Here is a 57,671-nt window from a genome sequence, read left to right as displayed (position 1 = left end):
CGCGCATAATGCCCACCGGGCAGTTACCCGTTAACCAGGCAGGCATAGACCATTACAACAGGATTATAGATTTTTTACTGGAGTGCGGCATAGAACCATGGGTTACACTATACCACTGGGACCTGCCCCATGCTCTTGAACTTAAAGGCGGATGGACCAACCGCGAAAGCATTAACTGGCTTACGGATTATGCTACCGTTTGCGCAAACAGCTTTGGCGACCGCGTTAAGAACTGGATGGTTATGAACGAACCATCGGTATTTACAGGAGCCGGATATTTTTTAGGCATACATGCTCCCGGCAGGAGGGGCATCTACAACTACCTTAAGGCAGTGCACCATGTTACACTTGCTACCGCAGCCGGAGGCAAAGTATTGAGAGATATTGTTAAGGATGGCAACATAGGCACTACATTTTCCTGCACGTATATAGAAGCTGCATCGGGTAGCAAAAGAGATATTGCTGCCGCTAAGCGCGTAGACACATTACTTAACAGAGCTTTTATAGAGCCTATATTAGGTATGGGCTACCCTCAGGAAGATTTACCTGTAGTAAGGCGCATGAATGCTTACATACAGCCTGGTGATGTTGAGGCTATGGCTTTTGATTTCGATTTTATTGGCCTGCAGTGCTATACCCGGGAAGTGGTTAAGGCATCTTTTTTTACACCATACATGGGCGCAAGGCTTATATCAGCAAAAAAGCGAGGCATTAAAACACTGACCGAGATGGGCTGGGAAGTATACCCTGAGTCTATTTATCATTTATTAAAAAGGTTTAACGAATATATAGGGATCCGGAAAATACTGATTACAGAGAATGGTTCGGCTTTTCCGGATGTAGTTACAGATGGCCAGGTTAATGATACATTACGCACAAAATACATTCAGGACCATTTGGCACAATTACTTAAGGCAAAACAGGAAGGCGTAAATGTGCAAGGGTATTTTGTATGGAGCCTTACCGATAATTTTGAATGGGCCGAAGGATACCATGCCCGCTTTGGGCTCATCCATGTTGATTTTGAAACGCAAAAGCGTACCATTAAACAATCGGGGCTTTGGTTTAAAGAGTTTTTAGAATAGCATTACACAACTAATAATTAAACAACGAATGAAAATTCTTTATGCAGTACAGGGTACAGGTAACGGGCATCTAAGCCGCGCTGTTGATATTATTCCGTGCCTGGAAAAGCATGGCTGTGTAGATATACTTGTTAGCGGCATACAGGGCGACCTTAAATTGCCTTATAAGGTTAAGTACCAATTTAGGGGCCTGAGCTTTATATTTGGTAAAAGCGGCGGCGTAGACCTATGGAAAACCATTCGCCGCAGTAACCCAAGGAAACTTATAAAGAATATTCAGGAATTACCCGTTAAAGAATATGACCTTGTTGTAAATGATTTTGAGCCAGTATCGGCGTGGGCATGTTATATTCATAGTGTGCCATGTATTGCACTGAGCCACCAAAGTGCCGTACTCGACCCTTCATTCCCGCATGCAGAACATCCCGACAGGATGGGGCATTTTATTTTAGACCATTATGCGCCGGTTACTGCAAAATATGGTTTCCATTTTAAAGCTAACGGCAAAAACATATCTACCCCCGTTATACGCAAACAAGTGCGCGACCAGCAAATTTCTGACAAAGGGCATTACACGGTTTATTTACCGTCGTATGATGATAAAACACTAATAAAACGTCTTTCTATTTATCCCAAGATCAAATGGGATGTTTTTTCTAAGCACAACACAAAAAAAGTAGTGCATAAAAATATTACCATACGCCCCATAAACAGCGAACAGTTTACAGAAAGTATGGCATCTTCTACAGGGGTATTGTGCGGTGCAGGGTTTGAAACTCCTGCCGAAGCGCTTTTTTTAGGTAAAAAACTATTGGTTATCCCAATGAAAAACCAGTATGAGCAGCAACTCAACGCAGCATCCCTGAAAGCCATGGGTATACCTGTGGTAAAAAACCTGAAACCTAAATATGAAAATATTATTGCCGACTGGCTTTTAAATGGAGAACCCATTAAGGTAGACTATCCTGACCTTACACAGCAAATAGTAGATAAACTTGTTTTAACCCATGCCGCTGACGCTTACTTTACACCGGTACAAACAGTATAGATACAATTGCTGCGCAAAAGGCTTTTAACACCTTAAAACACCTCTGCGCAGCAATAAAAAAAATTACTTTACTACAGTAGCTTCAAGCTCTACGGTTAAAGTTTCAAAAAGGCTTTTAACTTCAAATAATGTTGTAGCCTGTTTAATGTTATGCTTTGCGATCCATTCCTGAAGTATAGGGAAATTAGGCCAAAGCTTCGCTGTATTTGTAGTATATATATTTAGCCTTACAATACCGCTGCATTCAAAATCGGCTTGCGTAATAACTTCTTCCAAATTTTGTATTGCGAGTTGTAACTGCGTTTTCATATCGGCAGCACTTGATTGCCCACCGGCACTTATAGCTGTTTGCCCTGATACATATAAGGTACTCGTTACATTCTTCACCTCAACGGCCTGTACATAACTGCGCTCGTCCTGCCATTGCCACGGATTTATGATTCTCTTTTCCATAAATTGATTTTTTAAATTTATTCAAAGTTGATGATAAGCGGGGGAATCATGGTGTGACAAACATCACAAAGAATATACGGTCAAAATTATGTAGAAAGCCTGCTCAATGTTTCGCGCGAAACCCCAAGATAAGAAGCTAATTGTGTTTTAGGCACTCTTTGAAATAAGGATGGATAACGCTTAAGCAACATTTCATAACGCTCTCTGGCATTAGAAGTCAGGAAAGACAAGATACGTTGTTGCGCTGCAATATGGCCCGCATTGGCTTTTTTAAGGAAAAAATATTCCATTTTATTGAGCCCGGAACACAAGCTATTATACCCATCTAAAGTAAGGCACAATACGGTTGTATCTTCCAGGCATTGTAAAGACATGGTGGCTTTTGTACCCTTATAAAATGCCTGAAAATCACTTTCCCACCAGTCTTCCATTGCAAAAGCAACAATATGCTCTTTTGCGTTATCATCTGTATGAATAAGCTTTATAAGTCCGGAAATAACAAAGTAAGTATGCTTTACAGGCTGTCCTGAAGTAATTAAAAATTCATGCCTGCTGAACTGTTTGGTAATAAAATGAGATTGTACAAAAGCAAACTCATCATCGGTAAGCGATATTATTTTTTCTATATGTTCGCGTAAATTTGCCTGCATTATTCAAAGATATAAATATATAATGCCGCAAAGAGAAAAGATAGTTGAATAAAAAGGATCCTAAACCTTAAAAACAGGCTATTTTTCTTAGACTTTATTCTCTTTAAGCCTACCGCTTACCACCATTGTGGTAAATACTATACAGGCAAACATAAATAAGTGCAGCAATACCGCTACAGCAAACATACCATTATCTGCCGATGGCCATGCCCACACTATAGGCATAGTTATTTTCAGTTTGGTTAGCAAGAGCGAGAATACATTAAAAGAATTTAAAAGCATTAGCAACGACAGCACTAAAACTATTATTTTATTCGCTCTTACTTTAGCAATCCAAAATAGCTGTGTGGTAAGTAAAAAGATAAGTGGTGTAAGCCAGAAAATGTAAAATGAACCTCCAATGTAAAAAGGTGGCCCCATGGTAACAGCATACCCTCCTTCTGCAGGAGCGATAGATGTTGCGCTTTGGGCATCTAAAACCCATAATATAAAATAGAGTATCCCTATTAAACGGATTATCTGTATGGATGTGGCAATAAAGATATTTTTAAAATCGGGTGATTTTTTAGGCTTTACATAAAGTAATGCCGGAATTATTAAACCAAAACCCACAAAAAAAGTACGCAATAATGCTATTGTTGTAGCACTTACCGGTGTAGAGTTATCGAGCCATGTAATCATATTAAAACTGGTAAACTACCTCAACTTTATGTCCGGTTAATGCATTTTTAGCCCTGTCTATATCCGGCGCAAAGCCTAATATGTAACCACCACCGCCAGAACCGCAAAGCTTAAGGTAATAGTCATTAGTCTCTATACCTTTTTGCCACAGTTCATGAAACTCAACAGGAATCATGGGCTTAAAGTTATTAAACACTACTTTACTCAGTTTTTTAGTATTAGAGAAAAGTGCCCTCGCATCGCCCTGTAAAAAGCTTTCGATAGAAGCATCTGTATACTTAAGGAACTGGTTTTTTATCATGGCACGGAAACCTTTATCTTTAAGACTCTCCATAAATATTTGTACCATTGGGGCGGTTTCTTTTACTATACCGGAGTCTAATAAAAAGATGGCACCTTTACCTTCAAGGTTTTGCATGGGTATACCTGTAGCCTCTATACTATCGTGAGAATTGATAAGGATAGGAATGCTAAGGTAGCTATTAAGAGGGTCTAAGCCCGAGCTGGTGCCGTGAAAGTACGACTCCATTTTACTGAATATCTTTTTTAGGGTAAGCAGTTTTTCCTGGGTAAGATTTTCAAGAATGGTGATCTTATTATCGGCATACTGGTCATAAATGGCCGCTACAAGAGCACCACTACTGCCTATGCCATATCCCTGCGGAATACTGCTGTCAAAATACATACCTGCCTCTACATTAAGCTTTAGCGTGGCAATATCAAACGTTACAAGGCCCGGCTCTTCTGCCTGAAGTTTTTCTAAATACGCAACAAAACCTCTAAGGCTCTGGTTCGATTTTTTGGCAACTTCGCTATCGGTATCATCTACCTTAAGGCCGCCGTTATAAAAGTTATAGGGAATAGACAATCCTTTGGAGCCCTTGTTAATGCCATGTTCTCCAAAAAGCAATATTTTCGAGTAAAATAAGGGTCCTTTCATTGGTGTCTGTAATGTATCTATTTATGTATAAAGGTACGTAAAAAACAGCACCTTAGTTTAACTTAACAAATGTTTAATTAAGGGGTTGCGCCCCGGTGCCAATTTTGTCGCAAATGTACTGACTGTTTTGGCAATAGCCAAGTAATTCTGACGTAATAAATTGCAAAACTTCAGCGCTAACGTTTTCAGGATACAGCACATGCACATTTGCACCGGCATCAAGCGTAAAACATACAGGCAGTTGGGTTTCCTGCCTAAATTTCCATATTGCATTTATAATTTGCAGTGTGTTAGGCTTCATCAGTATAAAATAGGGTTGGCTGGTCATCATCATGGCGTGCAGCGTAAGTGCTTCGCTCTCTGTAATCTTTATAAAAGTATCAACATCACCCTCAACAAGCGCCTTTTTTAAAGCCGATAAGTTTTCATGTGCCTGCGCAAAACGCCTTTCGGCATAAGGGTGTCCGTGCATAAGGTCGTGGCCAAGCGTGCTGCTTACCTGTTTTTCGCCCTTATCTACGAGCAAAATAGTATCCTGGTAGGTTTTAAAAACGTTGTGAACGGTGGCCGGAAATTCGACACCAAATAAATCAGAACTGCCTTCTATCTCTGCATGTTCACCCCAAACCACTACGCTACCCTTAATACTCCTGCAGGCACTACCAGAACCTAAACGCGCAAGGAACGATGCCTTTTGGTAAAAATAAGCATCGGTCATTTCAGGGTTTAGCAATCGCTCAAGGCTCATAAGGTTAATGGCAAGTGCTGCCATACCCGAAGCCGACGATGCTATACCCGAACTGTGCGGAAACGTATTTTGGGTATTTATACTAAAATGATACTCTTTTAAAAACGGAAGGTAAACCTCTACCCTCTCAAAGAATTTTTCGATCTTAGGACGGAAGCTGTCTTTAGGCTGGCCTTCAAATAAGAAATCGAATGAAAATTCACTATTATTATTTTTCTTTTCAAAATTAAGAGTAGTCACTGTTTTACAATCGTTAAGCGTAAAGCTTACAGATGGATTTGCCGGTACCTGGTTTTCCTTTTTACCCCAATATTTTACAAGGGCTATATTGCTGGGAGCGCTAAATGTAAAGCTGCCGTTTTGTACTGTTTGAGTATATGCTGAAGGTATAAAATCGTGTACCGATGCCATGCTTTTTCTGTTTTGTGCAAAGATAGCATTTTTGTACCGATGCAATTTGAGGAATTTAAACTACTAAAATCTTTGTGAAACTTTGTGCCTTCTCTGCAAATCTTCGTGTAATAACTTTAACTTTGGTATTGCAAAAAATACACGTATGTCTAAATTATATAAGATCCTGGTAATGGTAGTTACCTGCCTTGTTGTGGGTTACCTGTCCAGTAATGTAACGCAAACCAGTGTAAACACATGGTACCCCACTCTTAACAAGCCGTCCTTTACCCCTCCTAACTGGGCTTTTCCTGTTGCATGGACAACACTTTACATTTTTATGGGTATTGCAGCAGGGCTTGTTTGGGGCCGCATAGAGTATGAGGCAGATGTGGTTCGTAAGAGCCTTACCTATTTTGCCATACAGCTTGCACTAAATGCCCTGTGGTCCTATTTGTTTTTTGGCCTGAAAAACCCGTTACTTGCATTAATAGAGATCGTGCTGCTCTGGCTAATGATCTATGAAACCTATGCACAGTTTAAAAAAGTAAGTAAAATTGCCGGTTATCTTTTTATACCTTATTTAATTTGGGTAACCTATGCATCAGCACTTAATGCCAGTATATGGTGGCTTAATAAATAGCTACAGTGCTTAGGTAAAGTTAAAAAACGTTAAAAATTATTTTTTTTACGCAACCCTTTTAGTGTTTATGCATCTTGGTTGAAAATAAGCTAAACACTATGAAAACTACATTTTTAAAAAAACTCCTACTTTGCGTAGTGACTATTGGGGCACTATCATCATGTTCATTAGACAGTGAAAACGATTATGTCTCTTATCCTCAGCCAGAAGCAGCTTATGGTATTATTGCCAACGCGAGCCCTGCATCCGGCGACCTGTTCTTTTTTGCCGATGCAAATAAGATAAACGACAATGCACTTACATTTGCTACTGCGGCAGGTTATTATAATTTTACTTTGGGTAACCGTATATTAGCTGTAAAAAATGCATCGGGCACAACACTTGCTACAAAAGCTGTTACACTTACCCGTGGGCAATCGTTTACTGCTTTTGCCGTAAATACTTTTAACAACATTGAGATTGTTACTTACCGTGACAGCTTAACATCGGCAACAGCGAGTAAAGCTTACGTAAGGTTTATTAACCTTTCGCCAGATGCTGCCCCTATTAATATTACCGGCACTACGCAAACTTTTGCAACAGGGCTTGCCTTTAAACAGGCTACTCCGTTTATTGAAGTATCCGGAGGAAACTATGATTTTACCTATAAAGCCACTGCTACCCAAGACACGTTAGCTCAGGATAGGTCTGTTGCACTTAGGGCAGGGAAAATATACACTATTTACACTAAAGGCTTTACAACTCCGCCTACCGGCAGTAATGATACATTTAGTACAAAAGTAATACCTCATAATTAAGATTTTAGGTTGTTTATCAGATTAGGTTAATTGGAAAAGGGAGGCGTAGTAATACACCTCCCTTTAATTTTAGTTACTATTTTTCCAGTTCAGGAAGCTTATTGTAAAGTGTGGCATACCACTTAGCACCGGCCCTTGTAAAATGTTTACAATCCTGGCTTATAAATTTACAATTAGGTGTAAATACGGGTACCTTACCATCATTAGCCATAACCTTACCCATAAGGTCTATATATTTATCCCCCCATTCTTTTTTATAAGCCGCATTAAGCCTAATATATTTATGAGATAAAGCAACCTTCTGGCTACAATAATCATAGTCTCCTCTTTTGGTGTAAAATACCCCATTATTAACTCCAAAGTTTTTAAATCCGGTGATTTTTACCTTATCCATATCTATAAAAAATTCCCGGCTTAGCATTTCAAATTCTTTTTTATGCATTGGAGAAAAGTAGATAAAATCGGCCTGCTGTATTCTTTCCTTTGCATCTTTAGCCAATTGGAGTTTATAGATATACGAAATTTGAATGGAGTTTTTATATTTCGTCTGTAACAGCACATTAGCCCAATCCCGTGCAAAACTATGGCCCACTATTAGGATTTTCCTTTTGCCATTTTTTACAAAAGGTTTATCTAACTTATATATACTATCGTTATAAAGTGCGTGTGCATTCCTTACAACATTCTCACTACCTCTTATATCCAGTTCAGGAACCGGACGTACTACACCAGCATTAAAATAAATTATTAAAGATGTTATGGTTGTTGCTAAAAACAACGTACCTGTAAAGGTAAATAAAGCAAATTGTGATGTGTTTTGCTTATACCTAAACGTTTGCTCTATGGTATAATAAGTAATAATAGAAAGCACTATTACAACTATTAAATAACATACTATAAATGTTACTGTAATTTGCGGATTTATACTATAACGCAAAAAAGCCAGTATTGGCTGGTGCCACATATAAACACTGTAACTTATAATTCCCAGACTGCGCACCATCCTGTTCTCTAATATAAAAATCAATATACGTGGAGGTGTGGTATTTGTAGGTAAAAGAAACAGTACAGTTGCAATAGTTATAAGCGGACACCTGTAAATAAAGGGTATAGAAAGCAACTCACCTAAAAACATTAATGCTAACATTGCAAATACAGCTATTAACCGTATTACATTAGCTTTTTTTAGTTCATTTACAGCAAAAGAAGCTAACCCGCCCGCGCCCAATTCGAAAAACCGGGTGTGCGGAAAATAGTAGCGGAACATTTCGGTCCCGGCATTGAAATAAAGAATCAATGATACAAATGTGAGCACAAGTAACCCTATAAATAACGACCGCCTGCTTTTAAAAAAAAGTAATAATACAGGATAAAATAAATAAAATTGCTCCTCTATGCCTAATGTCCAGGTGTGCAGTAGCGGTTTGTAGCCAGCATCTGCCGCCCAGTAACTTCCTAATGTAAGGTACTGCAAAATATTATTAGAAAAAAAGTTTGTAGCTATAACGCTTTCCGCTAAGTTTTCAAGGTCATCAGGCAGCATTATCAAAATACCTGCAATAAGCACAATACCATTTACAAATAATGGCAGGGGCAATATGCGGCGTATACGCCTGATATAAAAACTTTTAAGAGAAAATGTTCCCGCCTCTCTTTGCCTTTGTACAATCCCGGTAATCAGGAAGCCACTTATCAGAAAAAAAACATCTATAGATAATCCGGAAAGTAACCCTAAGTGTTCAAATATTATTGCAAGCACACAAAGGCCACGCAAACCTTCTATATCTTTCCTAAAATAAATTTGCTCCATATATTATAAATAGCCGCTATTTTCTACAATGGCTTCAGCAGCTATAAAACCTCCTGTCCATGCATTCTGAAAATTAAAACCACCTGTTATGGCATCTACGTTTATAACCTCTCCGGCAAAGTAAAGGTTTTCTACACGCTTGCTTTGCATAGTTTTAAAGTTAACCTCTTTAAGGTCTACACCGCCTGCAGTAACAAACTCCTCTTTAAAGGTGCTTTTGCCGTTTACGTTATATTCGCCATTAACAAGCTGTGCTGCCAGTGCCTGTAATTCATTACGGGTAAGGTCTGCCCACTTGGTTTCGGCATCAATATTTGCTGCTGTAACAAGGCTTTCCCACAAGCGGTTAGGAAAATCGAAAGGCGATTTTTTACTTACGGTTTTTTTAGCGTGTTCCTGTTTCAGTTCCTTTAAAATAACATCACACTCATCAATATCAACGTCATTAAGCCAGTTAACCTGAATAACAAATTGATAACTCTTAGCAAACAGTTCTAAAGCTCCCCAGGCAGACAGCCTTAATATTCCCGGGCCACTCATACCCCAATGGGTAATAAGCAATGGGCCGGACGCTTCGAGCTTGGAGTTTTTGACTTTTACGGTTGCCAATGCAGATACACCCATAAGATCTTTTATCCTTGGGTCTTTAATATTAAAAGTAAATAACGATGGTACAGGCGGAATGATGGTATGCCCAAGTTCTGCCAGCATATCCCACATTTTGGGGTTGCTTCCGGTTGCCATTACCAGTTTATCCGCTATAAAAGTACCGTTTTGGGTTTCTATTTTCCAGGCATGCTCGCCCTTATAAAGCGACTGTATACTTTCGCCCGTAAGCACTTGTATACCTGCTTTTTTTACTGCCGCATTAAAACAGTCTATTATAGTCTGAGAGCTGTCTGTTACAGGAAACATCCTGCCATCATCTTCAGTCTTTAGCTCTACGCCGCGTTTTTCAAACCACTCTATTGTGTCGCCTGCACCAAAACGGTTAAAAGGCCCACGCAGTTCTTTCTCACCACGCGGGTAAAACTTAACCAAATCGTTAGGTACAAAACACGCATGGGTAACATTGCACCTGCCCCCACCAGAAACACGTACTTTAGCAAGCGTCTCTTTGCCGCGCTCTAAAATGGCTATTTTAAGTTTAGGATTAGCTTCGGCAATATTAATGGCAGTAAAAAATCCTGCCGCACCACCGCCGGCTATTATAACATCATATTTTTTGCTCATAGTAATTCGGGGTAATCAGAGATGATGCCATCTACATTATAGTTTTTTATACGGGCAATATCTTCGGGTTCATTCATGGTCCAGGTATACACTTTAAGCCCGGCCTGTTGTGCCTTGTGCACGTTGCTTTCTGTAAGGAGCGTAAAGTGTGGGTGTATGGCTTTAGCCTTAAACTCCATTGCCCATTGCCAGGCCTGGGTTACGCTTGCCTGTGTAAGCACACCTAAATGTACATTAGGGTTTACCTCGCTCATTACCTGCAATTCTTCGCGCTGAAAACTGGATACTAAAAAATCAGCATATTCATAGCCCTTCTCTTTTACATAAGTATTTATAAAATCAGATACGGGTATAGCAGTATGCCTGCCCTTGAGTTCTATGTTTACAAAGCAGCGTTTGTTTATTAAATCGTACACCTCATCAAGCGTGGGTATGTAGTGGTCACGTTCTATAGTAAGTGCTTTTAATTGTGCCAGCGAAAGTTTATGCACTTCGCCGGTACCATTAGTAACCCTGTCTACCGTAAAATCATGAATTACCACAAGTTCTCCGGTGGCGCATACATGTACATCGAGCTCTATACCATCTACGCCAAGTTCTAAAGCCTTAGCAAACGATGCCATAGTATTTTCGGGCGCATGCCCTTTTGCACCGCGATGCCCTATTTTAAGGATTGCCGCCATAGTATAATTTTTTGTAAAGATATTATAAATAGATTTAGTCACAGATGGTATTGTTCTTCTGTTAGATAAACTGAAAGTCATAACCGTCTGCAATTTTACCCAAATGAATTTTTAAATACTATTTATAAACATGTAGTTGACAATTCGTTTTTCTGATGTTTACCACTAAGGACACAAGGTTTTTCACTAAGAACACAAGGCGATATGAATACAGTATACGCATAGCCCACCGTAGGCGGGAGTCCACAAAGCTAATAAACAAAGCATTGTGGACTTCAATCCTGCTTGCCAGGATTGAAATTTTTATTCATAATATCTGGCTAAACCTCGTGCTCTTTGTGAAAAACCTTGTGCCCGTTGTGGTGAAAAATTAAACTATAGTATATTATTATTTGTGTAATTCGCATAATAAAAAAGCAAAAAGCGCAAACCGTAATGGCCTGCGCTTTTCTATCAATAAAAATAAACCCACTAATTCTTAATTACTCTTATGGTTTGTACGGCATTTGCCGATGTTACTTTTGCAAAATAAACACCTGATGCAAAAGCTGTAGCATCTACTACAGAAGCAGTACTGGCCATATAAACTACTTTACCGGTAATATCTATAATTTGCAGGTTACTGATAACATTGTTACCTGCACTAAAATTCCAAACACTTTGTGTAGGGTTAGGGTATACTTTAAATACAGCTGCCTCAATATTGTTGAGCCCTGCTGTAACATCCATAAACATATAATCGCCTGTGAGCCTGTTGAACATTACATTGTAAGTGCCTGCCGTAATTACAAGATTTGGCGCATCTCCTGCGGTGCTACCCGTACCGTTAGGAAATTCTGTACCACCCCAGCCTGTTCCCCACGCATGGTTAAGCCTGAATTTAGCTTCGCCACCTGCAAATGTAAAATTGTTTAAAGTATAGTTTACACCATCTGTAGTAGTAAGATCTGTATCAGTATCCCAGTTAACAACACCGGCACCTATAAGGCTTATGGTAACGTAACCAAAGTTGTAAACACCTGTTGTTTTATTAAAAGTGATGTTATAGCTATTGTCTAAAACAGGTATTTCGCTGCCTTCAACTGCTGTTCCCGTTGGGAATGATGAACTACCCCAACCCACTGTTGCATCATTAACCCTAAAGGCCATAGCCCCGGCCTGTAGCATAACGTTATCTGCAAAATAATTAACACCGTCGCTGGTTGCAAAAGTTACAGAAGCATCTGCCCCCATAAGCGCTACTGCATCATACACCACACCCGCAGGAACAAATGTGTAAGCACCGGTGGTAATATTAAATGTTACATCCCATGTGTTGTTTGTAGCCGGAATGTTAGCACCACCCTGTGTACCGGTACCGGTAGGAAACCCGGCACTTCCCCAGTTAACCGTCCAGCCATCATCCTGCCTGAATTTAACTCCGGGATCTGTATCAGGAACAGAAATAACCACGTTGTTTAGGGTATACGTTATACCATCAGTAGTTACCATATCGGTATCCGATCCCCAGCCTGTAACTGTAGATCCGCCTAAAATACCAATGTTTGCAAACTGGGCGAACGACATTGCAGTACCCATTAAAAATACTGCACTCAATAAAAGTAATTTTTTCATCATGTAAAAAATTTAAATTAAAGAAAACGTTATAGTGAATTGGTTAAAAAAATGGCTGCGCAATAGCTACGCAGCCGGTATTATTGTTTTACTGGGTTAAAACCCAATATTGCCATGGCGTGGCATTAATTGTTTGGCCTTTTTCAAGCGTTACTTGTTCGCCTGTTACCGCATTTGTAAAGCTACCTGCTATAGGAACTTTAAATTGCAATATCTGATTTGTCAGGTTGGCTATATAATATACTTTTTTACCTCCTTTTTTCCTCTCAAAAGCAAGTATCTTTTTATCATTTGAAGTTTTAAGCCTTGTATACGATGCCGGTTTTTTACCGCCATTTAGCGCTTCGTCATTGTTTTTAAGGGCACCCAGTCTTTCATAGATACCAAACATTTTTCCTTTTTTTCTTTCTATAGGATCCTGCTCAAAAAATTTGAGGCGGCGTTTATTATCATACTCCTGACCGGTATAAATAAGCGGCATACCCGGCATAACGTAAGTTAGGGCCGCAAAAGCCCCGGCAGCATCGCCCATACGTTCATATTCGCTTCCGTTCCATGCATTTTCATCATGGCTGCTGGTAAGGTTCATCATGATATCGTCTTTCTCATATTTTTTAGAAAGATTAACCATAAGCTTATCCCAGTCGGCAACTGTTTTTTTACCCTGGGCTATATCGTTCATTACGTGGTGGGCTTCAAAACCATACCCCATATCAAACTGGCCTTTCAGCAAATACTCTTTTTCCGATTCCATAAGCATAAACAAAGGCTTAACTTCTTTAAGCTTAGGTATCGCAAAATTCCAGAAATCGGCAGGTACATTATCGGCCACATCACAACGGAAACCATCTATGTTCTGGTCTTTAACCCAGTACAGCATGGCATCCTTCATAGGCTCATACACTTTCTTGTTGGTATATTCAAGGTGGGCCACGTCTGTCCATCCCCACGGTTCGCCTGTTTCAGGGTTTAGTGGGTCGGTTACTTCGCCCTTGGCATTGTGCTGGTAATATTCTGGGTGTTCAGTAATCCATTTATGGTCCCACCCGGTATGGTTAGCCACCCAGTCAAGGATTACATACATGCCGTTATCGTGCGCTGTTTTTACCAGTTTCTGAAAATCCGCAAGCGTACCCAGATCAGGGTTTACCGCAGTATAATCGGTAATGGCATACCAGCTGCCCAGGTATTTTTTCTTTTCATTAGGGTCGGTAATATCCTCAATAGATTTGTCGGCAGTAGCTTTCCTTTTTTTCATTGAGATAGGATAAATAGGCATTACCCATAATATCTTAACCCCAAGTTTTTTGAGCTCCGGAATGTCTTTTGTAAAGGCGTTAAAAGTACCTTCTTTAGAATAGTTACGAATGTTTGCTTCATAAATTACAGCATTCTCCATTGCGGCATCACTTACCGGTGGCAGCGTTGCTGTGGTGGTCGTTGTTTCGGTTGCAGCTTCTGTTTTCTTTTCCTCTTTGCAACCCAACAACATAGTAAGGGCAAGAGCGGTTATTACTATTTTTTTCATATAGAATAAGATTTATTATAGCTTCTTATTTCAGTTCTAATACTATTACACTCTTCGGCTCCATCGTGATATCGCCCGTAACATTTACGGTTTTACCTGTAATTACATCTGTACCCGATTTATGGTTTTTAATACTCTCTGCAAAGCGCGCCGACTTAAACGTCCTGCTTTCGCCACTATTGTTTACCGCTACCATAACAGTTTCTTTATCATTATACCTAAAGTATACATACACATTATTATCGGGTATGTACTGTGTGGTTTTACCGGTATGAATAACTTCTTTGTTCTTTCTCCAGGTAAATAGTTTAGACGTAAGGTCAAAATATTGTTTTTCCTGAGCGTTACGGCCTGCCGCTGTAAAGGCATTGTGCGCATCTGCAGCCCAACCTCCGGGAAAGTCATGACGAATGTCGCCATCGCCCTTGCCTTTATCGCCTGCCATACCTATCTCGCTGCCATAATACAACTGAGGGATACCCCTTTCGGTAGCCAGTATTGCCATAGCCATCCGGTATTTTTTAAAATCGTTTTTATAGATCTCGTTTATACGGCCTGTATCATGATTCTCGGCAAAAATGAGCAGGTTGTTTATGTTTGGGTACAAAAAGTCGTTCGCTAAATTGTTGTACATTTTCATGGTTCCTTTATCCCAGCCTGCATCATCTTCGTTAAAAGCCTGGGCAAGTGCATCCATACCCGTAAAGTCCATAACGGTAGGCAGGTGTGAGTTGTAACTCTCGATAGCGCCCACTTTACTGTCTTTTTGCCAATACGCCATTTGCGCCTGGTCGTTCATCCATACTTCGCCTGCTATATTAAAATGAGGGTACTCGTCTGTAATAGCTTTTGTCCATTTAGAGATACCGTCTTTATCATTATATGAATACGTATCTACACGAAAACCGTCAAGGTCGGCGTACTCAATCCACCATATAGCATTTTGCTTAAGGTAGTTTAGCACCAATGGATTGCTTTGGTTAAGATCGGGCATGCTTGGTACGAACCAACCGTCTACACACTGCCTCTGGTCAATTTTAGAAGCGTTGGTATCAAACTGTGTCGCCATGCGGTAATTAGACTGCGAGTAACCCGGAAACTGGTGCACCCAATTGTACATAGGTAAATCTTTATACATCCAGTGCTCTGCACCCCAATGGTTGGTAACATAATCAAGCACCAGCTTCATGCCTTTCTTTTTTACTTCAGATGACAGGCGCAGGTAATCTTCGTTAGTACCATAGCGCGGGTCTATTTTATAAACATCGCTCTGGCCATAACCATGATATGATCCCCGTGCATCATTATCTTCGCACAATGGCGTAACCCAAACTGCTGTAGCACCCAGCTCTTTTATATAATCCAGGTTTTTAATTATACCTTCTATATCGCCACCGTGGCGGCCGTTAGGATTGTTCCTGTCGGCTTTTTCATTGGTGTTTTTAGTATTGTCATTACCTGCATTTCCGTTAGCAAAACGGTCGGGCATAATAAGGTACATCATGTCACACGAATCGTAACTGTCCCTGTAACCTGAGTTTGCTTTGCGCTTCTTAAGCGAATATTTCTGGGTAAAGGCAACCTTATTTTTGTTTTTGAACGAAAAAACAAGATCAGATGCCGGTACGTTTTTAGTATCTATTGTTACAAAAATATAGTTAGGGTTTTCGGTCTTAACCACGCCCGTAATTACCACATTGTTTGATACCGATGGTGTGTATTGTGCTATGTTTTTACCATAGAACATAATTTGAAGTTCGGGGTTATTCATCCCTGCCCACCAAAAAGGCGGTTCTACCCTATCGGCCTGGGCGAATGCAATACTGCCCGTAAGAAGTAATAGTAAAAGTAATTTTTTCATTTGTTGTATTTATAGTTTTGGCCATCGGGCCTCACTTCCTGCAAGGTTTCTAAAACCTTGTAGGTATAATTTGTTTGGTTAATTAACCTACAAGGTCTCTAAGACCTTGCAGGTTATCAAAATGTACTATACCGTTACCAGCATATTAGGCTGTACGGTAATATTTTTACCGTTTACCACCACATTAATCTCAGTATCTCCTTCTAAGGTAAAGCTGGTATCTGCAGCATGAACGGATACTTTAAGCACCTGATTCCTAAAGTTTATTTTAAATGAATAACCCTCCCATTGTTCCGGTATTCTTGGTTCAAAATGCAATGTGTCATTTTTAACACGCATCCCGCCAAAACCTTCTACAATACTCATCCATGTACCGGCCATACTGGTAATATGCAGGCCTTCTTCCACCTCCTTATTGTAATCATCAAGGTCAAGGCGCGATGTCCTTAAGTAAAATGTATATGCCTGCTCCATCCTGCCCAAGCCTGCTGCCTGGATAGAGTGCACACATGGTGATAATGACGACTCATGCACTGTAAGTGGCTCATAAAACTCAAAGTGTTTTTCAAGCTGGTCTTTTGTAAAGTGGTCTTCAAAAAAGTAAAAGCCCTGTAAAACATCGGCCTGCTTGATGTAAGGCGAACGCAATATCCTGTCCCAGCTCCATTTCTGGTTGATAGGGCGCTGAGAGCGATCTAACTCACTAACGGGGATAAGTTCCTTATCAAGAAAACCGTCCTGCTGCAGGTATACACCATGCTCTTCAGAGTATGGGAAATACATGTTATCCGACACTTTTTTCCATTCTCTAATTTCTTCAGCATTTAAGTTTACTAAAGACATAATGCGGTCAAAGTCGGCACTGTATTCGTCTTTTACTTTCGTAATTTGCTCTACCGTATAATCTATACACCACTTAGCAATATAGTTGGTATAAAAGTTATTGTTTATATTGTTTTCATACTCATTAGGGCCTGTTACACCCAGTATCATGTACTTGTTTTTATGGCTTGAGAAGGTAGCCCTCTGGTGCCAGAAACGCGCAATACCTATAAGTACTTCCAATCCTTTTTCAGGAATGTAGCTGTAATCTCCGGTAAAGCGGTAATAGTTATAAACGGCAAATGCAATAGCCCCGTTACGGTGAATTTCTTCAAACGTAATTTCCCATTCGTTGTGGCATTCTTCGCCATTCATGGTAACCATTGGGTATAAAGCAGCCCCGTTTTTAAAGCCTAATTTTTCTGCATTTTCTATAGCTTTACCAAGCTGGTTGTGGCGGTACGTTAACAAGTTCCTTGCAACCTGCTGGTCTTTAGTAGCCATGTAAAAAGGAATACAATATGCCTCGGTATCCCAATAGGTACTTCCACCGTATTTTTCGCCGGTAAAACCTTTGGGGCCTATGTTAAGCCTTGGGTCTTTACCAAGATACGTCTGGTTTAACTGGAATATATTAAAACGGATTCCCTGTTGTGCCTTAACATCACCATCTATAGTAATATCGGCCATTTCCCAGATAGAAGCCCACGCCTGTTTTTGTTCTTCAAGCAAAGCATCATATCCTTTGGCTTTCGCCGATGCAATCACTTTTTTAGCAGCAGTAACCAATATTTCATTGTCATGGTCAAGCGACACAATATAGCCACCAAACTTAACAATACCCGATGTTTCTCCCTGGTTAACCTCTACCGCATAACTAAGCTGTACTTTATCTTTACCTGCCGTAACATTAACCGGCAGCACTTCAAGATCGTTACCATTTAAGTGTATGCAGTTGTGCATAAATGTAGCAGCATTAAAATGTGTTTTAAATGTACGCGCTGTTACAAAAGCCTCATTACCATTATGCTGAACATCCAGCGGCTCCCAGAATTTTTCTTCCCAGTTGGTATCCATGTTTTTTACACCGGCATCTACATACGGTTTGTACACAATTTTTGCTGCACGGTTTACCGGAGTAACGCGGTAGTTTATAACACCAAGCTCATCATCGTTTATAGACAGGAAACGGGTTACGTTTACCTTAACCTCCATACCGCTTGGCATTACCGCCTCAAATGAGCGGTGGTACCAGCCCTCCTTCATGTTAAGCTCGCGCCTAAAATTTACAATCTCGCTGCACGTGGCAAGATCCAGGCTTTCACCGTTAACTTCTATATCTATACCTATCCAGTTAGGTGCATTAAGTACCTTTGCAAAATATTCGGGATAGCCGTTTTTCCACCATCCCACTTTAGTTTTATCCGGGTAATAAACACCCGCTATGTAGCTTCCCTGAAAGGTATGCCCTGTGTAGTTCTCTTCAAAATTAGCACGCTGCCCCATGGCACCGTTACCTATACTAAATAAGCTTTCGGATGATTTTACCCTTTCCGCATCAAAGCCTTCTTCAATTATACTCCAATTGTCCGGTACTATATAATCCTGGTTCATCTTATTTATTAACTAAGGTTTCTAAAAACTCTGTGTCTATCTCTGTAAAATCGTTAAAGTTGTACTGGGCTTCATGCAATGTGGTTTTATCGCCAATGCCTATACTTATCATGCCTGCTACGTTTGCCGCCTGTAAGCCTGCTACCGAATCTTCGAATACTATCGACCCTTTGGCTGGTTTGCCCACCAGTTGCGCTGCCATAAGGAATACTTCCGGGTCGGGCTTGGCATTGGTTACGTCATTACCATCTACAATAGCGTCGAAATAATCCAGTATGCCTACCTTTTCCAGTATCGGCCTTGCATTTTTACTTGCAGATCCTAATGCTATAAGCTGGTCCTTTTTTTTAAGCCAGTCCAGTACTTCTATTACGCCAACCAATATTTCATCGGCCTGCATGTTTGCAATAAAAGACAGGTAATCCTCATTCTTTTCTGTTAGCCATGCGTTCTTATCCTCGTCTGATGCCTGTACATGGCCAAGCCCCAAAATAATGTCCAGCGAACGGATGCGGCTCACACCTTTAAGCAGCTCGTTATGCTCGTGTGTAAAATCGATACCCAAGCGGTTCGCTATTTTTTGCCAGGCCAGGTAGTGGTACTTGGCCGTGTCTACAATGACCCCGTCGAGGTCGAAAATAAATGCCTTTTGATTCATTATGTTGATTGATTGATGTTTTATTGTTTAATGGTAACACTTGCCCTGTCGTTAACCAGTAAGGCCATAACGCCGGCAAGTATCATAGAGGCACCTCCTATAAGCAGGGCATAAATGGGCTCGTTATCAAAAAAGAACGATACTAAAAAGCCCAGTATAGATGCCGCCAAAAGTTGTGGTATTACTACAAAAAAGTTAAATACCCCCATGTAATACCCCATTTTAGATGCCGGCAGTGCGCCGCTTAACATAGCAAATGGTATAGAAAGTATACTGGCCCAAGCTATGCCTACACCTATCATAGAAAAGTCGTACATATAAAATGTAAAGCTTAGCCATGACCCTTTAGTGCCAATGCTAAATATCTCGTTGTTAAACGTGCCCGCAAGGCCAAGGTAATAAATAGAGGCAAGCCCAAGCCCGCCTGCCACCAATGCTAAAAAGTGTGTAAACTTACGGCTGGTACGTTTTGCTATTAATGGTATAATAAAAGCTGCGAGAGCGCCCACGAGGTTATAGTTGGCAAACATTTCGTTAACCACATTGGCACCTGTATTATATGCAACAGATGTAGTATCGGTGGTTTTAAAAATGTGCTCGGTTACTGCACCGGTGGTATAAATCCACATAGAGAAAAGGGCAAACCAAGTAAAGAACTGTACCCATGCAAGCTGTTTCATAACCTTAGGCATAAACTGAAAATCGTTCATGATGGTAATAAAACCATTGCGGTAGTTGCCAGCCTTTTGGCTAAGGCCGGAGATAATGAGTGCCACACCACCAAGGCTTATTAACCCAAGCGATAAAACATAAAGGTCTTTTTTAAGATCGTTTGCATAAATTACATACGTAAGCAGCAAACCGAAAATAAAGGCTACGATCCCTATTAGTAAATGCCTGCTGCCATTTGCTGTAAACCACGATGCCGGCTTTTCTTCCTCGTTGTATTTTTCTTCCTCATTTTTCTCAAAGGCCGCAAGCTCTTCCGGCGAATATTCTTTTGTGGTAAAAATGGTGACCAGCACAGATAGTATAAACGCTGCACCGCCTATGTAAAAAGAATATTTAACAGAGTCGGGTATCTGTCCGGCCGGGGCTACATTGCTTACATTATAATAGGTAAGTATGTTAGGCAGCTTAGAAGCTACATAAGCACCAAGCCCTATAAAAAAACTTTGCATGGCAAAACCTGTTGTGCGCTGTTTTTCGTTTAGGACGTCTCCCACAAAAGCACGAAAGGGCTCCATGGTAACATTAATAGACGCATCAAGCATCCATAATATCCCGGCGGCAAACCAAAGGTGCGGAGAGTTAGGCATTATAAACAATGCTACAGATGCTAGCAGTGCGCCTGCTAAAAAGTAGGGCTTACGGCGGCCAAGCTTTGTCCAGGTCCTGTCGCTAAAGTAACCGATTATGGGCTGTACAATGAGCCCTGTGAGCGGGGCTGCTACCCATAGTGCCGGGATATCGTCTATAGATGCTCCAAGTGTCTGGAATATCCTGCTAACGTTGGCATTCTGGAGGGCAAAACCCATTTGTATCCCTAAGAAACCGAAACTCATGTTCCAAATTTCCCAGAAACCTAATTTACGCTTTTCCATTATCGTATAAATGATGTATTAACGATAAGCGCGTATGGCTTATCAAAACTATAATTGTGTTGAAGTGAAATTATAAGCTTTGATAATCAGTTACAAATATAGCTATTTTTTAATTTGAAAAACTTTTAAGCCAAAAAAAATTCCGTCTGTAGTGGCGGAATTTTTTTTTAACCATTTGGATACAAATATTTTACGCAAAACTACATCGTTGACGTAGATTCTCTTTCAACTAAGTGCGTTTCAATTAATTCTGTCCTGTATTGCTCGTTTTCCTCTTCTTCTTCCATCTCCAGGCGCTCTATAAGCATCTTGGCAGCGCGGCCACCCATGTAAATCCCGTTCTGGCTCACGGTGGTAATACTTGGACTGGAAAACTGTGAAATAATACCATCGGTAAACCCTATTACAGATAGTTCTTCGGGTATTTTTATGCCCATTTTTGCCGCCAGTTTAATACTTGTTACCGCAAAAAGTTCATTTACGGCAAATATGGCATCGGGCCTTTTATCTTTTAGCAACGCTTCAATTTTAGAGGCACAGCCTTCTATATCTTCAATCTTTACTATCATATCCTCATGCACCGGTATATCATGGTCGTTAAGTGCGTTTATGTAACCATCTGTGCGTAAGCGGCCCACACTTACATAATCTACCGTTGTAACAAGGGCAATGTTTTTAAAGCCTTTGGCAACCAGAAAATCAACCGCTTCGTAAGCCGCGAGCTGGTCGTCTATAATTACCTTATCACAAAGCACATCGTTAGTAATCCTGTCGAACATTACAACGGGCATCCCCTGGTTTATAACCTCCTGTATATGGTGAAAGTCTTTTTTTTGTTGCGTTTCTTTAGATAATGACATGATAAAACCATCGGTACTGCCATTTGCAAGTATCTCCATATTTATTACCTCTTTGTCAAAACTTTCGTTGCTAAGGCACACAATTACGTTGTAGCCATTTTCGTTTGCAACCTGCTCTATACCGCTAATTACCGTAGCAAAAAAGTGGTGTACAATTTCTGGGATAATAATACCTATGGTCTTTGTTTTTTTATTCTTAAGGCTTAGTGCAATATTATTAGGTTTATAGTTGTAAAATTTGGCAAAAGCCTGTACCTTTTGTTTTGTATCCTCACCTATTTCAGGACTGTTTCTCAACGCTTTAGAAACTGTAGATATAGACACATCCAATTCTTTAGCAATTTGCTTTAAAGTGACCTTTCTTTTCATAACAGGGATAAAAATTATTGAATTACAGTTAAAGGTAAATTTAATTTTTAATAATAGCAATATAACAGCCTAAAAATGAAAAGTTTTCAACACGCCAACGTTTGCGTAGCCCTATTTTACGAAAACGTTTTTTTTGTATTAACAAATTGAATAATTTTAATCTCTGAAGTGGAATTATAAGCTTAAAAAGCAAAATTTAACCTAAACAATTTGTATGAAAACTATGTATCAAAGATTACTATTTTTATTGCTGATGCTACCGTTTAGTGTGCTGGCCCAGAGCACGCTAACAGGCGTAGTGCGCGATAATACTACGGGAGAGCCCATACCCGGCGTAAATGTAATTGTACAGGGCACCCCAAACGGCACTGCTACAGACCTTGATGGTAAGTATACCATAGGTAATGTAAAGAGTGGCGATAACCTTGTTTTTAGCTCTATAGGCTTTGCAACCCAAACTGTTGCCTATAGCGGACAGCCTACACTGGATGTAGTTTTGAAAGATGATGCCACCCAACTACAGGAGGTAGTTGTTATAGGGTATGGTACCACAACTAAAAAAGATGCGACCGGTGCCATAACGACGGTAACATCTAAAGATTTTAATAAAGGTGCCATAAGCAGTGCCGACCAGTTATTAACAGGCCGTGCACCGGGTGTAAGAATTACCAGCGCGGGTGGACAGCCGGATGCCGCACCAAACATAAGGATACGTGGAGGCAGCTCGCTATCGGCACAAAACAACCCGTTAATTATTATTGATGGTGTACCGTTAGACTTTGTTAACCCTGCCGGTGTAAACAACCCACTATCGCTTATAAACCCTAATGACATTGAGTCGTTCACGATACTTAAAGATGCCTCTGCAACTGCAATTTATGGTTCAAGGGCTTCTAACGGCGTTATCATTGTAACTACTAAAAAAGGATCGTCGGGCGCGCCGCAGTATACATTCTCATCTACTGTTTCTATTGGTAAAGTTACCAAACAGCTTGATGTTATGGATGGGCCTACTTTTTCGAGGTTTATACAACAGTACTACCCTGGCCAGGTAAGCAAATTAGGTATTGCAGACCCTAATGCTCCTGCAGGAACGGTTGATGACCCTTTAACTCCAAATATTATTGAAGGCAGAATATTGTCTAACACGAACTGGCAGGATGCTATTTACAGGACATCTATATTAACAGACCATAACTTTAGCGCTCGTGCTAACCTGTTTAAAAAAGTTCCCTTTAGGGCATCTGTTGGCTATACAAACAATGAAGGTGTTGTAAAAACAAATGATTATGAGCGTTATACAGCATCATTAAAAATTACTCCTACATTTTTTGATGACCACCTTAAAGTAGATATCAATGCTAAAGGCTTAAGGGCTCAAAAAAATACGATAGATGATGGTGGCGCTATAGGCGGTGCATTAAACATGGACCCTACAAAACCTATTTATGCTACCGGTACTGCTAATAACTTTGGCGGATATTACCAAAACGTTACGGCGGCAAACCCTCAGGATTTTGATGGCCAGTACAACCCTGTTAACTTACTTGACCAACGCAGAAGGCCGGAAAATGTAAATAAACTATTAGGAAACGTACAGTTAGACTATAAAATGCATTTTCTGCCGGAACTTAGGGCTATTGTAAATGCAGGTTTTGAAGGGTCGCGCGCTAAAATTACAGAAAATTATGGCGAGTATGCTTTTGCGAGTTACCAGCTTAACAACCAAACCGGAAATTATATTTACAACCCGGGTATTAACTACAGGGAAGAGCAGCATATATCAAACAAAACACTTGACACTTACCTTGCTTACACTAAAACATTTAATGGTTTTATAAGCCGTATAGATGCTCAGGCGGGCCACACGTTCCAGAGTTTTGTAAATGATGGTAACAAAGAAATTTACAGGTATAATACAGATACCGGTATAAGGGAAATTACACCAAACGTACAAAACCCAAACAACAGGTATTACAACAAAACTGTATTAGAGTCTTACTTTGGCCGTGCTAACGTAGATCTTGCAAGCAAATACCTGTTTACGTTTACAATGAGGGCAGACGGATCGTCGCTTTTCAGGAAAGACAAACGTTGGGGCTACTTCCCTGCGGCAGGTTTTGCATGGAGGGCTATTGATGAGAAATTCCTTAAAGACAGTAAAGTTGTTACAGACCTAAAAGTACGCCTTGGCTATGGCCAGACGGGACAACAGGATATTACAGGTATAGCAGGTTACTACCCTACATCTGCCCTGTTTAGCATAGGTGCTACAAACAGCCAGTACCTGCCGGGAGTAAACACATATAGTGCGAACCCTTTTAACGACCAGTTAAAATGGGAGGTTACCACTACATATAATGCCGGTATTGATTTTGCATTCTTTAAAAATGATGTACTATCCGGTAGTGTAGATGTGTACCGCAGGGATACAGACGATTTACTTGTTAAGTCTTTTGTACCATCAGGACAATACCTTACAAACGAGATTACTCAAAACGTGGGTTCGTTAACTAACCGTGGTATAGAGGTTAACTTAAAAGTAAGAGCTATTACAACAGATGATTTTACATGGGAGATATTAGGTAACCTTGCTTATAATAAAGGTAAAGTAACCGACCTTAATAATGTAAACTCTATCGAGGCTTCAGAATCCGGGCTACCTGTACAAACAGGTTTAAAACTTGCGCGCCATGCAGTGGGCCAGCAGCCTTACTCTGCTTACGTATTCGAGCAATTGTATGATGCATCAGGCCACCCAATAGTAGGTGCTTATAAAGACCGTAACGGCGATGGTGTTATTACTAACGACGATAAGTATTACCAACCTTTACGCCCTAACTATACTTTTGGCTTCAGCACTAACTTTACGTACAAGGACTTTGATCTTTCTGCAACCTTCCACGGCCAGTTTGACGGTAAAGTATACAATGCCATTAAGCTTGCAGGCGGTTATACAGAGCGTGTATTACCTAACAACACGAACAACCTTAATAACGCACTTAACTTTTATAGTGGCGCTGCCGACCCAAGCTTCCAGACCATTAATGGTAACGTACCGGCATCTGACTATTTCTTAGAAAGTGCTGCTTTTTTAAGATGCGATAACATTACACTGGGTTACAGGATAAAGAACATTACTAAAACAGGTACACTACGCCTCTATGCAGGTGTTAATAATGCCTTTATAATTAAAAGTTACTCAGGCCAGGATCCTGAAAACTTTAATGCAATTGATAGTAACTTTTACCCACGCCCAAGGATGTACAACTTTGGTTTAAACTTTGACTTCTAAAAAATTGAACATGAAAAATATTAATAAAAAGGTAATTTTAGCACTAAGCACAATAGTGTTACTTTTTTCTTCGTGTGCCGATGACCTGGACACTAAGCCAAAAGTAGAATTATCGTTAGAAAATCTTTTAATAAAAGATCCTAATGCTATACAGGGGCTTTTATCTAAAATGTATGGTACGTTTGCATTATCTGGCCCATCTGGCCCGGATAGTTCTGACATTAGTGGACCTAACGCCGGAGAAACCGCTTTTTTAAGGGGTATCATCAATCTTCAGGATTTTACTGCCGATGGCATGAAAAACCGTTGGGGAGATGATGGCCTTGACCAGCTTACTACTGCATCTAACTGGGATCCTAACAATAAGTTTTTCAGGTATTTGTATGACCGTGTTTACTATATAGTACCACAAACTACGAATATTATACTGGCTCTCGAAACTGTAGATGTGCCTAATGAAGCACAGGTAACGAGTGAGCTTAGGTTTATAAGGGCTCTTGCTTATTACTATATGATAGACTGTTTTGGTAAAGGTGTTCTTGTTAACGAAAGCAATTTTGGAAGCACAGTGCCATTAACAGAATCTTCGAGGACAGAATTATTTACATATGTAGAGCAGGAACTTTTAGCAATAGAAGGCGATATGCCGGCAACTAACGGTTACGGAAGGGCTAACAAGGCCGTTGTACGTATGTTATTAGCTAAATTGTACCTAAATGCAGAAGTATATACAGGCACAGCCCGCTGGAACGATGCGCTTAGCTATACAAGTAAAGTGATAACAGAAGGCAACTATACATTAGCACAAAACTTTGTGAGCAACTTTTCCGGAGATAATAATACATCTACCGAAATTATTTTCCCTCTTATTGCAGATGCTGTTGTAAGCCAGAGTTACGGTAACACTACCTACCTTGTAAATGGTTCTACAAGTACAGAAACCATGAACATTAACGATTTTGGCACTACCGATGCGTGGACAGGCCACAGGGCAACTAAAGCATGGTACAGCCTTTTTGGTAACCTTGCTACATCTACAGATGATAGGGCAAAATTATTCTGGACAACAGGCCACACCTATGAAATGACCGATTATAAAGAGTGGAGCAACGGTTATCCTGCAGTAAAATTCAGGAATAAAAACTTTACCGGTACATCAATCTCAACATCGTTCTCAGGAACAGATTTCCCAATGTTCCGCCTTGCAGATGCGTACTTAATGTATGCCGAATGCGTGAAAAGAGGTGCTTCGGGAGGATCTGATTCTCAGGCTTTAGATTATGTAAACCAGATTAGGACAAGAGCCCATACGAGTACAATAACATCCGGAGAGCTTACCTTAAACTTTATCCTTGACGAAAGGGCACGCGAGCTTAACCTTGAAGGCCACAGAAGGACAGACCTTATACGCTTTAACAAGTTTACAGGCGGTTCTTATTTATGGCCATGGAAAGGTAATACAGTAAACGGAACATCAATACCAGACACTTACAAGCTGTTCCCTATTCCGGCAACTGCATTGCAGTCTAACCTTAATTTAACCCAAAATCCTGGTTATTAATCTTCGAATAAAAGAATATGAAAAATATAACTAAACTATTCATTTTACCGCTATTGCTATTTGCGGCGGTATCGTGTAGTGACGACGACAACAAAACTACCGTTGCCGGATTAACTGCCCCTACGCTAAGTTCTGCACAAAGTGGCACGGCATTGGTACTTACACAAGCTACACAGGACGATAATGCAATTACGTTAGACTGGACTAATGCTGCATTTACCCTACCTACAGAAATTACTTATACAGCAGAAGCATCTCTTGCGGGAACACAATTTGATTCGATAGTTGTTTTAGGAAGAAGCACTACCGGAACACTGTCGTTAAGTGTTGCCGAATTAAATGGGTATGCAGTGCAGGCAGGCCTTACCTCTAATAATCAGGGACAGCTTGATATTAGGGTAACAGCCTCCATAGGTACATCAAACACGATAGCTTTACCCTCTAATGTATTAACTTTTACTATAACGCCTTATACTAATGCTAACCCTAAAATTTATCTTAGGGGTAACTTTACAGGTGCAAGTGGCTATGGCCCGGATTGGGGAGACAATACAACACCTCCTTTCTTAGAAGCTAATGGTTTTGGCTCTACAGCTTTTGAAGGTTTTATATATATGAATGTTGCAACACCAGAATTTAAATTAATCCCTACCAATGTGGGCTTCGACGGCGATTATGGTGATGCTGCTGCAAGTGGTGCCAGTGGTGTATTGGTTCAGGAGGGTGAAACAAACATTAAACCGGGTCCTGCAGGATATTATTACATTAAAGCAGATACTGATGAGCTAACATATAGTGCCACAGCTACCGTTTGGGGAATTGTAGGCAATGCTACTCCGGGAGGATGGGATAACAGCACACCAATGACTTATGATGCTGCTACAAAAAAATGGACAATTACCGCAGTGATGTCTGCACAAACTGCTCCAAACGATGGCTGGAAATTCAGGGCTAATAATAACTGGGACATAAGTCTTGGAGATGCTGTTTTAAACCAGACAGATGGTAAACTGATACTTGGTGGCGGAAGCAACATAGGTATTGCAACCGCGGGAACGTATAAAATAACTTTAGACCTAAGCAATCCAAGGGCCTATACTTATACAATAGAACGTCAACCATAAATTTATATAAAGGCTGCCTGCAAAGGGCAGCCTTTTATTAATTAATAGATATGAAAAAATTTATACTCTTTTTATTCTTAGTAACCGGCATGCTTAGCCAGGCACAAATTACTACCAGCCCCGCGCCTGCCATTGCTAATGCTCCCGTTACATTAAACTTTAACAAAGCGGGCACGCCGCTGGCCAGCTATACCGGCACTATTTATGCACACATAGGTGTTACGGTAAACGGGGCACGCTGGCAGCGCGTTATAGGAGACTGGGGTCAAAATAACGTACAGCCTGCGCTAACATTAGTATCGGGCACTAATTACAGCCTTGCACTGGGTACAGATTTGTATACCTACTTTGGCGTACCTGCTACCAGCACCATATCAGAGATATGTGTTGTGCTAAGGGCGGCAACAAACAGCCCCCAAACCACAGATACGTTTTTACCTGTAGGTGCTTTTCAGGTAAATCTTACCGCACCGGCAGTAAACAGCACAACCATAATAAACTCCGGAGGGAGCTTTACGGTAAGCGCAACTAATACAGGTGGCAATGCCAGCTACAACTTAGCCTCTAATGGGGCAACCGTAAATTTAAATACTGCTACAACAAACTACAGCTATACGCAATCTAATATTACGGCAAATCAAAATTATACCTTAACAGTAACATCGGGAACAGAGGTTGCCGTAAGAAACTTTAGTGTTATAGTAAATCCCAATACTGTTACGGCCGCATTGCCTGCCAATGTAAAAGATGGTATTAATTATGACCCTGACAATGCTACAACTGCCATATTAGTACTTAATGCACCGGGCAAAGATTTTGTGTACGTTGCAGGAAGCTTTAATAACTGGCAGCCATCATCGGCGCATGCCATGAAAAAAGACAGTGCTACCGGCAAGTTCTGGTTAGAGCTTACAGGCCTTACGGCAGGTCAGATAGAAACCTATCAGTACTGGGTGGTAGACCAAACGCCTTTTACAAACTCTCAGGCAATGGTTAAAACCGCCGACCCGTTTTCTACTTTAGTACTTTCTCCTTATGACGACCAGTATCTTACCGCTGCACAATACCCTGACTTACCTGTATATCCGGCAGGCCAGAATTTTGATGTAACAGTATTGCAAACAGCGCAGCCGGCGTACAACTGGCAGGTAACAAACTTTGTTAAGCCTGCTAAAGAAGACCTTATTATTTATGAAACCTTAGTAAGGGATTTTGACAGCGAAAAAACGTGGGATGGCCTTGCCGCAAAAATAGATTATTTTAGAGGGCTGCATATAAATGCCATACAGCTTATGCCTGTAATGGAGTTTGAAGGCAACATATCATGGGGCTACAACACGGCTTTTCACATGGCAAATGATAAAGCCTATGGTACTGTAAACAGCATGAAAGCCTTTATAGACCTGTGCCACCAAAATGGCATTGCCGTTATACTGGATGTGGCATTAAACCATGTTTATGGCCGTTCTCCGCTTAACCGCATGTGGTGTAACGACCCGGATGGCGACGGTTTTGGCGATACTACAACAGAGAATCCTTACTGTAATGTTGTGGCAACGCACTCTTACAGCGTGGGTACAGATCTTAACCACCAGAGCCTGCTTACGCAATATTATGCAGAACGTACCATAGAGCACTGGATGAACGATTTTCATATAGATGGTTTCCGTTGGGACCTTACAAAAGGGTTTACCCAAAACTGTACTAACAACGAAACCTGTACGAATGCTTATAATGCCGACAGGGTTGCCATTCTTAAACAATATGCCGATCATCAATGGGCAATTGATCCTGATTTTTATGTGATATTTGAACATCTTGGTGTGGGTACAGGACCTAACAGTTCGGCTGCTGAAGAAACAGAATGGGCAAACTACCGCGTGGGCGAAGGAAAAGGAATAATGCTTTGGGCTAACTTTAACCCTGCTTATAACCAGCTTACCATGGGCTATGCCGACAACAGCAACTTTAACAATATAGACTTTGAAAACAAAGGCTTTACAGCACCAAGGGCTGTAGGTTATGCCGAGAGCCATGACGAAGAAAGGCTTATGTATAAAAACCTGTTATATGGCTATAACTTTGGCGGCTATAACGCCAGCGATCTTACCACTGCCCTGCAACGAACGAAAGCATTAGGGGCTGTATTTTTAACTGTACCCGGCCCTAAGATGATATGGCAGTTTGGCGAGCTTGGCTATGACTATGGCATTAATCGCTGTCCTGACACTACTTATAACGTGGCCTGCCGCACAGACCCTAAACCTGTACCATCAGAAATTGGGTACACAACAGATCCTGCAAGGTTAGCAATATATAACACCTGGGCACAGATAAACAACCTTAGGCTAAACAATGCTGTATTTCATACTACTACCTTTACAGTAACATCCGGCACGCTTACACCAAGGATTGATATAACAAACAATGCCCTGGCAGATGATACATTAAAATCGGTTGTGGTGCTATCCAATTTTAGTGCAAGTGCACAAACTATTGCCACTAACTTACCACTTGCCGGAGACTGGTATAACCTTATGGACAACAGCATTGTTGCAGCAGGCACAACATCTATTACACTTCAGCCTGGCGATTTCAGGATACTTGGCAACAGGGCTGCAAACATATTAGGCAACGAAACAGTTGCTACTACTAAAGCGGCACTATATCCTAACCCTGCCAACACACAGTTTAGCATAAACATCCCTGCCGCAAAAGTAGATGTATATGCTATAACAGGACAGCTGGTAAAAAGCTTTGGTATAAATGCTGCCGGTAATCTTTATGATGTAAGTATGCTAAGCAAAGGTATGTACCTTGTAAAAGTTACAGATGCTGCTAACAGGCAAAGCACCGTTAAGCTTGTTAAAGAATAATTTTTTCGAGTTAGTTAGATAAGTTAAGTTTCGCAAAGGGCTTCCTGCAAAGGAGGCCTTTTGTTATTTATATCATAAACGGCTGTGATAATAAAAACCTAAGCTGTACTTTTAAGTTTGATACAATAGCTTTATTCATGAAAAAGATACTTTTTATACTTCCCCTGCTCCTGTTTTTTACAATGTGCAAAAGTTCTAAAACCACCACTGCGCCAGTAAAGGAAACAGTAGAGGTACGTTACCGCGACGATTTTAGGGCTGCCACAGCAACAGAGAAAACAGCAGTATTAAAAAGCCTGAAAGCTGCAGCTGCCAATTACTCTGTTTTAATATTTACCCAAAATTTTAAAGGAGAAAAAATCGTAGTAAGCAATGCTACAAAAAAACTATATAGCGATTATGTAATATCTAACCTTAAAACAGGTATTGCAGATAAAACCCGTATAGATAATACCGTTGACACTAAAATATACGATAACCTTACAAAAAAAGAGTTTGTATTGTTAGCAAAAGATGCTGCAAAATATAAGTTTATTTACCTAATGAAAAACCCGGGTGGCGAAACCACGTTTATAGTTACCTATAGCAATACTTTAAGGCCGCTACAGGAATAGGTTTTATATTCAACTATTACTTTTAAAATTCTATATTTAAATAAGATGTTCAATACTTTGAACTTGTCCTGACTCTTTTGATTGAAGCGAAAAATAGAGATTTTTGTTTCAGATTTTGGCTTTTTTGCATTGCATAGCAGCGCTACGGAATAATAAAACAGGTAAAATATAAAGCAAAAAAATCATTTTGTAGCCAATTGAAAAAAGTCAAGATAAGTTCTTTATTAAGTTGGCATAATTTTAGACAAATCGGTAATTATGCACTAAACAAATATCTGCTTGTATATACAAGGTAATATTTGCTAAATTTATCGCTTTACCGGCAGTTGGTTTACACCTGCCGAAAGCCTTAGATAAAGCAGCCGTTGATGTTTAAATACACTTACATATTTTTAACTATATTCTTATTATTTATAGCCCCTGTATTTGCACAAAATAAACTGCAAAAACAGGCAGACAGCGCACAGGCAGTTTTCATGACCATTCGCATAGAGGATACTACTCAGATACTGCAGACAGGAAATTATATTATAAATAATACCTCATCATATAACCAGAAGTTTGATGTATTGGAAAGAACTTCTGTTATGTATTTTCTGGTAAATAACCTCAACAAATCTATAGCTTACGCCTTTAAGGCAAAAGATATGGCAGAAAAATCTGCCGACCCTGAAATGATGGCTCAGGGTTATGGTTCTATAGCAAACCTGTACTCTCACCTTAACTTAACCGAAAAGGCCCGCCCCTATTTAAACCAGGCCATACAACAAATAGAAAGAATGCCGCAGGGCGATAAAAAATTCCGTTTAAAGGCATTAAGCCACCTTGAATTGGGAAACCTCGACCTGAATGACAAAAATTATAAAGGGGCAAATAATAATTACAAACAATCGCTACAGCAATTTAATCTTGTAAAAAATATAGACAGGAGTAACTACCATTACAGGCGGTCGCTTTATAACATAGGCAATTCTTACAAGTACTTAAGACAAACAGATTCTGCCGAAATTTACCTTACTAAAGCTCTTGCAAAAAAAGGCAATGAAGAAACCGACCTTAAATACTTTATTAATGCTTCATTGGCAGAAGTATATAGCCTGAGGGGCGAGTACAAAAGATCCATTGACACATTACAGAAGGTATTAAAAGATCCGGATTTTGACATAATCACTCTTAAAACAGATATTTACCTCACCCTTTCACGCAACTATAAAAGCATTGGCGACAATACAAATTATACTGTTTATAACGAAAAGCACATTGCACTGCGAGATACGGTAAAAAGCAATGAACTTAAAGCTATAAATACAGCCTTTAATGTAGAACAAAAAGATTTTTCGGCATCAATACAAGAGTCCGAAAAAAATAACCGCTGGCTTGTTTACGGTATTATAGGTATTGTATTAATTAGCTTTTGCACCATTATTTACATCAACCAAAAGAAAAAAAGGGAACGTTTAGTATATCAGTCTATAATAAAAAGGTTAAAAATCCAGGCTGAAATTTTACCCGTTTCAGACGAGGATATACAAGAAGACACTAAATCTATATATAATGTACCCACCTTGGTAGAAGAAGAAATACTGGATGGGCTCCAAAAATTTGAAGATACAGAAGGCTATCGGAATCCAAAGCTTACTGTTTCTATGCTTGCCGTACAGTTAAAAACTAACCCGGCCTACCTTTCGGCAGTTATTAAATCGCAAAAAGACAAAAACTTTAATACCTATATCAACGAGTTGCGCATTCGTTATATATGCAATAAAATACACACCCATCGCGAGTACGAAAAATACAAAATAAGCTACCTTGCCGAAGATTGTGGCTTTACCTCGCACAGTGCATTCTCTACAGTATTTAAAAAAGTAACTGGTATTTCACCTTCTGTATTTTTACGTGAGGAAGAAAACAGCTACGCAAACAAATCTTTAGCCTGATTTTAAACTACTATAAATTAGTAGTTTAAAATTTTTACTGTTTCAAAATATGATATTTTGAAAGCCTTGTAAAATTTTAAGGACCGCCTTTTATATATCTTTAGAACCGAAACTAAAACTATCAGTTATGAAGAAGAAATTACTATTTGCAACTTTATTATTAGCAGGATCGCTATCTGCATTTGCACAGGAGTCATGTGCAAACGGCACCGTATCAAACAATACTGCCAATGGAGAGAATATATCTGCAGGCGATGTAAATAATGAATACTCAGGGGCTACAGATTTTGATGTACCGTTTGGCAAAGTATTTACAGCAAGCAGTATTAACTTTAACGTGCTTAAAGGACCGGCCGATGTTACTTATGTAAACATTACGTTTTACACAAGTGTGAGCGGGGAGCCGGGAGACGTTATAGAAACGTTTACAAATGTTGTACCCACAAGCCAGGAGTTGGCTTATGAGGTAACCGGAGAAGCTTTTGATGCCTATACGATTACTGTAGACCTGCCAACAGATCATGTATTCCCTAAAGGTAAATATTTTGTGGAATTAGCTGCAGCCCCGGGCGATGAAACTGCTATAGGGTGGGAAATTGGATTAGAAACCCAGACGTCAGGTGTTTTTGATTTTGTAAAAAACCGTGACAGGTTTGGCAATATAATCTGGGGCGGTGGCGGATACTACAGCAAAGTATTCCAGATAATGGGTGAGTGTGCCGATTCTGGAGAGACTTTGCCTGATTATGGTGAGGAATGTAACCAGTCCAACGCATCAAACAACCATCAGGGTGGTGTGTCTTTCTTTGATTTTGGACAAATACTTTCTTTAGCTGATGATTTTGTGGTTCCGGCTAACACAACATTTACCCTTACCGATTTTACATTGCATACTATGCTATTAGGACGCATGAACAACGCAACCATAAAAATAAGGAGTTCACAATTTTCTACTCCAAGTACTGTACTGTACACTTTTACAAACAAAGGCCCTGAATACACACAATATGACGGCACTATACCTGTTCCAGGTTCAGACGCCTATACTGTGGCGGTGCAGACAAACTTTTCGTTTGATGACGAACCTATAGAACTATCTGCAGGTACTTATTTTATAGAAGTAATACCTACCCCTAATTATAGTGATTATATGGTATGGGAAACTACTACGCTTCCCGGCATAGGCGGATACGGCTTTACATCTGGTACAGATGGCAACACATGGAACGTTCAAACAGGTAAAAACTTTGTATTTGATGTAAAAGGATTTTGCAGGTCATCTTTAGGTACTGATGCGCCTAAGGCTGTAAATCTTACTTATTACCCTAACCCGGTAAAAGATGTTTTACAAATCACTTCTCAAAAACTGGTAACCGGCGTAGCTATACACAATATACAAGGCCGCGAAATAAATGGCTACAGTTTAAATAACAATACTGTTAATATGCAGTCGCTTGCAAGTGGCTTATATATTGTAAAAGCCCAGCTTGAAGATGGTACTACAGAAGTTTTTAAAGTATTAAAAGAGTAATTTTTTTATATTTTATAGTGTATTTGAGATCCGGCCTGCAAGAAATTGCAGGCTGTTTTTTTTATTTAGCCACTATTTTCCAGCGGGCATCCCTCCACTCTTTTTGCTCCTGTTTACTAAGAAACGACCAGGCTACAATACGGGTAGATTTATTACCGGTGCCCATCTCTATTGTTTTAACATCTGTTGCCTTAAAATCTTCCAAAGCCTTGTAAATACCCTTTAAGTTAGATTGCTTAGATACTAATGTAGAGAACCAGTAACAGTCTTTAGAAAATCTTTTACTATCGGCAATCATTTTATGTATAAACCGGTGCTCGCCACCTTCATAAATAAGTTCGTTGCTTATTCCTGCAAAATTAAGTTCTGGATTTTTTATCCTTTTCCCTGATAAATTTTGCACTTTCCTTTTAGTTCCTGCGTGTGCATCCTCAGCCGAAGCGTGAAATGGCGGATTGCATACTGTAAGGTCTGCTTTTTCATTTGCCGCTATTATACCATCAAAAAAAGCGTTGGGGTTTTTCTGCAGCCTGCATTCAATTTTACCTGTAAGCTGCGGGTTAGTATTAATAATATTTTGTGCAGCGGCAAGAGAATCAGGACTTACATCTGTAGCTATAAAGTTCCAGCCGTATTCTGTAACCCCTATAATGGGATATATACAATTAGCGCCTGTACCTATGTCTATGCACGTAATTTTATTACCCTCCGGCATTCTGCCAAAGTTACTTTCCTTTAGCAAATCGGCCATGTAATGTATATAATCTGCCCTTCCCGGAATGGGAGGCACAAGATTTTGATCGGGAAATTCCCAGTACTTTATTCCGTAATAATAATTCAACAGTGCCTTATTTAAAAGTTTTACAGCAACTGGGTTCGAAAAATCTACCGAATCATCTCCGTATTTATTAGGCTTTACATACTGAGCCAACTCAGGGACTGCAGCCACAAGGGCATTAAGGTCATACCGATCACGGTTTTTATTTCGTGGATGTAATGTTGTTTTTTCCTGAGGGCTGTTTTCTAAAGACATAATTTAACGTATTATAGCTGCATAATTAGCAGCCACTTAAAGATAATAAAAAAGGACAAAGAAGAAATAAATCTGCTTTGTCCTTTAACCTGTGGAGAATATCGGAGTCGAACCGATGACCTCTTGCATGCCATGCAAGCGCTCTAGCCAGCTGAGCTAATCCCCCATTTTGAGTTGGCAAATATAGTATAAATAAATTTTAGAATACAACTGTAAAATGCAAAATTCTAAAAATATATTGAGGCGTATGGGCTATCGTTAGCTGCCACGTGTTTTAAGCCATCCGGTAATGCTTAAGCGCTCTCTTTTTACAGGCTTTACCTCATGCTCCAGTACCTGGCTTTCAAACACTACAAGGCGGCCCTGTAACGGATAGATATCCTTACTGGTTTCTGCACCGTCCTGATTAAAGTATAAAGTAAGCTCGCCACCATAGTCCGGTTTCCAGTCTTCATCATTAAGGTAGCAAACAATGCTTAGTTTCCTGCTGCTGTCGTTCATAAAAGTATCCAGGTGGCGCTTGTAAAAAGTACCTTGCGGGTAAACTGCATAGTGAAACTCCTGTTTTGCAATGCCCATAAAACAGGTACGGTTAAGGTATTGCGTAAAATCCTGAAGTTTATCAAAAAAAACTCGCTCTGCACCTTCCGCATTGGCTTCATCCAGCCATAATATAAAGTCGCCACGCACAGCATCGATAATCTTCTCGTTTGCCTGGTTGCCTATGGCCGACTTTTTAAACTGGTCTTCCTCATACTTTTGCAGCAACGCACTACGCAGCCCCAGTACTTCTTCTGCCGAAAAAAAGTTATCTACAATGCTGTATTTATGCTCCATCAGCCCATCAATAACCTTTTCATACAGCGGGTTAAGTGCAAATTCCTCCATAACATAAAGTCTTTTAACTACTGGCAAATATAGCAAAAACCAATACGCTAATAACGCCGTGTAACTAAGCCAATTATTTAGTAAATTTGCAGCCTTAAAGCATACCCATGAGCAATATAAGGATTACCAAACAATTTACTTTTGAAACCGGCCATGCACTTTACGGCTACGATGGCAAATGTAAAAACGTGCACGGGCACAGCTATAAACTGTCGGTTACAGTTATAGGCAAACCCATAACAGATGTTAGCAATGTAAAATACGGTATGGTGATTGACTTTGGCGACCTTAAAAAAATTGTAAAAGAGGAAATTGTGGATATTTTTGACCACGCCACGGTTTTTAATAAAAACACACCCCACGTAGAACTGGCTAAAGAATTAAGCGACCGCGGCCATGATACAATTCTGGTTGACTACCAGCCTACCAGCGAAAATATGGTAATTGATTTTGCCCGAAAAATTAAGGCGCAGTTACCGGAAAATATAAAACTGCACTCGTTAAGGTTACAGGAAACCGACACCTCTTTTGCAGAGTGGTTCCAGAGCGATAACGAGTAATTTTATCTGCGGTAAACACTTTTATATTTAGGCAGAAGTTATATTGCTACTACTGTCTGAAGTCAAAATCTATCATCCATTCAAAGCCATATTTATCTCTAAACATACCAAAATAAGAACCCCAGGGGCTATCGCCAATAGGCATTTCTACTTTTCCACCAGCCGAAAGCCCATTAAATAAAGCATCGGCTTCTTCTTTACTTTCTGCGGTTATTGATATCTTAGTCCTGTTTTCATTCTCGTTTACCTGCCCCATAAATTCAGGAACATCGCTTGCCATTAGCACACTATTGTTCCCGACAGGCAGAGAAATATGCATAATCTTATTTTCTTCCTTTTCAGGCACGGGATATTCGGGGTTTGAAAGATCTTTAAAACGGCTTACTACCGCGAACTCTCCGCCAAATACCGATTTGTAGAAAGTAAACGCTTCTTCTGCATTTCCGTTAAAATGTAAATAAGGGTTTAATTGTGGCATAGTTGTTTAGATTTTAAGTTGTTGTTCGTTATATACCTAATTCGTACAGTTATATAAACTTACAAAAAATCTGAACATAAAATTCACAGCAATATTTTCAGCGTTTTCATAATTATCTAAAATTCGAATTTTAGACTATTTCCAAAATTCATCATTAAGATAAAAAACAGTATCAATAAAATATAAAACGTCGTTCTTTGTCAATACATTTTCATCATGCAAATCTTCTAATATAATTCCAAGTTCTAAGTTTTGATAATCATTATTCCTAATATTTTCAAAACCATTAGAAGTTAAAAATAGCCTGACATCATTTAAATCAGTATTTTCTTTAGTTAAGACGAACTGTTGTTTCACTACGGCATACAAGATATCGTTTTCTGCTACAAAACCTCTTAGGTTATAGGCTGTGTCAGGAAAGAAAAAATTATGAAGTAATAAATTATGGAAATAATCCTGCCATGAAGAATAGTATATGGCGTCGTTTAGTTTAATGACATAATCAGCATCTTTAAGGTAAACCCGTTGTTCGGCTCCCTCACTTACGTATTGAGAAAAATCAATGTCTGTTACCCAAAGGTTATTTTGAGTGCAATAAGCTTCTAACCTCTTTGTTTCTTGTTCTTTGAATGCTTTGCGTTTTCAGCTTTCGGGCCTGTTGGCGTGCCATTGCCAAGGTAACTGGCAATTGGTTGGATAGTTGTTCCAAAGCTAACTGTGCTCTTTCCTGAAATGATATTGTATAGTTCATCTTTTAAACGATTTTGCATCTATGCAAAGATATGAAAATTATTTACCTTTAATTCCTACTCAAACACCATACTCAACATATCCAGTGCTTTTTTAAGCGACTTAATATTCTCCCAGGTAAGCAGCAAGCGCAGGCCGTTCTTAGTTTGCTTTTCTTTCATTTTACTTACGGTAGGGTACTGCTGTACAAACTTAAGCACATTACGAAAGTTAGCCGACTGGTAGTAGTCCGATTGCTGGTCGGCAACAAAATAGCCTACCATTTTACCCTGTTTTAAGATCAATTTTTCGATACCCATTTTAGTAGCCAGCCACTTAATGCGCATACTTGTAAGCAATGCCTGCGCCTGTTTTGGCAATGGCCCAAAGCGGTCTATCAGCTTTTTCTCAAAAGCAATAAGTCCTGCTTCATCTTTAATATCGCCTAATTCGTTATAAAGGCTAAGGCGTTCTGTAACGCTGTTTATATACTCATCCGGGAATAACAGCTCAAAGTCGGTATCTATTTGCAGGTCTTTTACATATTCCTTTTCGGTGTCGCCATCTACCTCATCATATAAGTGTTTAAACTCATTTTCTTTAAGTTCATCAATAGCCTCATTCATTATCTTCTGGTAGGTTTCAAAGCCAATTTCGTTTATAAAGCCGCTTTGTTCGCCACCCAGTAAATCTCCGGCACCACGAATTTCAAGGTCTTTCATGGCAATATTAAAGCCACTGCCCAGTTCGCTAAACTGCTCAAGGGCCTGTATACGTTTGCGGGCATCTTCGGTCATGGCGCTATACGGCGGCGCTATAAAGTAACAGAAAGCCTTTTTGTTACTCCGGCCTACGCGCCCGCGCATCTGGTGGAGATCAGACAGCCCGAAGTTATTAGCATTGTTTATAAAAATAGTATTCGCATTAGGCACATCAAGCCCGCTCTCAATAATGGTAGTTGCCACAAGCACATCAAAATGGCCTTCCATAAAGGAAAGCATAAGCTCTTCCAATTTTTTGCCGTCCATTTGTCCGTGGCCCACTCCTACCCGTGCGTGCGGCACAAGGCGCTGAATCATACCAGCAACTTCTTTAATATTCTCAATACGGTTATGAATAAAAAATACCTGCCCGTTACGCTGAATTTCATAAGATATAGCATCACGGATAATCTCTTCGTTAAAGCCTACAACCTGGCTTTCTATAGGGTATCGGTTAGGTGGCGGAGTTGTAATAACCGACAGATCTCTTGCTGCCATAAGCGAAAACTGAAGCGTTCGCGGTATAGGCGTTGCAGTAAGGGTTAGCGTATCTATATTATGCGCTATTGTCTTTAGCTTGTCTTTTACGTTTACACCAAATTTTTGTTCCTCGTCTACTATCAGCAGGCCAAGGTCTTTAAACTGTACGTTTTTGTTTACCAGCTGGTGTGTACCAATAAGTATATCTACCTTACCTTCGGAAAGGCCTTTTAAGGTTTCCGATTTCTGCTTTGCCGTGCGGAAACGGTTAAGGTATCCTACGGTAACCGGCATATCTTTTAGGCGTTCGCTAAAGGTGCGGTAATGCTGGTAGGCCAGAATGGTAGTGGGTACTAAAATGGCTACCTGTTTGCCGTTATCTACAGCTTTAAAGGCAGCACGAATGGCAACCTCTGTTTTACCAAAGCCCACATCGCCACATACCAGGCGGTCCATAGGACGCTCGCTTTCCATATCGGCTTTTACATCGCGGGTAGCCGTTATCTGGTCGGGCGTATCTTCATAAATAAAAGACGATTCCAGCTCTGATTGCAGGTAACTGTCGGGCGAATATTTATAGCCTTTCTCCAGCCTGCGCTTGGCATATAGCTGAATAAGGTTGAAAGCAATGTGCTTAACACGTGCCTTCGTTTTGTTTTTAAGGGCTTTCCAGGCTCCACTTCCCAGTTTATATATCTTGGGCGGTGCGCCGTCTTTACCATTGTATTTGGATATTTTGTGCAGCGAGTGAATGCTTACATACACAATATCATTATCGGCATACACCAGTTTAATGGCTTCCTGTGTTTTGCCCTCTACCTGAATTTTTTGCAACCCGCCAAACTTGCCTATACCGTGGTCTATGTGCGTTACATAATCTCCAACTGATAGTGAGTTTAACTCTTTAAGCGTAATGGTTTGTTTTTTGGAATACCCGTTCTTGATGCTGAATTTATGGTAGCGTTCAAAGATCTGGTGGTCGGTATAGCAGGCAATGAGGTTTTCTTCATCTATGAACCCTTCATAAATAGGGAAAACAATGGTTTTATATTGCTTACGAATGTTTTCGTGGCTGGCTTCGTCCAGGCTTTCAAAAATATCATGAAAGCGTGCAGCCTGAGCCTCATTGGCACAAAATATATAGTTTTTATAACCGTTGCTGTTGTTATCGCTCAGGTTATTAAGCAGCAGGTCGAATTGTTTGTTAAACGATGGCTGCGGCTGTATGTAAAACTCAAACTCTTTCTGGGTTTTGAATATTGGCTTGGCGCCGAGTTCTACCAGAGTAAAATCTAAAGCTTTTTTTACAAAAGTGCGTTGGTTAAGGAACAACTCCTCGGGTGCAGCATGTCTAATATCTTTAGACAGTTTATCAAAAGCCTCGGTGGCCTTATCAAACATGGTATCTAACTGGGCAAGCAGCGCATCTGTATTCTGGATAAATAGCACGGTGCGTTCGCTAATGTAATCAAGGAAACTCTCACGCTTTTCATTCAGCGTTTTGTTCTCCACATTCGGGATTACCGATATCTTTTTCTTTATCTCTAATGACAGCTGCGAAGCCACATCAAACGAACGGATGCTGTCTACCTCATTACCAAAAAATTCTATACGGTACGGGTTGTCATTACTGAAAGAAAACACATCGACAATACCACCACGTACGGAAAATTCGCCCGGTTCGGTTACAAAATCTACACGGCGAAACTCATATTCAAACAAAACCTCATTAATAAAGTCGATAGATACCTGATCGCCCACCGCGATCTTAAGGGTGTTCTTGTCAAGTTCCTTTCGGGTAACCACCTTCTCGAACATGGCTTCGGTATACGAAACTACAATCGCGGGTTTCTTGCGGGAGTTAATGCGGTTAAGCACCTCGGCACGTAAGAGCACACTTGCGTTATCGGTTTCTTCTATCTGGTAGGGGCGACGAAAAGACCCCGGATAAAACAGCACGTCTTCCTGCCCTACAAAGCGCTCCAGGTCGTTTAGGTAATAGGCGGCCTCCTCTTTATCCTTAAAAATAAGAAGGAACGGCAACTCACTTTCCTGGAAAAGCGGGTCTATAACAAATGATAATGCCGAACCTAAAAGACCATTTACATGTATCTTACCTTCACGCTGCTGTAATGCGGCAGCAATTTGTTTTACTTTGGGCAGCTGCCCGTATGTATGTAATATTTCGTTTTTCAATTGGTAGGTTTAGTAGCGTTTGCAGCTTTACCCACAGGAGCCGCCGGCGGTGTTAGCTGCCTTGCCTGTGGCAAATTAGTTTGTGGTGCTCCCGGCTGGGGCGTAGTTGTTTGCGGTGTGGCTAATCGCGGAATCATAGCGTCCGGGTTGGCCATACGGGTAGTATCGAGTGCGCGAAGCATCTCTTCTTCACCCTGCTCTTTTGGTATTTCACTAATGCTGATAATCTCGTCAAACTGGTTTTCCAGTGCCGTCAATTCGTGGGTTATTTCGCCAATAATGGCTATAACTTTTTTATCCGGTATAGTCTCTATATTTATGTACGTGTACAACGATTTTATTTTAGTAATAAGCACCCCCATACGGGCACGCACCTGTGGCTTGTTGAAAAATACAGGCACATTGTTTCGTAGCAAATCGGCTTTGGCAACAAGCGTTTTAGTTTTTTGCAAATAAGCATTTATAGCATTGCCCGCAGGCTTTTGCCTAAGCTCGTTGTTAAACTGCTCCCACTCGTTCCAGGTGCTTATGCGTTGGGCTACTTTTGGGGTGGGCGCAGGCACATCAAACCTCCAGGCCGCGCTAATCACTTTTAATATAGAATCGTTTTGTTTCTGGGTGCGCTGTGTCTCGGCAATGCGTTGTTTTTCATCATCCTGGCAGGACAGCACGGTTATAGATAAACACAGGAACAAGACTATTTTTAGGTACTTCATGTTTTTGTAATTGCATAGCAAATTTACAAATCTCAGGCCAAAGTTTTACAATAAGTTTTACCCTTGTTTTTATGATCTACAGAAACGGATTAGACGAAATTTTATATGCAGTATCGAGATTTTTCGACTTCGCTGCGCTGCGCTCAAAATGACAAACAACTTCTAAAATAAATTTTTCTTTTTAAACATCACTACACCAATTACCGACACTATGAACGATGCCAGTGCCACGATCCAGAAACCGTTATGGTTATCCTGCAATGAGTTGGGCACGTTCATACCATAAAAACTGGCTACAAGCGTGGGTATCATTAAGATGATGGATATGGATGTAAGCCTTTTCATGATGATATTAAGATTATTAGATATGACCGAAGCATAGGCATCCATGGTACCGGTAAGGATATCGCTGTATATATTAGTCGTGTCCTGTGCCTGGCGCAGTTCTATCTCTACATCTTCTATAAGGTCTTCATCATAAGAATCTTTTTGTGCTTTAAGGTTACGCACCCTGTAGAATAAAACTTCATTGCCTTTTATAGACGTAATGAAAAACACAAGGCATTTCTCTATTTGTAACAATGCCTGTAAATCTTCGTTACGGATGGATTTTTCAAGGTTGTTTTCGGCCAGTTTTATAAGCTGGTTTATTTGCTTAAGATATTTTTGAAACCAGATGCTTGACGACAACAGTAACCTAAGCACCAGGTCAAAATGATTCCCAGGCTCAATGCCTTTGCGTTGGGTATACTTTGGAAAATCTTCTATAAGTTCGCTTTGTGCAAAACATATAGATACAAACACATCTTCTTTAAAAACAAGCCCTAACGGCACGGTGGTATACGGCAGGCGCACATCATTACTTTTGTAAGGTATGCGCACAATAATAAGGTGCCACCCATCCTCTATTTCTATACGGGGGCGCTCGTCTATATCCTCAATATCATTATAAAATGCCTCGGGCACTTTAAGTTCTTCGAGCAAAAATTGTTTTTCCTGTGGGGTTGGGCAAACTACGCTTATCCAGTTTGCTTCGTTACGGTTTTGGGCCTGGGTTAGCCCATTTTGGTTTTTATAGTACGTTACCATTGCAATTCCCTAAAATTAAATAACAGGGAATTGGCACGGATGCTATCCCTGAAAGGTTGTTAGTATTTCCCGATGATGATCATCCATTTTGAGTACAAAATTTTTGCAAAGGTAAACAAAAACAATAATATATATTTTTTGGAATGCGGATTTTACGGATGCTTCGCAGTCGCGGATTTTGACGGATTATTAAGAACTGATAATTATTTTCCCGCGAAGTGCAACTTTGGGGAAATTCATAACTCAACAATACTAAAAGACATTGCAAAAATTTGTATATTACTATTTGTGGTATTAGTTACAATTTCAAAACAAATAAGGTTTTCTATTCCTTTATAAAGTTTTATCCATTTATCTTTGATCAACTCCGCCTCTTTACTTTCTTCTTTAATATGAGCTATATAAATACTATCTTCAGCGATAACACCGAAATTCATGTTCAGATTTGCTTGATAAACATTTTCAAAAACAATTTTATTCTTACTTTGAGATGGCCACTTAATTGTTAATTCTATAGAATCAACATTTTTCACCTTATCTGAATTATATCTATCAATAGTAATTTTTTCAAGTCTGGCATCGTGCCATTCTAAATCATTGAATTCTTTTAACATCAATAATGTTTTTATTTCCAAATTTTGATTACACAGTGATTATACAATGACTCTCCAACACGAATTAACACTAAATCAATTAGTGAAGATTACCGTAATTCGTATCTTAAACCACTACTCCTCTTTTGCCACATACCTCGCGTCTACAGGCATAATAGTTCCGCATTTATCGCAGGTGCGTAGTTCTTCACTATTGTAAAAGTGTTTGTAATGAGGCAGAAAATCACGTTCTATATTATGCAATTCAAAGAAAACCTCATATAGTTTATTGTTGCAATTTTCGCAAAACCATAATAGCCCGTCGGTAAAGCCACGGCCGGCACGAACGCGCTCTACTACAAGCCCTATAGAGCCTTCGCTCCTAACGGGTGAGTGTGGCACACTGCCCGGGTGAAGGTACATATCTCCGGCATTAAGTTCCATTTCCTTGCGCTCGCCTTCGTCCTGAACCACAACTTTTATACTGCCTTCAAGCTGGTAAAACAACTCTTCGGTTTCGTTATAATGGTAATCTTTTCGGGCATTGGGGCCGGCGACAACCATTACAATATAATCGTCAGACAGCGGATAAATATTTTTGTTGCCCACCGGTGGTTTTAAAAGGTGGCGGTTTTCATCAATCCATTTATTCAGGTTAAAGGGCTTCATCAGGGCCATGGTATGCGTATTTTAAAGTTACCACCAAGGTACTAAAATATGACGCAGTAAATGTAAAGGAAAGCCTATATTTTGCTAAAGACCTTGCCTTTTAATTTTATAAAAGATAACTTTACTCTTTATGCCCAAATAAATCCTCATGAAAATAAACTTATTTATAATTTTAATAATAACCGGTATATTTATGTCGTGCCAAAGAGAAAACAAAGCAGAAGTTATAGGCGAAGATAACCCCCTGTTAGCCACCTGGGATACCCCATACGGAGCACCACCCTTTAACCTTATAGAGAATAAACATTACAAGCCGGCACTGCAGGAGGGCATACGTATACAGCAGGCCGAAATAGATGGCATTGCCAACAGCCATGAACAGCCTAACTTTAAAAACACGATTGTAGCACTGGACCGCAGCGGCACCTTACTGACAAGGATAAACACTGTTTTTAACAACCTGAACACTGCCAACACTAACGATGAGCTACAGGCTTTGGCTAAAGAAATGGCTCCCTTATTATCTAAAAACTACGACGACATTTACCTTAACGAAAAGCTGTTTGCCCGTGTAAAAAAAGTATGGGATAATCAGATTTCTTTTAAGTTGAATACCGAAGATGCCAAGCTTTTAGAACGCAAATACAAAAGTTTTGTACGCAGCGGCGCATTACTCAATGCCGACCAAAAAGCACGCCTTAGGAAAATTAATGAAGAGTTATCTGTCACTTCATTGCAGTTTGGCGATAATGTTCTGGCCGAGACTAATGCATTCGAACTTGTTGTTAAAGATAAAGCAAAACTCGCCGGACTGCCCGAAGAACTTATTACAGCCGCCGCCCACGAAGCCAAAGAAAAGGGTAAAGACGGCAAATGGATTTTTACCTTACAAAATGCCAGTGTAATGCCATTCCTGCAATATGCATCTAACCGTGAACTGCGCAAAGAGATATGGAGTGCTTACCAAAACCGCGGCAACAATGGCAACAAGCTTGATAACCGTATTAACATTGTTAACCTTGCCAGCCTGCGTGCAGAAAAAGCCAAGCTGCTGGGTTATAAAAGCCACGCTCACTTTGTTTTAGAAGAGCGTATGGCTAAAACCCCGGAAAACGTATACGACTTATTAGACAAGCTTTGGAAACCTGCATTGGCAAAAGCCAAAGCTGAGGAAGCTGATATTAAAAAACTTATGGTTGCCGATGGTATTAACGATGCCGTGCAGTCGTATGACTGGAGGTACTATACCGAGAAGATTCGCAAGCAGCGTTTTGACCTTGACGAGCAGGAACTTAAGCCATACTTTAGCCTTGATAACGTGCGCAACGGTATTTTTACCGTTGCTAAAAATTTATACGGACTTAAATTTGAGCAAATCAAGGATGTGCCCATTTATCATAAAGATGTTACCGCCTGGGAAGTTACCGAGGCCGACGGTAAATACGTAGGCCTGCTGTATATGGATTTTTACCCGCGTGCCAGTAAAAAGGGCGGTGCCTGGATGACGTCTTTCCGCAAGCAGCGCACTATAGATGGCGTGCGTACGGCTCCTATAATATCTATAGTATGCAATTTTACCAAGCCTGCCGGCGATGCCCCTGCCCTGCTAACTTATGACGAGGCAAGTACATTCTTTCATGAATTTGGGCATGCGCTGCACAGCTTACTAAGTAATGTAACGTACGAAACCCTATCGGGCACGAGTGTACCCACGGATTTTGTAGAACTCCCATCGCAAATTATGGAGAACTGGGCTGCCGAACCCGAAGTACTTAAACTATACGCCAAACACTATAAAACAGGAGAAGTAATTCCGGATACACTTATAGCCAAGCTGCAACAGTCGGCTACATTCGATCAGGGATTTGCAACGGTTGAGTTTTTAGCGGCTACCTATTTAGACCTTGCGTATCATACCCGTACCGATGCTATTACCCAAAACATAGCGCCATTTGAAGAGGAAGCTATGAAAAACATAGGGTTGATATCATCTATCATTCCAAGATACCGAAGCACTTATTATAACCACATTTTTAACGGAGGATATTCAGCAGGATATTACAGTTATATATGGAGTGGCGTGCTTGATACCGATGCGTTTGAAGCCTTTAAAACCACATCGCTGTTTGACCAGGCTACTGCCAAATCATTCCGAACCAATATACTGGAACGCGGCGGCAGTTTAGATCCTGCACTAATGTATAAGAACTTCCGTGGCAGCGATCCGTCTATCGAGCCATTACTGCGCAAACGCGGCCTGCAGGAGAAAGAAGCTATACAGGATGATAAGTCTTAAATCACAAACATCAAATTTCAAAGTACAAAATCCCAATCTTTGCAGGTTGGGATTTTGTGTGTAATGGCGTTGAAAGAAGCATAAGGTTTTACATTGTAGATTGAAACAAACACACCCCTAACCCCTCTCAAGAGGGGAACCAGCTACACTCAAACCGAAAACTGCAACTGAATACTAATCACTAATACTGTTCACTATGGGGCCAATATCTCCACTCGCCTGCGTATCTCGTTTCCGGCTTCGTCCGTTATGGTTATTATGTATTTACCTGTTTGGGCAGTAACCTGCATTTCATGAAAGGTTTGCGTTTCGCCCAAGTACTTATCGCCTAAATACCAAAACAACCTGGCATTTGCCGATGTATGTGCTGCCTTGAGAATAAACGGCTGCACCTTACCATTAAAATCCTTGGTAAGGTATATTTTACCATCTTCTTTAGGGTAGATAAAATCCATATAGGCACCCGCAGTTCCTTCGCAATCGGCACGGAATGGAGGCAGCGGCAGGTAATCCATGTGGCCTCCTTTGTAGTACCATTCCATTACCGGCGGCAACACAAACCATGTTTTAGTAACCATGTTATCTACACTCTCGCAGCTGCTGTTTACACGATGCATACCGCTTGCATCAAGATGAACTACTTTATGGTAAGGACATGTTTGTGTTTTGCTTCCGTTTAGTGGAATCCATTGCTTTTCGCCGGGGCAATGTTCGCCCGCAATATGTCCGCTTAATTTGCAAATATCAGCCTCTTCAAGGTCGTTATAGGGTGTTGCAAACCACTTTTGACGCGGTAGTAAATTAAACACATCAAACAATACCGGCGCAGCACTGCCTACACCCGTAAGCGACGGCCTGCCCTCCCCGGATGCATTGCCTACCCACACCCCCACCACATAACGGGAGCTCGTGCCAATGGACCAGGCATCACGGCTGCCAAAACTGGTACCCGTTTTCCAGGCAATCTCCAGCGATGAATCATAAAAACGCCAGGCCTCATCACCCTCGGGGCGGTTTACTTCTTTCATGGCATTATAAGTTAACCATATAGACCCTGCTCCCAGTTGTGGTTTGTTGTAGACCTCTTTGCCAAAATCGCGGGTTACATCGTGGTTCCAGTTCAGTTCGGCAAACTCATTGGTCCGGTATTTTGCTTCGTGGCTCGTAAAATAATTAAGGGTAGATGTAAGGCTGGCGTAGGTGCGGCACAAATCCCAAAGGTTACTTTCAGCCCCACCCAAAATAAGAGATAATCCGTAATGATTAGGGTGCTGCTTAATGTCCCGCAGTTTAAAATGCTGCAACTGTTCATAAAAGCGGTACACGCCAAAATCTTTAAGCATAAGCACTGCCGGAATGTTAAGCGAACGCGATAATGCGCGTTGCGCGGGCACGGCACCGTCGTACGTTAATTCATAATTTTTGGGGCTGTAACCCGCAATTTGCGTGGGCACATCAGCCACTAAAGTATTAGGCAGGATCTCTCCGGCATCCAGCATCGACGCAAACAAGAAAGGCTTTAAAATACTGCCGGTACTTCGGGGTGCAGGAATAATATCCACATCTTTCTGGTGGGCAGCATCCGTGGGCGAATTACCCACATAAGCAACAATGTTATGCGTTTGCACATCTACCACCATAATGGCAAGATTGTGTACTTCGGTTTGCTTATATTCCTGGTAATAACGTGCCGCAATCTGGTTCACACGCATTTGCAGCGCATTTTTTACTGTCGTTTTTATGCGCTGTCCCTCTTTTGTCTTAGATATATTCTGTAATAAATGCGGTGCAACCTGTGGCAGGTTAAATGGTTTTTGGGGCAGCGTTTCCTGTAGAGAAAGTTCGTAGGTTGTCCTGTCGATTACCTTTTCATCAAAAAGTTTTTTTAATAAACGGTTGCGCTTATCGCGAAGTTTAATCTGGTTCTTACCGGGATAAATAAGGCTTGGCGCATTGGGTAATACCGCAAGCGTAGCTGTCTCTGCCCAAGATAGTTGCTGCGGCTGTACGCCAAAATACCGCCATGAGGCCATTTCTAATCCCACCACATTACCGCCATAAGGAGCATGTGCGGCATACAGCCCCAGTATATTGTTTTTGCTATGACGAAATTCGAGCCGGGTTGCGAGAACCATCTCAACCAACTTCTCGAAATAGCTGCGTTTTTTATGCTCGCGGCTCAGTCGGATTACCTGTTGGGTTAGTGTACTACCACCGCGCACCACCCTGCCAGCATCATGGTTTTGCTTCATGGCTTTTACAATTGCCACAGGGTTAAAACCGGGATGGCTATAAAAATGCTGGTCTTCAAAATAAACAATGCATTGCCGAAATTTATAAGGCACACTATCCTGCGCCGGGAAACGCCACTGCCCGTCTTTTGCAATGCGCGCACCCAAAAGTTCACCCTCGGCACTTTCTATTACCGTGGCATACGGGTCGCTAAACAGCGTTAGTGGAAGGCAAAAGTAATAGGCAACCAAAAGCACTACCGCAATGGCCGATTTTATTTTGTTGCGTTTTATGTAATTGGTAATGCGCTCCTGAAGTGTTTTAAAAAAACTTTGTATGTAATGAAGGAGTGCTCTAAGTTTGTTTTTCATCCTAACGGATTGGTAGGTGTAACAGCATTGTGATTAATAGAATAAACTATGAAAAGTACTTAATATAAACATTAATACTCTCTTGGATTCATACTTGTATGCCTTACCGAAATTATAAATATTGTGTCATTAGAAACTTTATAAGAAATCCTGTAATGAAAAATCTCATATGCCCTATAATTTCCATCATTCAATGACTTATAAATATCAGAACGATATATTTCGTAATTGTGGCGAAGTATGTTTACGGAATTATAAATTTTGTTGATTAATTTATCGGCAATAAACTGAGATTTAGAAGTGTTAAAAATATATTCGTGTATATGGTCAAGATGATTTATGGCAATCCGGGTCCAGATTATCCTCTTCTCCATCTCTTAACTATTTCCGAAACTTCATCATGCGTAAAAACATTTCCACTTGCTATATCATTGTCAGCAAACTCTATTTCATTATTATATTGCTCAATTGTCATAGGTTCAGAAACTATATTATATTGAATATGATTGTAGTTTTCAATTACATCCTCAACAACTTTAAGAAGTTGATCATCTGCAACATTAATTTCCTGAATAAGTTTTTCTCTTAACTTAATTGCTTCCATAACATTATAATTTAATCAAATATACTAAATATTTTACTCCAATTATATGGAAACGGCATTGCATTAACCGTTTCCATATAATCGAAATAAACACCTACCTTACCACTTTAACCCATTGCCCTTTAGTCCTGGCAAGGAACGAATTATCATACATGGCTTCGCATTGCACACCCGGCAGGTAGTAACTACCCAGGTAACTTGCATTAAGCAATATCCTGAACGTTTTAGTCTCGTTCGATTTTAATGAGAAGTAAAAGTTAGTCCTGTCATCACGAATATCGGTATAGTCAACTTTGTTCTCTGCAAAGCTGCCAAAATCAGTAAACCTTGTGTTCACGATTTCCCACCCTGACGGAATTATCTGTGTAAGCGCTACGTTATCTACAAACTCGCCTTTGATGTTACTTATGGTAACTTCAGCTACAAACTCGGTGCCCTGTGCCAATGAAGATGGGTTGATAACCTTACCGCCCCTGTCTTTAAACACAATGCCTGTTGCAAGACCGCGTTCTTCGGTTTGTTCTTCTCCTACAGGCAGCACGCCGCTGTAAACTACTTTTACATAAAGCGTACTCTGCTTGTTATTTTTAATTGTTACAGCATTATTACTACTTAACTCCAACACCCTGTCTGCAAAAGTTTTCGGGGTACTAATAGCAAGCGTTTTACCTTTATTAGTATAGCTAATATCAATTCCCTTGGTGCCATTGCCCTGTGCAAATTTAGACATGGCATACAAACAGTACGCCGTGGTTTGCGTACTCATCCACTGGTTAGACGACATTTCTTTAGCCAACTTGGTCGCCATAGTAAATGCCTGACCTTTCTGACCTAATACAATCAACGTTTCCAACGCCATTGCCCTGTTGCGTTCCGGTGAACCATAGTAGTAATAGTTATAATCGCTGTCGCCATCAATAGTACTCTGGCTCAGCAATTGCTGACCCACATTCTTTTGTCCAGCCAATGCATAAGCAGCGGCAAGGCGTAGTTTACTCTCATTACCAATGCCCGGCGTTTCTCTTAATCGGTTCATTGATGAAAGGTCCGGCGAGCCCGCCAATGCCAATGTATACAAACGATAGGCCTGTGCAAAATCGTTATGGTATTCTTTATAATAGCGCCATGCCCTTGCCGTTTTTTGCTGATAGCTTAGCCATTGTTTTTTCGCGTTAAGCGGAAGCGCATACCCTTTTTTCTCGGCTTCAATAAAGAAGTGTCCCGCATAACTTGTGCCCCAGTCATCAGCTTCAGGGTTACCGGGCCAGTAGGCAAAGCCACCGCTCGCTACCTGAAACTGCCCAAGCCTTTGTATGGCTGCCGTAACGTTGCGTTGTATTTTACTTTTTCTTGTAGCATCTACATCGGCAATATCTGCCAGGTATAATTGTGGGAATACCGATGATGTTGTTTGCTCCACGCAACCATGCGGGTATTGTATAAGGTAATCCAGCCTGCGGTTAAAATCCATAGGCGGGAAGGATGATACCTCAAGCCTTGCCTTGTTTGTGCCTGTCACCCCAAAAGAGGCCCAGTTTATAGTGCCTTGCTTACCCGGTTCTAAAATTACTTCCTTGTAGTTTTGAGTTACCGGATTAGGGTTCATGATATCCAGTTCTACATCATAACTGGCTTTCTCTTTACCGCTCGTGGCAGTAACAGTTACCTTCCCTAAGCCTATCAGGTCATTTACTTCAAGGTCAAAATATGCCACCTTTTCATCGGGCCTTTCAAAAGAAACTGTTTGTTTAGAAGCACCAATTATCCTGAAACCATTGTTGGTTTTTACCTGTAACGTTACATTTTTAATACTGTTCTCCATAGCAAACAGCGTTACCGGCAGCGTTACCTTTTCTTTAGGTGTTACCTTGCGTGGCAGTGATGCCAACAGCATTAACGGACTGCGAACCGGCGTAGTTTTTTCGGCACTGCCGTAGGCACTTGCATCGGCATTGGCAGCGACTACCATAGTACGTACCGATCCAACATATTTAGGCAACTTGATAGTGTGCACCCTTGTTTCTCCTTTGCCTATAGTGTAAGGGCCCATATAAATAACCACCGGTTTAAAACGGTTGGCTTTTTTAGCCTGCCCACCGCCTAAGTCGGCATCTCCACCAATACTGAATATCTGGTTCACCTGTCCGCCATAAGCACCTATAACATCGTCATAAATATCCCAGGTTTTTACACCCAGCGCTTCTTTGGCATAAAAGCTATCCCATGCATTAGGAGTTTTAAATCGCGTAAGGTCCAGCAATCCGTCATCTACAATAGCAACGGTATACGTCATGGCCTTACCTGTTTTTTCGCTAACTTTTATCGTTGTTTTCTGTTCCGGTTTTAATACTGCCGCCATGCTTATTTGTGGCTGCAGAATGGTGTTTTTATCTACCACTTCTATGGGTACAATGCCGTATAAGCGTATAGGCGAATCATTAGCAGTGTTAGCATGCGGCTGTAACAGCGTTATGTTTATATACACGTTAGGCGCCATGGCAGCTGTTACCGGTATGGTTACCTGCGTTTCGCCCTTAGTAGTAGGTGCCCAGTAGGTTTTTACTACCCTGCTTCCGTTTTCTAACGATACTAATGCCCTGCCGCCTTCGCTCGATGGGAACGATACAATAGCATTTTCGCCTACAGCATACTTCTCCTTATCGGTGCTGAACATCAGCATTTTTGCCTCTTCGCCACTGTTGTTACGTGTACGGCCACTCCAGTAAGGATAGTCAATCAGCACGGTAGATCCGGCAGAATGTCCGCCCTCTGCATCAGTTACCCTTATAAGGTAATTGCCCCATTGCTCTTCATCGGTTTTAAAGTTAAAACTGGCCTTTCCGCTTGCATCTGTAACAAGGCTTTGCGAATAAAATGGCGTGTTAGACACCGCATTACTATAAGACGATACATTGTCATGGCTGGCATCCCACCACCAGCGCCACTCTACAGCATATACTTTTACCTCAAGCCTGCGGCCGCCTTTAGGTTTACCTGCTTCATTTACGGTTGCAACATCTACACGGTTGCTTTTGCCGGTTTCCAGCATGCCGTATTTGTTACCCTGTGGCAGTTTTACACCCACGTATGTATCATAAGGCGAATAGGTTGCCTGTATAACATCGGTACTAAAGTCACCACCCTTTTCGTAGGCTTTAGTTATAATGGCTGCCTTGAGCAATCCCGGTGCACGGGCCTTAAGCTTAGGCTCAAGCGTTACGGTTGCATTACCGTTATCATCGGTTACACCGCTGTAAATATTTACTTCTTCTGTACTGAAATTCTGCGCAGGGTCATCAAAAATATAGTTCAAATAGCCTTTAAAGTCGGTTTTTTGCTTAATGAACTTGGCCTGCATCTCTACCTTAAGCCCTTTTGCAATAGCCCCATGCAGCCACAATACCTGCAGGTTTCCTGTGGTTTTGGCATTCGCCGAAAGTGTCTTGCCTTCAAAACCATTTTTGATCTTTAAACGGTTAGGCTTAATGGTTTCTATCTTGATGCTTTTGTAAAAATGCGCACCTCCTACACTTACCATTGCCTCCCAGTTACCCGTAGGCGCACTGGCCTGCGTGGTTACCACAAACTTAAAGTGGTTCTTTTGGTTATAACTTTGCACTGCCTGGAACATCATCTTACCGTTAGGGTCAGACAGTCGTAGTTTAATTGGGTGCGATGCCGGTAGTTTAGCCGCTTTGTCATTTAATATAAAGCCAAGGTACAATGTGTCGCCGGGACGCCAAACGCCACGCTCGCCATATATGTAGCCTTTTAACCCCTTTTGAAGCTGGGCACCATCTACATCAAAATTACTGACGGACTGCGCATTGCCCTCATTTAGTTTTACGTAAGTGGTATTGCTGCCTTTTTTAATGATGGCAAAAAATGGTTTTTTGTCCGATGATAACATTACGGTACCCTCGGCACTTGTAACAGCCGACCCTAATTTTTGTCGCTGAAGGTTAAACAACTCCACACTCGCGCCAGAGATTGGCTGGGTAGTTGTAATGCTTGCCACGGCAAAAAAGAAGCTGTTATTCTCTCCTTTTTTGGCTATAACACCCAGGTCACTTGCCAATACATTAGTCTCTACCTGGCGGTCGTAATAGTAAGAGGTGCTGCAAGGGTTTTCGCGCTGCTCCCATTCATAATCGTCATGGTAGTAGTTGTAATCTTCATAATCCGTAAAGTCTTCTTCTCGCTCTTCCTCCTGTTCGTCTTGTTGTTCATCAGCCTCTTTAAGTACGTTGCTATCTTCACATTTATAAAGGGAATACGCAGGGCGCATGGCAATTTCTATATGGTAAATAGCTCCCGGCTCCGGCTTAACAAGTTTAGAAAGGTCTATGGCAAACGTATTCCACTTGGCATAATTTACCATTTTATTGGTGTTAAGCACAAGCTTGGTCTTCGCTACAGGTAGCGCTACATTGCGCAGGCCATAGTTGCTTTCCATTTCGTTATCCTGAAGGAACTGCATTACGTTATTTTCGAAAATACGGTATACTTTTACATCTACCGCACTAAGGTTAACCGCCTCAAAGTTTATTTTAAGATTGCTGGATGCAGGTAGTATGGTACCGCTTTTTACAAAGCGCACTTCGGGCTTAAGCTGCTCAAAAGAAATGTTTTCGGTATGGCTTTGTTTGGTTTTAAAACCCTCTGTACTTTCTATGCCCTGAAATACTTCTACAAGGAAATTACCGTTTAAAGGGTCGCCAAAAAACACTTTCAGCAAATTGCCGTCTACTGCGTACTTAAGACTCTGCACGCCCTGTACTGCCACAAGCCCGCTAAAATCCTGGTCTTTACGAATAGGATCGGAGAAATTGATAAGCAGCGTTTGGTTATCACCCTCAGCAGGCTGAACGGTAAGTACCTTGAAATTGTCTTTACCGGGCACTACGTAGTTTTCATCACCTTCGCGGGCTATGTCATAGGGCTTTCCATTCCAGGCTATCTTAAGGTTACTGTCCTGGGCACCGCGCTGTATACTGTCTATTATAAAATGAAATTCGCTCGATGAGCCTGCATTATTATCAAACCGTAGTGGCAGTTTTTTACCATTGTGGGTTACAGTTACGAGTTTTTTGGCAGTTGTCAAATCCATATTATCGCTCGTTTTTACAGATGCGTTGAGATACTGCATGTCGCGGTTGTACGACTGCAGGTCTTGTGTAGTAACAAGAAAATCCTGCTTAAGGGTTTTAACGGTAAAATTAAAGTCGCTCAGGCTATCGGCCACCTTTATAAATTTAGAAAGGTGTAATGTTACCTGATATTCCGTATCTTGCTTTAGGCGTTTGGCAGGGCGAAAGGCTATTTTATTATCCTGAAGAAAAAGCACTTTACCCTCTGCCGAAGGCGATACTGTAAAGTAATTATTGTCGATTTCGTGGTTTACCTGCCACTCTTTTTTAGTAAAGGCAAGCCCCACCTGAATGTCGGCTTTGGTAGAAATGAGACCTGAGGAGAAACTGGTAATATAATCCCGGTATAAAAAGGGATCTGAATCGAAATCCTTTCCTGATTTTTTTGAGCAGGAATGCAGCAGCAGTGTGATGACTGTTAAGAACAGCACCAGTTTCATGGGTTTCATAAGGGTAATGGGAGTTAAATTAATTGGTTAAGAACAGGTTGTTATTTATAAAAAAATACGGTTTGTTTTTAAATGTACAGGCTTTTCTTATAACCACAATGATTATAAAGTTTTCTTTAACATGATTTAACACTCCCGCTGCTTACATAAAGTGTTATAAATGTGGACTACCAATTACTTTTGGCACTACCATAATTCCTGTTAAATGGTTACCTGTATTTCATGCTATAACTAATAATATGGTGCAAATATTATAAATAAAATAATGATTATTTATAAATATTTGTTAACAATTTAAACAACTGTATTTCAGCCCCTTCTTTGCTTAAAAAACGTTTTCACAAGAGTACTGCATTCCTCTTCTAAAACCCCCGAAACTACTGTGGTTTTAGGGTGCAATTTAGTACCCATGGCGCGATAACCACGCTGAGGATCGTGTGCCCCAAAAACTACTTTGGCAACCTGGCTCCAGTACAATGCACCGGCACACATCTGGCAGGGCTCAAGCGTTACATAAAGTGTACAGCCTGTAAGGTATTTACCTCCCAAAAAATTAGCCGCAGATGTTATGGCCTGCATCTCGGCATGTGCAGTAACGTCATGCAGCAATTCAGTTAAATTATGGGTACGTGCTATTACTTTATCGTTTACCACCACAAGCGCACCTACCGGTATTTCGCCCTTATCAAATGCAGCATGCGCCTCCTGTAATGCCTTACGCATAAAGTATTCGTCCGTAAAAATATTTTCCATAATGACAAAAATACGATTATGGTTTTAAATGAATGAAAGAGGTATTGTAAATAATCATCAATGGTATGCTTATATATCTATGCCCTATTCCTCTATTATTTCTCAACCTTTTTTGAGACGCATTCAATGCGTCTACCGGACACCGCAATTTTGTAATGCACCCATACAATTTACAGATATGAGTGCAGCTACTCCCTCTCTTTTGGAGAGGGTTGGGGTGAGGTCGGTAATTGTGTCCACACGACAGCTTGAGAGAGGTTGGGGGTGTGTTTAAAACAGTAGAACCGAAACCCATTCGCTTAACCATAAAAAAAGAAGCCGTCTCAATATTCAATTGAGGCGGTTTTTTCATTTTTAGCATTATTATATTAGGCTATTATATTTTTCAGGTCAGGATATTTTTCAAGTGGCTTACGCCGCTATTTTCTTTCTCAGATTGTGTGCTAAGGCCATTAATCCGAACTCTAATTCTACTTTTTCAAGTCCTTTTAAAGTAAACCTCTTAAAATTGTTATTGTGTTTGAGATGTGCGAACACAGGTTCTACATCGGCAGAGCGCTGTTTTCTTTTTTGTAACCCTTTTTCGCTTAAAAGC

General features: G+C 40.7%; 42 protein-coding genes, 1 tRNA gene and 1 pseudogene (1 of these 44 running past the window's edge). 13 read left to right on the top strand and 31 right to left on the bottom strand.

The window, feature by feature from the left end:
• Both F565_RS0111180 and F565_RS0111175 read left to right on the top strand, forming a co-directional pair.
• A protein-coding gene (locus F565_RS0111180) for a GH1 family beta-glucosidase (RefSeq protein ID WP_020213315.1) crosses the window boundary here: on the top strand, positions 1-1,085 show its 3' portion. It extends 271 nt beyond the left edge of the window; only the last 1,085 of its 1,356 coding nucleotides appear in the window; the start codon falls outside the window, past its left edge; its stop codon occupies positions 1,083-1,085.
• A 28-nt stretch (positions 1,086-1,113) separates the two neighbouring features.
• On the top strand, positions 1,114-2,133 hold the full coding sequence (locus F565_RS0111175; RefSeq protein WP_020213314.1) for a glycosyltransferase family protein: 1,020 nt from the start codon (positions 1,114-1,116) through the stop codon (positions 2,131-2,133).
• Positions 2,134-2,196: 63 nt separating this feature from the next.
• Here the strand turns inward: F565_RS0111175 and F565_RS0111170 are convergent, their stop codons facing one another.
• The 5 genes from F565_RS0111170 to mvaD form a co-directional block, all read right to left on the bottom strand.
• Positions 2,197-2,586, bottom strand: coding sequence for a RidA family protein (locus F565_RS0111170; RefSeq protein ID WP_020213313.1), 390 nt, complete (start codon positions 2,584-2,586; stop codon positions 2,197-2,199).
• An 86-nt stretch (positions 2,587-2,672) separates the two neighbouring features.
• Complete coding sequence (locus F565_RS0111165) at positions 2,673-3,236, bottom strand: Crp/Fnr family transcriptional regulator (RefSeq protein ID WP_020213312.1); 564 nt, start codon at positions 3,234-3,236, stop codon at positions 2,673-2,675.
• An 87-nt stretch (positions 3,237-3,323) separates the two neighbouring features.
• Positions 3,324-3,917, bottom strand: a complete 594-nt coding sequence (locus F565_RS0111160) for a hypothetical protein (protein WP_020213311.1) — start codon at positions 3,915-3,917, stop codon at positions 3,324-3,326.
• A gap of 1 nt (position 3,918) precedes the next feature.
• Positions 3,919-4,857: a mevalonate kinase family protein gene (locus F565_RS0111155; protein WP_020213310.1), complete on the bottom strand. Its 939-nt coding sequence runs from the start codon at positions 4,855-4,857 to the stop codon at positions 3,919-3,921.
• 73 nt (positions 4,858-4,930) lie between these two features.
• Complete coding sequence (gene mvaD, locus F565_RS0111150; RefSeq protein WP_020213309.1) at positions 4,931-6,016, bottom strand: diphosphomevalonate decarboxylase; 1,086 nt, start codon at positions 6,014-6,016, stop codon at positions 4,931-4,933.
• 145 nt (positions 6,017-6,161) lie between these two features.
• Between mvaD and F565_RS0111145 the strand changes: the two genes are divergently transcribed.
• Entirely contained in the window at positions 6,162-6,638 is a 477-nt protein-coding gene (locus tag F565_RS0111145) for a TspO/MBR family protein (protein ID WP_020213308.1), read from the top strand.
• A 98-nt stretch (positions 6,639-6,736) separates the two neighbouring features.
• On the top strand, positions 6,737-7,435 hold the full coding sequence (locus F565_RS0111140) for a DUF4397 domain-containing protein (protein WP_020213307.1): 699 nt from the start codon (positions 6,737-6,739) through the stop codon (positions 7,433-7,435).
• A gap of 76 nt (positions 7,436-7,511) precedes the next feature.
• Here F565_RS0111140 and F565_RS0111135 read toward each other — a convergent pair whose 3' ends face one another.
• From F565_RS0111135 to F565_RS0111090, 10 genes are all read right to left on the bottom strand, one after another.
• Positions 7,512-9,245, bottom strand: coding sequence for an acyltransferase family protein (locus tag F565_RS0111135; RefSeq protein WP_020213306.1), 1,734 nt, complete (start codon positions 9,243-9,245; stop codon positions 7,512-7,514).
• A gap of 3 nt (positions 9,246-9,248) precedes the next feature.
• Positions 9,249-10,478 carry a BaiN/RdsA family NAD(P)/FAD-dependent oxidoreductase gene (locus tag F565_RS0111130; RefSeq protein WP_020213305.1) on the bottom strand — a complete coding sequence of 410 codons (1,230 nt, stop codon included), beginning with the start codon at positions 10,476-10,478 and terminating at the stop codon, positions 9,249-9,251.
• Positions 10,475-11,161 (bottom strand): glycerophosphodiester phosphodiesterase, encoded by a 687-nt coding sequence (locus F565_RS0111125; protein WP_035642159.1) that lies wholly within the window; start codon positions 11,159-11,161, stop codon positions 10,475-10,477. Before F565_RS0111125 ends, F565_RS0111130 begins: the two co-directional genes overlap by 4 nt.
• Before the next feature lie 471 nt (positions 11,162-11,632).
• The gene (locus F565_RS0111120) at positions 11,633-12,778 is read right to left on the bottom strand and encodes a T9SS type A sorting domain-containing protein (RefSeq protein ID WP_081621334.1); all 1,146 of its coding nucleotides are present in this window, start codon (positions 12,776-12,778) and stop codon (positions 11,633-11,635) included.
• A gap of 85 nt (positions 12,779-12,863) precedes the next feature.
• Positions 12,864-14,303, bottom strand: a complete 1,440-nt coding sequence (locus tag F565_RS0111115; protein ID WP_020213302.1) for an alpha-amylase family glycosyl hydrolase — start codon at positions 14,301-14,303, stop codon at positions 12,864-12,866.
• A gap of 25 nt (positions 14,304-14,328) precedes the next feature.
• On the bottom strand, positions 14,329-16,164 hold the full coding sequence (locus tag F565_RS0111110) for a glycoside hydrolase family 13 protein (protein WP_020213301.1): 1,836 nt from the start codon (positions 16,162-16,164) through the stop codon (positions 14,329-14,331).
• A gap of 126 nt (positions 16,165-16,290) precedes the next feature.
• On the bottom strand, positions 16,291-18,600 hold the full coding sequence (locus tag F565_RS0111105; RefSeq protein WP_020213300.1) for a glycoside hydrolase family 65 protein: 2,310 nt from the start codon (positions 18,598-18,600) through the stop codon (positions 16,291-16,293).
• A 1-nt stretch (position 18,601) separates the two neighbouring features.
• Positions 18,602-19,258, bottom strand: coding sequence for a beta-phosphoglucomutase (pgmB, locus tag F565_RS0111100; RefSeq protein ID WP_020213299.1), 657 nt, complete (start codon positions 19,256-19,258; stop codon positions 18,602-18,604).
• A 20-nt stretch (positions 19,259-19,278) separates the two neighbouring features.
• Positions 19,279-20,862 (bottom strand): MFS transporter, encoded by a 1,584-nt coding sequence (locus F565_RS0111095; protein ID WP_020213298.1) that lies wholly within the window; start codon positions 20,860-20,862, stop codon positions 19,279-19,281.
• Between the two features lie 200 nt (positions 20,863-21,062).
• On the bottom strand, positions 21,063-22,091 hold the full coding sequence (locus F565_RS0111090) for a LacI family DNA-binding transcriptional regulator (RefSeq protein ID WP_020213297.1): 1,029 nt from the start codon (positions 22,089-22,091) through the stop codon (positions 21,063-21,065).
• Between the two features lie 214 nt (positions 22,092-22,305).
• On the opposite strand from F565_RS0111090, the gene F565_RS0111085 reads away from it, so the two are divergent.
• The 7 genes from F565_RS0111085 to F565_RS0111055 all read left to right on the top strand — a co-directional run bounded on the left by F565_RS0111085 (position 22,306) and on the right by F565_RS0111055 (position 35,029).
• Complete coding sequence (locus tag F565_RS0111085) at positions 22,306-25,386, top strand: SusC/RagA family TonB-linked outer membrane protein (RefSeq protein WP_026300008.1); 3,081 nt, start codon at positions 22,306-22,308, stop codon at positions 25,384-25,386.
• 10 nt (positions 25,387-25,396) lie between these two features.
• Complete coding sequence (locus F565_RS0111080; protein ID WP_020213295.1) at positions 25,397-26,947, top strand: RagB/SusD family nutrient uptake outer membrane protein; 1,551 nt, start codon at positions 25,397-25,399, stop codon at positions 26,945-26,947.
• Between the two features lie 17 nt (positions 26,948-26,964).
• Positions 26,965-28,071 (top strand): SusE domain-containing protein, encoded by a 1,107-nt coding sequence (locus F565_RS22370; protein WP_020213294.1) that lies wholly within the window; start codon positions 26,965-26,967, stop codon positions 28,069-28,071.
• A gap of 50 nt (positions 28,072-28,121) precedes the next feature.
• A complete protein-coding gene (locus tag F565_RS0111070; RefSeq protein ID WP_020213293.1) occupies positions 28,122-30,947 on the top strand; it encodes an alpha-amylase family glycosyl hydrolase in 2,826 nt (941 codons plus the stop codon).
• A gap of 137 nt (positions 30,948-31,084) precedes the next feature.
• The gene (locus F565_RS0111065) at positions 31,085-31,561 is read left to right on the top strand and encodes a hypothetical protein (RefSeq protein WP_020213292.1); all 477 of its coding nucleotides are present in this window, start codon (positions 31,085-31,087) and stop codon (positions 31,559-31,561) included.
• Between the two features lie 368 nt (positions 31,562-31,929).
• Positions 31,930-33,498 carry a helix-turn-helix domain-containing protein gene (locus F565_RS0111060; protein WP_020213291.1) on the top strand — a complete coding sequence of 523 codons (1,569 nt, stop codon included), beginning with the start codon at positions 31,930-31,932 and terminating at the stop codon, positions 33,496-33,498.
• 127 nt (positions 33,499-33,625) lie between these two features.
• The gene (locus F565_RS0111055; protein WP_020213290.1) at positions 33,626-35,029 is read left to right on the top strand and encodes a T9SS type A sorting domain-containing protein; all 1,404 of its coding nucleotides are present in this window, start codon (positions 33,626-33,628) and stop codon (positions 35,027-35,029) included.
• Positions 35,030-35,090: 61 nt separating this feature from the next.
• Here the strand turns inward: F565_RS0111055 and rlmF are convergent, their stop codons facing one another.
• The 3 genes from rlmF to F565_RS0111040 form a co-directional block, all read right to left on the bottom strand.
• Positions 35,091-36,062 (bottom strand): 23S rRNA (adenine(1618)-N(6))-methyltransferase RlmF, encoded by a 972-nt coding sequence (gene rlmF, locus F565_RS0111050; RefSeq protein WP_020213289.1) that lies wholly within the window; start codon positions 36,060-36,062, stop codon positions 35,091-35,093.
• A gap of 92 nt (positions 36,063-36,154) precedes the next feature.
• Positions 36,155-36,228 (bottom strand) — tRNA-Ala (locus tag F565_RS0111045).
• A 92-nt stretch (positions 36,229-36,320) separates the two neighbouring features.
• The gene (locus tag F565_RS0111040) at positions 36,321-36,950 is read right to left on the bottom strand and encodes a 2OG-Fe(II) oxygenase (RefSeq protein ID WP_020213288.1); all 630 of its coding nucleotides are present in this window, start codon (positions 36,948-36,950) and stop codon (positions 36,321-36,323) included.
• A gap of 107 nt (positions 36,951-37,057) precedes the next feature.
• Here F565_RS0111040 and F565_RS0111035 point away from each other — a divergent pair, with 107 nt between their 5' ends.
• Positions 37,058-37,510 carry a 6-pyruvoyl trahydropterin synthase family protein gene (locus tag F565_RS0111035; protein WP_020213287.1) on the top strand — a complete coding sequence of 151 codons (453 nt, stop codon included), beginning with the start codon at positions 37,058-37,060 and terminating at the stop codon, positions 37,508-37,510.
• 49 nt (positions 37,511-37,559) lie between these two features.
• Here the strand turns inward: F565_RS0111035 and F565_RS0111030 are convergent, their stop codons facing one another.
• The 7 genes and pseudogenes from F565_RS0111030 to F565_RS0111000 all read right to left on the bottom strand — a co-directional run bounded on the left by F565_RS0111030 (position 37,560) and on the right by F565_RS0111000 (position 45,230).
• Entirely contained in the window at positions 37,560-37,988 is a 429-nt protein-coding gene (locus tag F565_RS0111030) for a VOC family protein (protein ID WP_020213286.1), read from the bottom strand.
• 135 nt (positions 37,989-38,123) lie between these two features.
• Positions 38,124-38,555: pseudogene (locus F565_RS23030) on the bottom strand (putative polyvalent protein kinase domain-containing protein); the annotation flags it as partial.
• Between the two features lie 239 nt (positions 38,556-38,794).
• Positions 38,795-42,121: a transcription-repair coupling factor gene (gene mfd / locus F565_RS0111020; protein WP_231559605.1), complete on the bottom strand. Its 3,327-nt coding sequence runs from the start codon at positions 42,119-42,121 to the stop codon at positions 38,795-38,797.
• 29 nt (positions 42,122-42,150) lie between these two features.
• A complete protein-coding gene (locus tag F565_RS21505) occupies positions 42,151-42,870 on the bottom strand; it encodes a hypothetical protein (RefSeq protein ID WP_020213282.1) in 720 nt (239 codons plus the stop codon).
• Between the two features lie 162 nt (positions 42,871-43,032).
• Positions 43,033-43,959, bottom strand: coding sequence for a magnesium transporter CorA family protein (locus tag F565_RS0111010; protein WP_020213281.1), 927 nt, complete (start codon positions 43,957-43,959; stop codon positions 43,033-43,035).
• 236 nt (positions 43,960-44,195) lie between these two features.
• On the bottom strand, positions 44,196-44,573 hold the full coding sequence (locus F565_RS0111005) for a hypothetical protein (protein ID WP_020213280.1): 378 nt from the start codon (positions 44,571-44,573) through the stop codon (positions 44,196-44,198).
• A 114-nt stretch (positions 44,574-44,687) separates the two neighbouring features.
• Entirely contained in the window at positions 44,688-45,230 is a 543-nt protein-coding gene (locus tag F565_RS0111000; RefSeq protein ID WP_020213279.1) for a 3-hydroxyanthranilate 3,4-dioxygenase, read from the bottom strand.
• 139 nt (positions 45,231-45,369) lie between these two features.
• Here F565_RS0111000 and F565_RS0110995 point away from each other — a divergent pair, with 139 nt between their 5' ends.
• Positions 45,370-47,517, top strand: coding sequence for a M3 family metallopeptidase (locus tag F565_RS0110995; protein ID WP_020213278.1), 2,148 nt, complete (start codon positions 45,370-45,372; stop codon positions 47,515-47,517).
• Positions 47,518-47,711: 194 nt separating this feature from the next.
• Here the strand turns inward: F565_RS0110995 and pbpC are convergent, their stop codons facing one another.
• From pbpC to F565_RS21500, 6 genes are all read right to left on the bottom strand, one after another.
• Entirely contained in the window at positions 47,712-50,120 is a 2,409-nt protein-coding gene (gene pbpC, locus F565_RS0110990; RefSeq protein WP_020213277.1) for a penicillin-binding protein 1C, read from the bottom strand.
• Positions 50,121-50,191: 71 nt separating this feature from the next.
• Positions 50,192-50,494, bottom strand: a complete 303-nt coding sequence (locus F565_RS22680; RefSeq protein WP_026300006.1) for a type II toxin-antitoxin system RelE/ParE family toxin — start codon at positions 50,492-50,494, stop codon at positions 50,192-50,194.
• On the bottom strand, positions 50,479-50,724 hold the full coding sequence (locus tag F565_RS0110980) for a hypothetical protein (RefSeq protein WP_020213276.1): 246 nt from the start codon (positions 50,722-50,724) through the stop codon (positions 50,479-50,481). Before F565_RS0110980 ends, F565_RS22680 begins: the two co-directional genes overlap by 16 nt.
• A gap of 94 nt (positions 50,725-50,818) precedes the next feature.
• Complete coding sequence (locus F565_RS0110975; RefSeq protein ID WP_020213275.1) at positions 50,819-56,314, bottom strand: alpha-2-macroglobulin family protein; 5,496 nt, start codon at positions 56,312-56,314, stop codon at positions 50,819-50,821.
• Positions 56,315-56,632: 318 nt separating this feature from the next.
• A complete protein-coding gene (locus F565_RS0110970) occupies positions 56,633-57,076 on the bottom strand; it encodes a nucleoside deaminase (protein WP_020213274.1) in 444 nt (147 codons plus the stop codon).
• Between the two features lie 411 nt (positions 57,077-57,487).
• Positions 57,488-57,671: transposase (locus tag F565_RS21500; RefSeq protein WP_020212882.1), on the bottom strand; the 184-nt coding region annotated here is incomplete at its 5' end.

The organism is Flavobacterium rivuli WB 3.3-2 = DSM 21788 (genome assembly GCF_000378485.1).
Taxonomy (GTDB): domain Bacteria; phylum Bacteroidota; class Bacteroidia; order Flavobacteriales; family Flavobacteriaceae; genus Flavobacterium; species Flavobacterium rivuli.
The sequence above is the reverse complement of the archived record's forward strand: the minus strand, read 5'-3'. Positions and strand labels throughout refer to the sequence as shown.

Excerpts from the sequence above, each read along its gene's own strand:
- F565_RS0111105 (WP_020213300.1), bottom strand. The coding sequence starts at position 18,600 with ATGAACCAGGATTATATAGTACCGGACAATTGGAGTATAATTGAAGAA.
- F565_RS0111165 (WP_020213312.1), bottom strand. The coding sequence starts at position 3,236 with ATGCAGGCAAATTTACGCGAACATATAGAAAAAATAATATCGCTTACC.
- F565_RS0111130 (WP_020213305.1), bottom strand. The coding sequence starts at position 10,478 with ATGAGCAAAAAATATGATGTTATAATAGCCGGCGGTGGTGCGGCAGGA.
- F565_RS0111000 (WP_020213279.1), bottom strand. The coding sequence starts at position 45,230 with ATGGCCCTGATGAAGCCCTTTAACCTGAATAAATGGATTGATGAAAAC.
- F565_RS22370 (WP_020213294.1), top strand. The coding sequence starts at position 26,965 with ATGAAAAATATAACTAAACTATTCATTTTACCGCTATTGCTATTTGCG.
- F565_RS0111010 (WP_020213281.1), bottom strand. The coding sequence starts at position 43,959 with ATGGTAACGTACTATAAAAACCAAAATGGGCTAACCCAGGCCCAAAAC.
- F565_RS0111055 (WP_020213290.1), top strand. The coding sequence starts at position 33,626 with ATGAAGAAGAAATTACTATTTGCAACTTTATTATTAGCAGGATCGCTA.
- F565_RS0111080 (WP_020213295.1), top strand. The coding sequence starts at position 25,397 with ATGAAAAATATTAATAAAAAGGTAATTTTAGCACTAAGCACAATAGTG.
- F565_RS0111120 (WP_081621334.1), bottom strand. The coding sequence starts at position 12,778 with ATGATGAAAAAATTACTTTTATTGAGTGCAGTATTTTTAATGGGTACT.
- F565_RS0111115 (WP_020213302.1), bottom strand. The coding sequence starts at position 14,303 with ATGAAAAAAATAGTAATAACCGCTCTTGCCCTTACTATGTTGTTGGGT.
- F565_RS0111070 (WP_020213293.1), top strand. The coding sequence starts at position 28,122 with ATGAAAAAATTTATACTCTTTTTATTCTTAGTAACCGGCATGCTTAGC.
- F565_RS0111110 (WP_020213301.1), bottom strand. The coding sequence starts at position 16,164 with ATGAAAAAATTACTTTTACTATTACTTCTTACGGGCAGTATTGCATTC.
- F565_RS0111040 (WP_020213288.1), bottom strand. The coding sequence starts at position 36,950 with ATGGAGGAATTTGCACTTAACCCGCTGTATGAAAAGGTTATTGATGGG.
- F565_RS0111085 (WP_026300008.1), top strand. The coding sequence starts at position 22,306 with ATGAAAACTATGTATCAAAGATTACTATTTTTATTGCTGATGCTACCG.
- F565_RS0111030 (WP_020213286.1), bottom strand. The coding sequence starts at position 37,988 with ATGCCACAATTAAACCCTTATTTACATTTTAACGGAAATGCAGAAGAA.
- F565_RS22680 (WP_026300006.1), bottom strand. The coding sequence starts at position 50,494 with ATGGAGAAGAGGATAATCTGGACCCGGATTGCCATAAATCATCTTGAC.
- mvaD (WP_020213309.1), bottom strand. The coding sequence starts at position 6,016 with ATGGCATCGGTACACGATTTTATACCTTCAGCATATACTCAAACAGTA.
- F565_RS0111065 (WP_020213292.1), top strand. The coding sequence starts at position 31,085 with ATGAAAAAGATACTTTTTATACTTCCCCTGCTCCTGTTTTTTACAATG.
- F565_RS0111170 (WP_020213313.1), bottom strand. The coding sequence starts at position 2,586 with ATGGAAAAGAGAATCATAAATCCGTGGCAATGGCAGGACGAGCGCAGT.
- F565_RS0111125 (WP_035642159.1), bottom strand. The coding sequence starts at position 11,161 with ATGGCGGCAATCCTTAAAATAGGGCATCGCGGTGCAAAAGGGCATGCG.
- F565_RS0111160 (WP_020213311.1), bottom strand. The coding sequence starts at position 3,917 with ATGATTACATGGCTCGATAACTCTACACCGGTAAGTGCTACAACAATA.
- F565_RS0111005 (WP_020213280.1), bottom strand. The coding sequence starts at position 44,573 with ATGTTAAAAGAATTCAATGATTTAGAATGGCACGATGCCAGACTTGAA.
- F565_RS0111175 (WP_020213314.1), top strand. The coding sequence starts at position 1,114 with ATGAAAATTCTTTATGCAGTACAGGGTACAGGTAACGGGCATCTAAGC.
- F565_RS0111155 (WP_020213310.1), bottom strand. The coding sequence starts at position 4,857 with ATGAAAGGACCCTTATTTTACTCGAAAATATTGCTTTTTGGAGAACAT.
- F565_RS0111145 (WP_020213308.1), top strand. The coding sequence starts at position 6,162 with ATGTCTAAATTATATAAGATCCTGGTAATGGTAGTTACCTGCCTTGTT.
- F565_RS21505 (WP_020213282.1), bottom strand. The coding sequence starts at position 42,870 with ATGAAGTACCTAAAAATAGTCTTGTTCCTGTGTTTATCTATAACCGTG.
- F565_RS0111060 (WP_020213291.1), top strand. The coding sequence starts at position 31,930 with ATGTTTAAATACACTTACATATTTTTAACTATATTCTTATTATTTATA.
- F565_RS0111035 (WP_020213287.1), top strand. The coding sequence starts at position 37,058 with ATGAGCAATATAAGGATTACCAAACAATTTACTTTTGAAACCGGCCAT.
- pbpC (WP_020213277.1), bottom strand. The coding sequence starts at position 50,120 with ATGAAAAACAAACTTAGAGCACTCCTTCATTACATACAAAGTTTTTTT.
- F565_RS0111090 (WP_020213297.1), bottom strand. The coding sequence starts at position 22,091 with ATGAAAAGAAAGGTCACTTTAAAGCAAATTGCTAAAGAATTGGATGTG.
- F565_RS0111095 (WP_020213298.1), bottom strand. The coding sequence starts at position 20,862 with ATGGAAAAGCGTAAATTAGGTTTCTGGGAAATTTGGAACATGAGTTTC.
- pgmB (WP_020213299.1), bottom strand. The coding sequence starts at position 19,258 with ATGAATCAAAAGGCATTTATTTTCGACCTCGACGGGGTCATTGTAGAC.
- F565_RS0111135 (WP_020213306.1), bottom strand. The coding sequence starts at position 9,245 with ATGGAGCAAATTTATTTTAGGAAAGATATAGAAGGTTTGCGTGGCCTT.
- F565_RS0111140 (WP_020213307.1), top strand. The coding sequence starts at position 6,737 with ATGAAAACTACATTTTTAAAAAAACTCCTACTTTGCGTAGTGACTATT.
- rlmF (WP_020213289.1), bottom strand. The coding sequence starts at position 36,062 with ATGTCTTTAGAAAACAGCCCTCAGGAAAAAACAACATTACATCCACGA.
- F565_RS0110975 (WP_020213275.1), bottom strand. The coding sequence starts at position 56,314 with ATGAAACTGGTGCTGTTCTTAACAGTCATCACACTGCTGCTGCATTCC.
- F565_RS0110980 (WP_020213276.1), bottom strand. The coding sequence starts at position 50,724 with ATGGAAGCAATTAAGTTAAGAGAAAAACTTATTCAGGAAATTAATGTT.
- F565_RS0110995 (WP_020213278.1), top strand. The coding sequence starts at position 45,370 with ATGAAAATAAACTTATTTATAATTTTAATAATAACCGGTATATTTATG.
- F565_RS0110970 (WP_020213274.1), bottom strand. The coding sequence starts at position 57,076 with ATGGAAAATATTTTTACGGACGAATACTTTATGCGTAAGGCATTACAG.